This is a genomic window from Grimontia hollisae CIP 101886, from assembly GCF_000176515.1.
Classification (GTDB): Bacteria; Pseudomonadota; Gammaproteobacteria; order Enterobacterales; family Vibrionaceae; genus Enterovibrio; species Enterovibrio hollisae.
The window spans coordinates 1-57671 of record NZ_ADAQ01000006.1; the positions used below are offsets into that span (position 1 = coordinate 1).

The 57671-nt window shown below is 51.5% G+C and carries 55 protein-coding genes and 1 riboswitch (1 of these 56 running past the window's edge); of the genes, 19 read left to right on the top strand and 36 right to left on the bottom strand.

Annotated features, from left to right (window positions below):
- The first annotated feature begins 469 nt into the window (after positions 1 to 469).
- Positions 470 to 919, top strand: a complete 450-nt coding sequence (locus tag VHA_RS00690; protein ID WP_040527924.1) for an RNA recognition motif domain-containing protein — start codon at positions 470 to 472, stop codon at positions 917 to 919.
- Here VHA_RS00690 and murI read toward each other — a convergent pair.
- The 4 genes from murI to VHA_RS00710 all read right to left on the bottom strand — a co-directional run bounded on the left by murI (position 897) and on the right by VHA_RS00710 (position 5136).
- Entirely contained in the window at positions 897 to 1688 is a 792-nt protein-coding gene (gene murI / locus VHA_RS00695; protein ID WP_005500832.1) for a glutamate racemase, read from the bottom strand. The two genes, VHA_RS00690 and murI, sit on opposite strands and share 23 nt — an antisense overlap.
- Before the next feature lie 66 nt (positions 1689 to 1754).
- Positions 1755 to 2417 carry a Dph6-related ATP pyrophosphatase gene (locus VHA_RS00700; RefSeq protein WP_005500834.1) on the bottom strand — a complete coding sequence of 221 codons (663 nt, stop codon included), beginning with the start codon at positions 2415 to 2417 and terminating at the stop codon, positions 1755 to 1757.
- 52 nt (positions 2418 to 2469) lie between these two features.
- A complete protein-coding gene (locus VHA_RS00705; protein ID WP_005500836.1) occupies positions 2470 to 4299 on the bottom strand; it encodes a TonB-dependent receptor domain-containing protein in 1830 nt (609 codons plus the stop codon).
- Positions 4300 to 4345: 46 nt separating this feature from the next.
- Positions 4346 to 4532: riboswitch (cobalamin riboswitch) on the bottom strand.
- 76 nt (positions 4533 to 4608) lie between these two features.
- Positions 4609 to 5136 carry an ATP--cob(I)alamin adenosyltransferase gene (locus VHA_RS00710; RefSeq protein WP_005500839.1) on the bottom strand — a complete coding sequence of 176 codons (528 nt, stop codon included), beginning with the start codon at positions 5134 to 5136 and terminating at the stop codon, positions 4609 to 4611.
- Between the two features lie 149 nt (positions 5137 to 5285).
- On the opposite strand from VHA_RS00710, the gene trmA reads away from it, so the two are divergent.
- The gene (gene trmA / locus VHA_RS00715) at positions 5286 to 6392 is read left to right on the top strand and encodes a tRNA (uridine(54)-C5)-methyltransferase TrmA (RefSeq protein WP_005500841.1); all 1107 of its coding nucleotides are present in this window, start codon (positions 5286 to 5288) and stop codon (positions 6390 to 6392) included.
- A 60-nt stretch (positions 6393 to 6452) separates the two neighbouring features.
- On the opposite strand, the gene VHA_RS00720 is transcribed toward trmA, so the two are convergent.
- Together VHA_RS00720 and fabR are read right to left on the bottom strand one after the other, a co-directional pair.
- Positions 6453 to 6836, bottom strand: coding sequence for a YijD family membrane protein (locus VHA_RS00720; RefSeq protein WP_005500843.1), 384 nt, complete (start codon positions 6834 to 6836; stop codon positions 6453 to 6455).
- Between the two features lie 6 nt (positions 6837 to 6842).
- Positions 6843 to 7487 carry an HTH-type transcriptional repressor FabR gene (fabR, locus tag VHA_RS00725; RefSeq protein WP_005500845.1) on the bottom strand — a complete coding sequence of 215 codons (645 nt, stop codon included), beginning with the start codon at positions 7485 to 7487 and terminating at the stop codon, positions 6843 to 6845.
- Positions 7488 to 7745: 258 nt separating this feature from the next.
- On the opposite strand from fabR, the gene sthA reads away from it, so the two are divergent.
- Positions 7746 to 9161, top strand: coding sequence for a Si-specific NAD(P)(+) transhydrogenase (gene sthA, locus VHA_RS00730; protein WP_040527927.1), 1416 nt, complete (start codon positions 7746 to 7748; stop codon positions 9159 to 9161).
- Between the two features lie 75 nt (positions 9162 to 9236).
- On the opposite strand, the gene cysQ is transcribed toward sthA, so the two are convergent.
- The 14 genes from cysQ to gspC form a co-directional block, all read right to left on the bottom strand.
- Positions 9237 to 10052 (bottom strand): 3'(2'),5'-bisphosphate nucleotidase CysQ, encoded by an 816-nt coding sequence (cysQ, locus tag VHA_RS00735; RefSeq protein ID WP_005500848.1) that lies wholly within the window; start codon positions 10050 to 10052, stop codon positions 9237 to 9239.
- A 62-nt stretch (positions 10053 to 10114) separates the two neighbouring features.
- The gene (gene nudE, locus VHA_RS00740; RefSeq protein ID WP_005500849.1) at positions 10115 to 10666 is read right to left on the bottom strand and encodes an ADP compounds hydrolase NudE; all 552 of its coding nucleotides are present in this window, start codon (positions 10664 to 10666) and stop codon (positions 10115 to 10117) included.
- 22 nt (positions 10667 to 10688) lie between these two features.
- Complete coding sequence (locus VHA_RS00745; RefSeq protein WP_005500850.1) at positions 10689 to 11438, bottom strand: type II secretion system protein N; 750 nt, start codon at positions 11436 to 11438, stop codon at positions 10689 to 10691.
- A gap of 1 nt (position 11439) precedes the next feature.
- Entirely contained in the window at positions 11440 to 11925 is a 486-nt protein-coding gene (locus tag VHA_RS00750; protein ID WP_005500851.1) for a type II secretion system protein M, read from the bottom strand.
- Positions 11922 to 13127, bottom strand: coding sequence for a type II secretion system protein GspL (gene gspL / locus VHA_RS00755; RefSeq protein ID WP_005500852.1), 1206 nt, complete (start codon positions 13125 to 13127; stop codon positions 11922 to 11924). Before gspL ends, VHA_RS00750 begins: the two co-directional genes overlap by 4 nt.
- Positions 13099 to 14112: a type II secretion system minor pseudopilin GspK gene (gspK, locus tag VHA_RS00760; RefSeq protein ID WP_005500853.1), complete on the bottom strand. Its 1014-nt coding sequence runs from the start codon at positions 14110 to 14112 to the stop codon at positions 13099 to 13101. The genes gspL and gspK overlap by 29 nt, the downstream gene beginning before the upstream one ends.
- Complete coding sequence (gene gspJ, locus VHA_RS00765) at positions 14109 to 14759, bottom strand: type II secretion system minor pseudopilin GspJ (RefSeq protein ID WP_005500860.1); 651 nt, start codon at positions 14757 to 14759, stop codon at positions 14109 to 14111. The genes gspK and gspJ overlap by 4 nt, the downstream gene beginning before the upstream one ends.
- Positions 14743 to 15105, bottom strand: a complete 363-nt coding sequence (gspI, locus tag VHA_RS00770; protein ID WP_005500869.1) for a type II secretion system minor pseudopilin GspI — start codon at positions 15103 to 15105, stop codon at positions 14743 to 14745. The genes gspJ and gspI overlap by 17 nt, the downstream gene beginning before the upstream one ends.
- The gene (gene gspH, locus VHA_RS00775) at positions 15102 to 15659 is read right to left on the bottom strand and encodes a type II secretion system minor pseudopilin GspH (protein WP_040527931.1); all 558 of its coding nucleotides are present in this window, start codon (positions 15657 to 15659) and stop codon (positions 15102 to 15104) included. The genes gspI and gspH overlap by 4 nt, the downstream gene beginning before the upstream one ends.
- A 3-nt stretch (positions 15660 to 15662) precedes the next feature.
- Positions 15663 to 16100, bottom strand: coding sequence for a type II secretion system major pseudopilin GspG (gene gspG / locus VHA_RS00780; RefSeq protein WP_005500878.1), 438 nt, complete (start codon positions 16098 to 16100; stop codon positions 15663 to 15665).
- 44 nt (positions 16101 to 16144) lie between these two features.
- On the bottom strand, positions 16145 to 17365 hold the full coding sequence (gene gspF, locus VHA_RS00785; protein ID WP_005500880.1) for a type II secretion system inner membrane protein GspF: 1221 nt from the start codon (positions 17363 to 17365) through the stop codon (positions 16145 to 16147).
- Complete coding sequence (gene gspE, locus VHA_RS00790) at positions 17365 to 18864, bottom strand: type II secretion system ATPase GspE (RefSeq protein WP_104439941.1); 1500 nt, start codon at positions 18862 to 18864, stop codon at positions 17365 to 17367. Before gspE ends, gspF begins: the two co-directional genes overlap by 1 nt.
- A 49-nt stretch (positions 18865 to 18913) precedes the next feature.
- Entirely contained in the window at positions 18914 to 20929 is a 2016-nt protein-coding gene (gene gspD / locus VHA_RS00795) for a type II secretion system secretin GspD (RefSeq protein WP_005500884.1), read from the bottom strand.
- Positions 20930 to 20952: 23 nt separating this feature from the next.
- A complete protein-coding gene (gspC, locus tag VHA_RS00800) occupies positions 20953 to 21861 on the bottom strand; it encodes a type II secretion system protein GspC (RefSeq protein ID WP_005500886.1) in 909 nt (302 codons plus the stop codon).
- 265 nt (positions 21862 to 22126) lie between these two features.
- Between gspC and hslR the strand changes: the two genes are divergently transcribed.
- From hslR to VHA_RS00820, 4 genes are all read left to right on the top strand, one after another.
- Complete coding sequence (gene hslR / locus VHA_RS00805; RefSeq protein ID WP_005500888.1) at positions 22127 to 22537, top strand: ribosome-associated heat shock protein Hsp15; 411 nt, start codon at positions 22127 to 22129, stop codon at positions 22535 to 22537.
- A gap of 18 nt (positions 22538 to 22555) precedes the next feature.
- Entirely contained in the window at positions 22556 to 23434 is an 879-nt protein-coding gene (gene hslO / locus VHA_RS00810; RefSeq protein WP_005500890.1) for an Hsp33 family molecular chaperone HslO, read from the top strand.
- A 313-nt stretch (positions 23435 to 23747) separates the two neighbouring features.
- Positions 23748 to 25379 (top strand): phosphoenolpyruvate carboxykinase (ATP), encoded by a 1632-nt coding sequence (pckA, locus tag VHA_RS00815; protein WP_005500892.1) that lies wholly within the window; start codon positions 23748 to 23750, stop codon positions 25377 to 25379.
- 209 nt (positions 25380 to 25588) lie between these two features.
- Complete coding sequence (locus tag VHA_RS00820) at positions 25589 to 27481, top strand: AsmA family protein (RefSeq protein WP_005500894.1); 1893 nt, start codon at positions 25589 to 25591, stop codon at positions 27479 to 27481.
- Positions 27482 to 27507: 26 nt separating this feature from the next.
- On the opposite strand, the gene VHA_RS00825 is transcribed toward VHA_RS00820, so the two are convergent.
- Genes VHA_RS00825 through VHA_RS00835 form a run of 3 tightly spaced genes read right to left on the bottom strand, consistent with a single transcriptional unit; the run spans position 27508 to position 29835 of the window.
- Positions 27508 to 28452, bottom strand: coding sequence for a bifunctional GNAT family N-acetyltransferase/hotdog fold thioesterase (locus VHA_RS00825; RefSeq protein WP_005500896.1), 945 nt, complete (start codon positions 28450 to 28452; stop codon positions 27508 to 27510).
- A gap of 33 nt (positions 28453 to 28485) precedes the next feature.
- Positions 28486 to 28920: a D-aminoacyl-tRNA deacylase gene (gene dtd / locus VHA_RS00830; RefSeq protein WP_005500898.1), complete on the bottom strand. Its 435-nt coding sequence runs from the start codon at positions 28918 to 28920 to the stop codon at positions 28486 to 28488.
- A gap of 21 nt (positions 28921 to 28941) precedes the next feature.
- Positions 28942 to 29835: a virulence factor BrkB family protein gene (locus VHA_RS00835; protein WP_040527934.1), complete on the bottom strand. Its 894-nt coding sequence runs from the start codon at positions 29833 to 29835 to the stop codon at positions 28942 to 28944.
- A gap of 50 nt (positions 29836 to 29885) precedes the next feature.
- On the opposite strand from VHA_RS00835, the gene VHA_RS00840 reads away from it, so the two are divergent.
- Together VHA_RS00840 and VHA_RS00845 are read left to right on the top strand one after the other, a co-directional pair.
- Positions 29886 to 30521 carry a DUF2959 domain-containing protein gene (locus VHA_RS00840; protein WP_005500902.1) on the top strand — a complete coding sequence of 212 codons (636 nt, stop codon included), beginning with the start codon at positions 29886 to 29888 and terminating at the stop codon, positions 30519 to 30521.
- A 153-nt stretch (positions 30522 to 30674) separates the two neighbouring features.
- Positions 30675 to 30923, top strand: a complete 249-nt coding sequence (locus VHA_RS00845; protein ID WP_005500904.1) for a GlsB/YeaQ/YmgE family stress response membrane protein — start codon at positions 30675 to 30677, stop codon at positions 30921 to 30923.
- Positions 30924 to 31000: 77 nt separating this feature from the next.
- Here VHA_RS00845 and typA read toward each other — a convergent pair whose 3' ends face one another.
- Positions 31001 to 32830, bottom strand: coding sequence for a translational GTPase TypA (gene typA / locus VHA_RS00850; protein WP_005500907.1), 1830 nt, complete (start codon positions 32828 to 32830; stop codon positions 31001 to 31003).
- Between the two features lie 614 nt (positions 32831 to 33444).
- On the opposite strand from typA, the gene glnA reads away from it, so the two are divergent.
- From glnA to add, 5 genes are all read left to right on the top strand, one after another.
- Positions 33445 to 34854, top strand: a complete 1410-nt coding sequence (glnA, locus tag VHA_RS00855; RefSeq protein ID WP_005500910.1) for a glutamate--ammonia ligase — start codon at positions 33445 to 33447, stop codon at positions 34852 to 34854.
- Between the two features lie 126 nt (positions 34855 to 34980).
- Positions 34981 to 35541, top strand: coding sequence for a DUF4124 domain-containing protein (locus VHA_RS00860; protein WP_040527937.1), 561 nt, complete (start codon positions 34981 to 34983; stop codon positions 35539 to 35541).
- 121 nt (positions 35542 to 35662) lie between these two features.
- Positions 35663 to 36709, top strand: a complete 1047-nt coding sequence (gene glnL / locus VHA_RS00865) for a nitrogen regulation protein NR(II) (RefSeq protein WP_005500914.1) — start codon at positions 35663 to 35665, stop codon at positions 36707 to 36709.
- 9 nt (positions 36710 to 36718) lie between these two features.
- Positions 36719 to 38125 carry a nitrogen regulation protein NR(I) gene (glnG, locus tag VHA_RS00870; protein ID WP_005500917.1) on the top strand — a complete coding sequence of 469 codons (1407 nt, stop codon included), beginning with the start codon at positions 36719 to 36721 and terminating at the stop codon, positions 38123 to 38125.
- Positions 38126 to 38270: 145 nt separating this feature from the next.
- Positions 38271 to 39275 carry an adenosine deaminase gene (add, locus tag VHA_RS00875; RefSeq protein ID WP_005500918.1) on the top strand — a complete coding sequence of 335 codons (1005 nt, stop codon included), beginning with the start codon at positions 38271 to 38273 and terminating at the stop codon, positions 39273 to 39275.
- 199 nt (positions 39276 to 39474) lie between these two features.
- On the opposite strand, the gene hemN is transcribed toward add, so the two are convergent.
- The 5 genes from hemN to VHA_RS00905 form a co-directional block, all read right to left on the bottom strand.
- Positions 39475 to 40848, bottom strand: coding sequence for an oxygen-independent coproporphyrinogen III oxidase (hemN, locus tag VHA_RS00880; protein ID WP_005500920.1), 1374 nt, complete (start codon positions 40846 to 40848; stop codon positions 39475 to 39477).
- A gap of 133 nt (positions 40849 to 40981) precedes the next feature.
- Positions 40982 to 41479, bottom strand: coding sequence for a DUF2489 domain-containing protein (locus VHA_RS00885; RefSeq protein WP_040527939.1), 498 nt, complete (start codon positions 41477 to 41479; stop codon positions 40982 to 40984).
- Positions 41480 to 42022 carry a Der GTPase-activating protein YihI gene (yihI, locus tag VHA_RS00890; RefSeq protein ID WP_005500922.1) on the bottom strand — a complete coding sequence of 181 codons (543 nt, stop codon included), beginning with the start codon at positions 42020 to 42022 and terminating at the stop codon, positions 41480 to 41482.
- Positions 42019 to 42666: a class I SAM-dependent methyltransferase gene (locus VHA_RS00895; RefSeq protein WP_005500923.1), complete on the bottom strand. Its 648-nt coding sequence runs from the start codon at positions 42664 to 42666 to the stop codon at positions 42019 to 42021. Before VHA_RS00895 ends, yihI begins: the two co-directional genes overlap by 4 nt.
- A 676-nt stretch (positions 42667 to 43342) precedes the next feature.
- Positions 43343 to 43960 (bottom strand): c-type cytochrome, encoded by a 618-nt coding sequence (locus VHA_RS00905; RefSeq protein WP_005500924.1) that lies wholly within the window; start codon positions 43958 to 43960, stop codon positions 43343 to 43345.
- A 149-nt stretch (positions 43961 to 44109) separates the two neighbouring features.
- On the opposite strand from VHA_RS00905, the gene yihA reads away from it, so the two are divergent.
- The gene (gene yihA / locus VHA_RS00910) at positions 44110 to 44763 is read left to right on the top strand and encodes a ribosome biogenesis GTP-binding protein YihA/YsxC (protein WP_005500925.1); all 654 of its coding nucleotides are present in this window, start codon (positions 44110 to 44112) and stop codon (positions 44761 to 44763) included.
- 598 nt (positions 44764 to 45361) lie between these two features.
- Here yihA and spfP read toward each other — a convergent pair.
- Positions 45362 to 45409, bottom strand: coding sequence for a small protein SpfP (spfP, locus tag VHA_RS19315; protein WP_438356882.1), 48 nt, complete (start codon positions 45407 to 45409; stop codon positions 45362 to 45364).
- Positions 45410 to 45617: 208 nt separating this feature from the next.
- Positions 45618 to 48413, bottom strand: a complete 2796-nt coding sequence (gene polA / locus VHA_RS00915) for a DNA polymerase I (RefSeq protein WP_005500927.1) — start codon at positions 48411 to 48413, stop codon at positions 45618 to 45620.
- Positions 48414 to 48930: 517 nt separating this feature from the next.
- On the opposite strand from polA, the gene elbB reads away from it, so the two are divergent.
- Positions 48931 to 49581 carry an isoprenoid biosynthesis glyoxalase ElbB gene (gene elbB, locus VHA_RS00920; RefSeq protein WP_040527951.1) on the top strand — a complete coding sequence of 217 codons (651 nt, stop codon included), beginning with the start codon at positions 48931 to 48933 and terminating at the stop codon, positions 49579 to 49581.
- A gap of 224 nt (positions 49582 to 49805) precedes the next feature.
- On the opposite strand, the gene VHA_RS00930 is transcribed toward elbB, so the two are convergent.
- The 4 genes from VHA_RS00930 to recQ form a co-directional block, all read right to left on the bottom strand.
- Positions 49806 to 50246, bottom strand: a complete 441-nt coding sequence (locus VHA_RS00930; protein WP_005500932.1) for a GNAT family N-acetyltransferase — start codon at positions 50244 to 50246, stop codon at positions 49806 to 49808.
- 117 nt (positions 50247 to 50363) lie between these two features.
- A complete protein-coding gene (locus VHA_RS00935; RefSeq protein WP_005500933.1) occupies positions 50364 to 51029 on the bottom strand; it encodes a 7-cyano-7-deazaguanine/7-aminomethyl-7-deazaguanine transporter in 666 nt (221 codons plus the stop codon).
- A 127-nt stretch (positions 51030 to 51156) separates the two neighbouring features.
- Entirely contained in the window at positions 51157 to 51468 is a 312-nt protein-coding gene (locus tag VHA_RS00940; protein ID WP_005500934.1) for a DUF3630 family protein, read from the bottom strand.
- Positions 51461 to 53311 (bottom strand): ATP-dependent DNA helicase RecQ, encoded by a 1851-nt coding sequence (gene recQ / locus VHA_RS00945; RefSeq protein ID WP_005500935.1) that lies wholly within the window; start codon positions 53309 to 53311, stop codon positions 51461 to 51463. Before recQ ends, VHA_RS00940 begins: the two co-directional genes overlap by 8 nt.
- A gap of 279 nt (positions 53312 to 53590) precedes the next feature.
- Here recQ and rarD point away from each other — a divergent pair, with 279 nt between their 5' ends.
- The 3 genes from rarD (at position 53591) to VHA_RS00960 (ending at position 56948) form a co-directional block, all read left to right on the top strand.
- Positions 53591 to 54490 carry an EamA family transporter RarD gene (gene rarD / locus VHA_RS00950; RefSeq protein WP_005500936.1) on the top strand — a complete coding sequence of 300 codons (900 nt, stop codon included), beginning with the start codon at positions 53591 to 53593 and terminating at the stop codon, positions 54488 to 54490.
- Positions 54491 to 54661: 171 nt separating this feature from the next.
- On the top strand, positions 54662 to 56434 hold the full coding sequence (ggt, locus tag VHA_RS00955; protein WP_005500938.1) for a gamma-glutamyltransferase: 1773 nt from the start codon (positions 54662 to 54664) through the stop codon (positions 56432 to 56434).
- A gap of 16 nt (positions 56435 to 56450) precedes the next feature.
- Complete coding sequence (locus VHA_RS00960; RefSeq protein ID WP_005500939.1) at positions 56451 to 56948, top strand: DUF2780 domain-containing protein; 498 nt, start codon at positions 56451 to 56453, stop codon at positions 56946 to 56948.
- A 65-nt stretch (positions 56949 to 57013) separates the two neighbouring features.
- On the opposite strand, the gene uvrD is transcribed toward VHA_RS00960, so the two are convergent.
- Positions 57014 to 57671: the end of a DNA helicase II gene (gene uvrD, locus VHA_RS00965; protein ID WP_005500940.1), read on the bottom strand. Its footprint extends 1520 nt past the window's final position; 658 of the gene's 2178 nt are visible here — the last part of the coding sequence; its start codon lies beyond the right edge, outside the window; it ends in the stop codon at positions 57014 to 57016.

Here is a 57671-nt window from a genome sequence, read left to right on the forward strand (position 1 = left end):
GATGAAGTCAAGAAGAAATTTTGAGATTTTTCAGTGTGGTTTGCACCCCCTCAAAACACCTTATTGACTTGCCTCTCGGAGCAATTTCCCCTCGAAGCGGGCGGCCATTTTACTGATCCACTTTAATGCGTCAAGCATTTATTTTTGACCCAGTTTTAAGGCTTTCGCCGTACCGGTTTGGATGGGCATTTCCGCAGTGGAAGCCGCTCTCCGTGTCGGCGAGGCGGCATTATAGAGACTAGGATCACATTGGCAAGGGTTTTTATTCTTTTTTTTCTCAACTGAACATAATTCAATCTAAACTTTAAAAATCACAATAAATTGCAACATTAGACAGTCATCACATTCACTTACTAGCAATAAGAAGTCAATATCCGTAATATCAGTCTGACAATTGTATTTATTTTAGTCAGCATTGTTTTCGATTCTTTATGCTACTTCTTCTAACCGACGTTTACTTTTGACGATTATGAAAACATCTATCAGTTTGCTTATTACTGCAATTATCGCACTCTTGGGTGTGTTGCTTTTTAACAACACAGCCCTGATAACAAGTGCAGGTTATGCTTTTGCACTGGGCGCTATTACGACAGGTATTACCCTTTTTCTTTTTTCTACTAAATCTTCTGGCGATATTTCAGCGTCCTCTTCTTCAACCAGTAAAACTATCTATGTAGGCAACCTGCCATATCGGGCTAATGAGAGTGATGTGAAGGAATTGTTCTCTAAATACGGTGAGGTTTTCGCCGTTCGCTTAATGAAGGACAAGCGGACAGGTAAGAGACGTGGTTTTGGTTTCGTCGTAATGGCCGCCGATGATACAGAAAATGCTATCGAGGAATTGAATAACAGCGAATACGGAGAAAGGACGCTTAAAGTAAGAGAAGCGAATGACCCTAGAAAGTCGGAGCGCGTTTAATCGCTGAAAAACCTAATTTGCCCAATTCATTATTCAGTGCTTCCTCATCTTTAACTGGCGCACTGCTAAACGCTAAATGCTTTTTATCACGGAAGGAGGTGCTCAATGCGCCTCTTTCTTTTAATAAAGTATCCACACGATTCGCTATTGCCTTCCCTGAATCAATAACCAAACACTGGTCGCCTAAAATTTCCTCAATTTCGTCACGAAGCAATGGGAAGTGTGTGCAGCCTAATACAATGCAGTCCGTTTTATTAATAAACGGCATTAGGACTTGTTTTAATATTTTTTTATCAACAGGTATACCACGTAATTTTCCCTCTCCCATTTGTACCAGTTCCGTTGAGCCCACCATTTCCACATGGCAATCAGGCGCAAACTCTTCCACCAGCTGCTTAGTATAAGTGCGGTTTACCGTAGCAGGCGTCGCCAGTAAACCAATATGTTTGGTTTTACTCATGGCTGCAGCCGGTTTAATGGCGGGTACGACACCGACAACAGGTATTGACAACAACGAGCGTAGATGAGGGAGCACCAGTGTGCTGGCGGTATTACAGGCGATGACAACCAAGGCAATATCGAGCTCATGGCACAGGGATGCCACCATGCCGCAGACACGCTGGATAAGGATGTCATCGGCAAGCTCCCCGTAGGGGAAAGCAGCATTATCGAAGGCATAAACAATGTGCTGCTCCGGAAGCAATTGGGCGATCTCTTTATAAACAGACAGACCACCCACACCAGAATCAAAAATCAGCACACTTTTCACGCTTGTTTACCTTACTTTATCGACAGCGTCGCAATCATACTGCTCATGACAGCAATTTTAAATCGCTCACCGGTCGAGATGATAGCTCAGATGGTGAAAACGTCCTTCCCTCTCCTCTCCAATGATCGTTACCGACAGCGGCGTTTTAAAACAGGGCGCATTGGTAACCAGAGTATGAAACTCTCCGTCTTCACCACAAGGGTCGCAAGACACAGGCAAGTCATCAAGAAACGGCTTGTCAAAGCGTCTTCCAAGAAAACCGCCATCCAGTTGGTGGGTATCGACGGTCGATAATGTGGTTTCTATTCCGGTACGGATAATCTCTTCTGCCAGGCTTTTGCTGTCTTCGCCTAAAAGCGGAAACACACACTCCCAACCCTGGGGCTCAATATAGCCTCTCCGGTATGCTTCGATGCCATTGCAGAACATATCGCCAAATGCAACCGCCTCTACATTCAGGCCGCTGTTACGAATACCCTCTATAACCGCACTTTGATAAACATCATTGGGCGGAAAAACTTCACTCAGTTCTATCAGCACCAGCGGCAAGCCAATACTTTCTGCCTGCGCCTTAACAATCTCTATCGGTGTCGCCTGGAATGGAACAGCATCAGCGACATAAGTGGTGTAAAGCCCCACTACTTGGTAACTGTCACTTTTTAGAAGTCGGCATAGTGTCAGGGTTGAATCCTTGCCAGATGACCAACTGATAATGACACGTTTTTTCATATAATTGACTGAAAGTAAAAGCCGCCCGTGGACGGCTTTTCACAACGTACGATTAATACGCGAAGTTCAGGTTAACGTAGAATGCACGTTCTGCTGCTGGGTAATCACCCGCAGTTTCATATTCTTTATCGAACAGGTTAGATACCTTCGCGCCCAGAGTAATGTTATTCGATATGTCATACTGTGCGGTCAGATCCCAAACAGAGTAACTACTTAGTGTACCACCGCTCCCGTCCGAGAAATTTGGACGCTCGCCTTGGTACATAAACTGGGTCCCCAAAAGAACATCACCTAACCATACTGAAGTACGCCATTTAACCACTTCTTTTGCTCGACGCGCTAGCTGCATGTTCTTCGTCAGATCTTTGGGATCACGAAGCTCAAGTGACACCTGGTTATAAACAGGACCGAGGTCAAAATCAGCAATCAACTCGATGCCTTTGATGCGCGCTTCCTCCACATTCTTGTTTGTACCCGTTGGATAACTACCAGAGTAAGTGATCAAATTGTCGATATTATTGATGTAGCCATTCAGGCTCCAGCCAATATTATAAGTATTGCCTTCCAAGCCTATTTCAATATTCTCTGACTCTTCAGGCTTCAGATTAACATTCCCTCCAAATCCATAGAGTTTATCAAAACCAGGGGCTTTAAATGCCGTACCATAGCTACTGAAGATGCGGTAATCATCATGCATCTTCCAACTCGCCGCAATCAAACCCGTCGTATTACCACCAAACTGATCGTTCTCGTCATGGCGAACACTTCCTTCGATCAAAACATTGTCTGTCACATTGAAATTGGCTAAACCAAATACACCAATGTTTTCACGAGGATTGTCTTTAATAACATCGATAGCAATCATGTTGCCATCCAGATATCTTTCCGACGTTAGGTCAACCCCACCTGTCACCGCCAATTGTTCATTGACTTGGTAACGCGTCGCCACACTTGCATAGATCTGGCGGATATCGCTGGTCAGGGTTTCATCTGACGGGCTGGCTCCTTCTGAAAAATCGTAGTTTTTCTGTTCACCTAACTCTATGCGCGCCTGAGTATTCCACTTACCCGATGTAAAGCCGGTATCCGCACCAATAGCTTTGCTTTCAACCCAGAGATATTTTTTTGCACCCACATAGTCCGCAAAACCGACTTCATTCTCATACCAACGACCAATGATATTGGAACGCCAGTTTTCACGCGGAGCGTAGCTCAGCCGCAAAGACGCATTTTTACTTTCAAAGCCGTGCTTATCATTTGCTGGCGCAATGTCAGGACGAACGTTGTAACCATCAACTGACTCCAAGCCGCCCATTAATTGCACGGACAAGCTATCATTCACTTTGCGGGTAACACCGACATCAGCAGATGCGGAACCAAAACTACCGCCACCAATACTAAAACGTGTCGCTTCCGCGTCATTACGGGTAATGATGTTGATGACACCACCTATCGCGTCAGAACCATACACCGTGGCACCTGAACCGCGGATCACTTCAATACGCTCCACCGTGTTGAGCGGCAACATATTGAAATCGATCGTTCCCAGCATGGTGCGGGGAAGACGCACACCATCAACCAACACCAACACATGGTTAGAGTTGGTGCCGCGAAGAAAAATAGAGGCCGTTTGACCGCGACCACCATTTTGGCCAATTTCTATGCCTGGTAGGGTTTTGAGGGCGTCAACCAAACTATTGGCCTGAAGCTCTTCTATATCGGAGCGGGTCAACACAGAGACTGGTGCAAGAACAGAAGAAACAGGTTGTTCAAATCGGGAAGCAGTAACAACCAACGTATCATCAACAGAAGGGGGAGTAGATTCGGCGTGCGCAAACACAGCCCACGGCAGCATGCTTGCTGCAAGTAGCTTTTTAGACATATCAGATCCAAATATCGCGTGTATCCAATGATGTCAGGAGATCCTGAAACCATATTGTGACCCAGCTGATATTCGGACTTAGAGACGGCCTACAGTGACGACTTCCCACATTAACATGCAGTGTCTGGCTTTCGCCGTGTCACTTTCGTTTCTCCTTACCGCTGCGCGCCAGTTCCGGATTCTCACCGGATTCCCAGCTGGAGTGAAAGCGCGCCGATTATAGAGAAATCAACGCACATTTGATACAGAGATATTAAGCGCTTGATCTCATTCAACCAGCAAATGAATGAAAAATGCCTGACAACACGTTCAATAGCTGAGACTGACGAACTCGATTTCTTCGACATCCAGCTTCATCTTGATGTAGACCGTCAAGACAAAAAAGAAATTGGCAAGCAAGTTGGCAAAGCGTGGCAGCACGGGCTCAAACGTCACGCCGGATTCGTCCAGACGGTGCAACAGCCGCACGGTTTTCTTCGCGCCGGTTCGGCACTGGTGCAGTGCCATCACACCCACCGGGCCTCGCGGCAGAACAAAGCGGTTAATGCGGCCACGGCTCAGTTCGTTGTAGTGGTCGTATCGGGCATGTAACCATTCCAAGTCTTCTTCAAAGATAGCGTTCTTACCGCGTACTGAGCCATTCAGGTGGTAGATTTTAGGATGCAGGTTTTCCAAATCTTCCCTCACATCATCAAAGCCGTCCGGCAAAGTCGCCAGTGCCATGCCCACCAGACTGCACAGCTCATCGGTGTGGATTTCATAGTCACAAGTCAGCGCCGTTTCGTAGATAAACGGATAACAAATCTCTTTGCGGTTTTTCGGTTTTCGAAAGCTCATGACAAGGCCTGCTTCGGTAAATGTGTGCCAATAGTATCCCAAGGCGCAGGTTTACGCCCCTGCTGGCGAAAAAGTCAGCGAAAAGGCTGGACAATATGGTGCGGCTTCTTACAATTTGCGCTCATTTTTAGTTATGCAGGTTAGGTAATATGAGCAATACCCTGATTGACACCACCCAATATCAGGCACAACTGGACGAGAAAATCGCGCGCATGCAGTCTGCGTTCGAGGCGTTCAATGCACCTGAGCTGGAAGTGTTTCCGTCCCCAGACAAGCACTACCGTATGCGTGCGGAGTTTCGCGTCTGGCATGAAGGGGATGATCTCTATTACATCATGTTCAATCAGGAAACCAAGCAGAAGTACCGTGTGGACCAGTTCCCACAGGCAAGCCGCATCATCAATGATTTGATGCCCCTGCTGCTGGATGCCATCAAACCGGTTGAGAGCCTGCGCCGTAAACTGTTCCAGGTCGATTTTCTCTCTACCTTAAGCGGTGAAGTGCTGGTTTCTATGCTCTACCACCGCCAGCTTGATGAAGAATGGGAAGCCAATGCACGCATGCTGAAGCAGCGTCTGAATGACGAAGGGTTTAACCTGAACCTGATTGGGCGCGCGCGTAAGCAAAAAATCGTGATTGACCGCGACTACGTGGTGGAAAAACTGTCCGTCAACGATCGCACACTGACCTATCAGCAAGTTGAAAACAGCTTCACCCAGCCAAACGGCAAAGTGGCAGAGAAGATGCTGGAATGGGCGATTGACTGTACCCAGGACAGCACCGGCGATCTGCTCGAGCTTTACTGCGGGAATGGTAACTTCTCATTGGCGCTGGCGGAAAACTTTGACCGCGTGCTGGCAACCGAGCTGGCAAAACCCTCGGTGGAATCTGCACAGTGGAACATTGCGGCAAATAACATCGACAATGTACAGATCATCCGGATGTCGGCGGAAGAGTTCACTGAGGCGATGGAAGGCAAACGCGAATTCCGCCGTTTGCAACAGGCGGGCATCGACCTGAAAAGCTACCACTGCAACACCATCTTTGTTGATCCACCACGCTCTGGCATGGATGAAGGCACTTGTCGCATGGTGCAGGGTTATGACCGTATCCTCTACATTTCCTGTAACCCGGAGACATTGAAAGAGAACCTGGAAATTCTGTCTGAAACGCATCGCATCACGCGTTTCGCCCTGTTTGACCAGTTCCCGTATACCCACCACATGGAAGCGGGTGTGCTGCTTGAACGCAAGTAAGCATCCATAAACAGCAAAAGGCGCCGGAAATGGCGCCTTTTTTGTCTCAGCATGCCGCGATTACTCTTCGGCGGCAGCTTCCTCTTTCTTACCGCTGTTGCCCAGCCAGCCCATTTTAAACGCCACCCAGAATGCCAGTACCATAGTGACGATAATAGAGAAGAAATTTCCTCCCAGTTCTGGCACCTGCATACGCACAAACGCCGAATAACCAAACGCACCCACCAGGAAGCAGGCAAACGCGATAATCGGGGTTCCTTCAGTCAGTGGTTGGTTAACATGCTGCTGGTAGAAGCAGTACACCGCGAGTACAAACGCGATAATCGGGAAAGCGGAGAATGCCACACTGTCGACGAAAAGCGTCGCCAGTGATGCACTGCCGCAAAGACCTGCGACCACGGCGAGAAGAAGAAATTTACGCTCTGATTGATGATTCTGTTCCATATTCACTTACCTGCCTGAAGACAACTTATCCTTGAGAGCATTGCGTTCGCGTTCCTTGCGGTACCAGTAAGCGCCTTTCGCAATCATGCGCAGCTGGGTCACCAGACGTTCCGCAAGTTCAGCACGGGCACGCTTGTCCAAATCGAGCGCTTCGGCGCCTGAACTGAACACTAACGTCACACATGCCTCTGCCTGATTATAGGCTTCATCTCGGGTCGATCCGCCTGTCGCCTGGAAATATTCTGTCAGCTCAGCGATAAAGTGTTGAATTTCACGTGCTACGGCAGCACGGAAAGCCGCTGAGGTACCAGAGCGTTCACGCAACAGCAGCCTGAACACATTGGGGCTGCTTTCAATAAATTCCATGAAGGTTTCCACTGACGTGCGGACAACACTGCCTTCTGTGGCAATGCGCTGGCGTGCCTGTCGCATCAACTGACGCAATAACAAGCCACCTTCATCCACCATGGTCAGGCCAAGTTCGTCCATATCTTTGAAGTGGCGGTAAAATGAGGTGGGCGCAATGCCTGCCTCCCGGGCCACTTCACGCAAGCTGAGACTGGAAAAGCTACGGTCCGCGCTGAGCTGGCTGAAAGCCGCATCAATCAGCGTTCGCCGGGTTTTTTCTTTCTGTTGAGCTCTAATTCCCATCGCCAGTGTTTACCTCATGAAATCTAACCGCAAACTATACTCGGTTTTTACACCGAGTTCAGTGGTTATGCATCACTTTCCCAAAAGCGGCATCAGATCAACGACGCTTCATTCAACTCACGCCATAAACAGTTTGTTTTACACCAAGTTGCGTGATCACCTACGCTGAATAAGCGTGTGTTGATTCTAGAAGCATCCACACAGGGTTACACTACCCACGTATTTCTTTACATAACGAAAACAAAAGGCCGTACGGACATGAGCAAAACGACCCCTACATCGTCTAACCATTTTGATGTCATTGTAATAGGCAGTGGACCCGGCGGCGAAGGTGCAGCCATGGGTTTAACCAAAGCCGGCCTTCGCGTGGCGGTAATTGAAAAGGAAGACACCGTTGGCGGCGGCTGTACCCATTGGGGCACCATCCCTTCCAAGGCGCTGAGACACACCGTCAGCCGTATTATTGAGTTTAACCAAAGCCCGATTTACACCCAGGACAACCGCCAGGTACACAGTACCTTTTCCGATATCCTGAGCCACGCACAGTCGGTGATTGGCAAGCAAACACGCATGCGCCAGGGCTTTTACGATCGCAACCTCTGCTCCATCATCCACGGCCAAGCCAGGTTCAGCGGCACCCATGAGATCGAAGTGACCGCCGCGGATGGCAGCATCGATAAATATACCGGGGATAAATTCGTTATCGCGACAGGCTCGCGCCCTTACCGCCCAAAAGATGTCGACTTCAGGCATCCACGGATTTATGACAGCGACTCCATCCTTTCGCTGAAACACGACCCACGCCACGTCATCATTTACGGAGCAGGGGTTATTGGCAGTGAGTATGCGTCTATTTTCCGCGGCCTTGGTATCAAGGTGGATTTGATAAACACCCGCGATCGCCTGCTCTCTTTCCTCGATAATGAAATGTCAGATGCAATCTCTTACCACTTCTGGAACAGCGGCGTGTTGATCAGAAATGATGAGACCTACGAGAAGATTGAAGGCACCAAAGACGGCGTGATCCTGCACCTGCAATCCGGGAAGAAAATGAAAGCAGATTGCCTGCTGTTTGCCAACGGGCGCACCGGTAACACCGATTCACTCAACCTCAAAGCGGTTGGCCTGAAAGCGGATTCACGTGGGCAACTCAAAGTAAACGACAACTATGGCACTGACGTTGAGCATATCTTCGCGGTCGGTGACGTGATTGGTTACCCAAGTCTCGCCAGTGCAGCTTACGATCAGGGCCGTATCGTGGCGCAGGCGATTGCAGAAGGTCAGGCAACAGGCCGCCTGATTGACCATATCCCCACCGGCATTTATACCATTCCGGAAATCAGCTCTGTGGGGAAAACCGAACAGGAACTGACGGCGGCAAAAGTGCCGTACGAAGTCGGCCGTGCCCAGTTCAAACACCTGGCCCGGGCGCAAATTGCGGGGATGGATGTCGGCAGTTTGAAGATTCTTTTCCACCGTGAAACCAAAGAGCTCCTCGGGATCCACTGCTTTGGCGAACGTGCCGCAGAGATCATCCATATCGGCCAGGCGATCTTCGAACAAAAAGGGGAAGGCAACACGCTGGATTACTTTATCAACACCACGTTCAACTATCCCACCATGGCAGAAGCCTATCGGGTGGCGGCATTGAACGGGCTTAACCGCCTGTTTTAATTAAATTCTGGGCATAAAAAACGGAGCATCTGCTCCGTTTTCTACGTCTGGATTCAGTCAAACGTGACGCTAAAACTAGCCTTCCAGCTTCACAATCTGCCGCCACGGCAAATCAGTATCCCCCAGCACGATAAAGTTAGGGTTTTCCAGTGAATCACGCTCGTTGTAGGAAAGCGGCGAAAGCGTCATATCCAGAATGCGTCCTCCCGCTTCTTCAACAATACATTGGGTTGCCGCAGTATCCCACTCCCCGGTCGGGCCAAGGCGCAGGTAGCAGTCCACCGCACCTTCCGCGACCAGACAGGATTTTAACGCTGCTGAACCCAACGGCACTAAATCGTAGTGACGGCTTGGTTCCAGACGATCGGTAATTGCCTTGATATCCTGGCGGCGGCTGATCGCAATAGAAAGCGACGCCAGTTCGTCTTCATGTTTGAGAATCGACAAGCGCTGCTTTTCACCATCAGGCGTCACCTTCCATGCACCATGCCCTTTTGCAGCATAGTAAGAAATGCCGGACACCGGTCCATATACCACACCCAAAACTGGCTGGTTGTTCTCTACCAACGCAATAATGGTCGCGAAATCCCCACTGCCTGCAATAAATTCCTGGGTGCCATCGAGCGGGTCCACCAACCAATAGCGCGCCCAGTTTGCGCGTTCAGCCAATGGAATGCTGATATCTTCTTCAGACAACACAGGAATATCAGGGGTGAGGGCTTGCAGACGCGCCTTTACCAGTTCGTGGGCAGCCATGTCAGCACTGGTCACTGGCGTGTCATCACTTTTTATGTTTTTTTCAAAATCACCGCGCTGATAGATGTCCAGAATCACTTCACCGGATGCCCGGGCAATCTCTATCACCGGTTGAAGCAGTTGTGACAGCTCCATGTAACACTCCTCTTGGGCTCTCACACTACGACTTTGTTGGCGTTTTTTTGGTCACCGAATAATCAATGGCCAGAAAGCGCTCTCATGGCCAACAGCAATGCAGTAATACTACGCGCTTCCCCAAAATCGACGTGAGATAATAATTCTTCTGCCTGTGCGACGGGCCAATGAACCAGTTCCAGCGGCTCGGGTTCATCGCCCTCGAGCTTCTCTGGATAAAGATCCTGCGCCAACATCAGGGTCATCTTGCTGGAAAAATACGACGGTGCCAGCACCACTTCTTTCAGAGGGCGCCATTGATTGGCACCAAAACCGATTTCTTCTTTTAATTCCCGGTTTGCGGCTTCCAGTGGTGTTTCCCCCGGATCAATCAACCCCTTAGGAAAGCCTAGTTCATAACGCTCCGTTCCGGCAGCGTATTCACGCACCAACAGTAAATCGCCGTTTTCTGTCACCGGCACCACCATCACCGCATTGCGGCCACTCGGCTTCATCCGTTCGTAGGTGCGTTTTTCACCGTTACTGAACGCTAAATCCAGGGCTTCAATCTGAAACAGGCGCGACTTGGCCACAACTCTGGCGTCTAAAATTTCAGGTGGAATGTGCTTTTTCATGATTACTTCTCCCGGGAAGGCATTAACCGCTGAAACTCAGGCGATAACGCCCTTCACTGTCCGGATTCCCCAAAAAGCCCAGCTGACGTCTCATGTCTTCTGGAAATGTTTTACCCGGTACAAACCAGCCATCAAGACTGTATTGCTGGTCCGGCGATAACGAGACATTGAATTCTGTTTCAATTGCGTCAGATTTGCTGTCGCCATTGATGACCAACTGGCCGTCATTACATGATAGCTGTGCGACGACCACACCGGGGGCGATGGACCCGATTGGGGAAACCACATTTCCCTGCGACCAGGCCAAATTACCAGCCAATACCTCACAGAAAGGTTTTTGGTTAAACAGGTAATCACGCACCGTTAAATCAAACTGCCCGGACAGCGTAACAGGTATAGGGTAAGCAATAAATGACTGAACGACCTGAGCTGATGTCGTGACCAGCAGGTTGTTGGCATAAACACCTGCGAGACCGTAGCCCACATTCCCGCGAGCCGACAACCCCGCGTTTCCGGAAAGGCGTACATCTACATCGACTTTCCCGGTAAAAAGTTTCAGTGGGTTAAACTGCCATTTGAGCGAACCCATCGGCCTACCCTGCCAGTTTACGCCAGCAGCAGCGCCATTCCACAGCGTACCGGTGATCCCATTTAAGGAAATACCCGGTACTTGCAGCAGGTTTTTCACCACCAGATTGGCAGGAAGATGGACAATGGCGCTGGTAATAAACACAACAAGGAAAAGAACCAACCCAAGGATCACACGTTTCATCTTACCCTCTTCCCAGCTGTAGCCGTTTTACGTCAACCACGCCAAGCGTCTCCGTTTTACCGACATCAATGAACTTCACCTGCACACCATGGTTAACTGACAGATCATCCAACCAACTGATCAACGCATTGAACGGCATGGGTTTAAGCCAGACCTGGATCTCTTCCTGCTGCGGTTGCAAACGCACAATCTCGAGGTTGTAGCGCTTCACCGTGGTGGTGACGGACTGGTTCAGCGGCAAGGCGCTGCCCTGGCTGCGGCTTCCTGTCGCACGGCGCAGCGCTTCGATTTCAGCCGCTTTGCTATTCACCCAACTCAGCAGGTTACGCTCACTGGCAAGACGCTGCTCGGCCTGTTCCGCTTTAGCCTGAAGCGGGCTTACCACGCCCCAATACAGGGTGCCCAGCAAGATGACTGCACTTGCCACGCCCAACAGACGCTGCTCTCGGCGGGACAATCCCTGCCAATAGGCAATCAATGCTTTCATGATGATTTCCTCCGCAGAACAAATGCACCGGTTACTGCCTGTCCGTCGCGGCTCAACTGGCCAAGCTCTGTATTGTATGTAGTGGACAACGCTTCACGCAGTTTTTCAAAATCACCAAAATCTTTACCACGGGCATTAAGACGCAACTCGTCACGGTTTTGGTCGAAACGCAACGCATCAAGCTCAATCGACGGCGCGGCATCCAGCAGCGGTCCAATCTCTGCCATCCAGACCATAATACCGCTTTGGCTACCAGCACCGGAGAGACGGTTGACTTCAGCCTCTACAATCCGCCGCATATAGCTGGTGGTGGGAATGCGTTGGTTTTGTGGCAATAAGGCCCGAACCCTGGCTTCGCTTTGCGTACGGTATTGCGCCGCCTGTGCGTCCATCTGATAAATATTAACCACTTGCTCGATGCCGAGAACCGCCACCAGCAAGCCGGCAGCAATCGCCGCACCACGCCATGGTTTAAGGTATTTGTATATCTGGCTTTGCGGTTTGTATCGCCCGGTCAGCAGGTTATAACGGCTTTTTACCGCCTCCTGGGTCAGCAATAACATCACCAGCTCACAGGGCTCAGCCTGCCAGTTACCGCCCATGCCTTCAGGAAGGGGGGAATAGCTGAACACTGTCGGCAATGTTTCTTCACCACGGCTTTGTCCCAAACTTTGCAGCCACACGGGCAGCCAGGCATCTTCCACCGATCCGCCTTCTGTTTCACCAAAGCGCAACAGCCAGCGGTGGTTGAGGCTAACGGCACTGCAACTGTCTTCATGCAAAGGCAGGCAGAGACAATCCGGCACCAGACGACGAACGGTCAGGTTGGCGTCAGACAGGGCATCCATCCAGCGCTGCATGATCTTGTGCTCTATCACGGCAACCTGTGCCGATTCTCCGTGTTTATCCAGCAAGGTGATATGGGCCTGATCGACATCCTGCGCCAAATCATCTTCAAGCAGGAAAGGTAAGACGGTGCCAAGCTGGCGTTCACTGCCTGCGGGGATCACCGCGGATGTCAATGTCATCGCCGCACTGTCCGCCAATGCAATCACTTCCCTGTCGGTGGCGTAGTCTGTCAGCTGCGACAGATGCTCAGCTTCCCCCGAGGCAATCACTTCCTGCTGAGAGGGTGACCATACCAGCCAAGGGATCGGCTCGTGGGGATCTCTGTTAAGCCTGACTGTCAGGATCTCGATCACTCATTCCTCCAAAGCGGCGGCGGATCACCGTGACCGCGCCGTTGCCACCCCTCTCCAGCAGGGAACGCAATCTCAGCGTCATGCTGTCGAGGGTAATCTCTGTATCCAGTTCAAAATACCGGCTGCGTACGTCGATAAACTGTTGCAACCTTTCGCGTTCTTCTTGATCAATGCCCGCCAATACTGGCTCAGCCATAAAGCTGGCGACATCTTGCCAACCATCAATGGCGTTACGGCCATTGATCAATGTTTTTGCCTGCTCCTCAGAGAGGTTGGGATGGAAAATGGCACTCAAAATCGGTGCCTGTTCCTCCGTCAGCGTGTTGACGTTTACCACCAGCTTATCGCTGGGAATCGCACAAAGCAGTGGGCTGACCTTATCAAACATTTCCTGGGTGACGCCATTCACCGCACGCCACTCTGAAATGTCCGCCATAAAACCATTGGGTATCAAATGTGGCACTGTACGCGCTTCATATTCGCTGTCTTCAACCCCCAACGGCGACTGCACGTTGGTGTTGCCGTCAATGTATTCCCAGGTCGCTGCCGCTGCGGTTTCCGCCTCAAGGCTGTCAATACCCTGTGATTCAATCAACTGCTGAAGTGACGCCACCAGTTTGGGGTTAGTGCCATTTGCTGTCGGTTTGATGTTACGAAGCCCATTGACGTTAAAACAGGCCTGTTTGTCATACACATTGCCGGTCGCCTGCCCACCCTCAAGAGGATAGACCTGATCGCGCACTGCCCATGGCTGGCTTAGGGTCACAGTATCATCACTGTCAATGCTCTGCTCTATACCATAGCGTGCCAGCGCTTCGACTGACTGGGCATACCAATAGGCCTGCTGATAACGCACCTGGCTTTCAGCCCGGTTAAAATTGACAAACATCCGGTTGGACATGCTCACTGCTACCGTGGTCATCAGTGCCATAATAAACAACACCACCAGCAGCGCGACACCGCGTTGGGATTGACGCCTCATCATGATGTCTCTCCCACTGAAGGTGGCAGTGTCTGCCCGGGCAGCAAATAAATACGGGTCAGTTCACCATAACGCTCGGTGTTCAGTGTCACCCGAATGGCCCTTGGCATGGACAGCGGCGCCTCCCACTCGGTCTTCCAGCCATCATCACCCAAGACCTCAAAGCGCAATCCGGTGACCCCTTCCATCAAAGGCATGGCAGCCGGTTCCAGTGCCGAGCTGTTATCCGGATACATCCAGCGGATACGCTCTAAGGTTTCATCCTGAATACGGTAACCGACTTTCACCACTTCCCCCCGGGGAAACAGCTGTTGCGGGTTAATCCAGCCACCACGCACAAAGCGGATGCCCTGCGATTCTGAATCCAGTAAGTCGTCGCCAAACTCAAGCAGTGCTTCCTTGGCCTCGTCACTGCCATTGCGATACTGGCGCGCCAGCATCTGGCGAAAATCGCTGTCCATGATGAGCAGGGTACGCTGCAAACTTTTGAGCGCATTCCCCACTTCTTCGGTCTGGACATTACTGTTGATGACATTACGAAAAATCTGGTTCGCCGCCACGCTCAGGGTGGCGAAAATCATCAGCGCCAGCAGTACCTCAATCAGGGTAAAGCCTTGATTGGTGCCTTTACCTTTACTCTGCCGGTACATACGTCCTCACGGTGACCAATGAGTGTTGTCTGGTTTCATTTTTCCAGACAATCATATCCACGGCGCGAAGCAGGTTATCCGCAGTTGCCACAGGTTTGAGGGTCCAAAACCATGTGCGTCCCGCAAGCTCAGAGCTGCCATTTTTGGCCGAAGACAGCTTTTTTCCGTCCAACACAAACAGCGCCAGCTCGTTGTCTGCCACCATGGACGCAAACGTTTTCTCTTCCAGCGCGCCCAGCGAGTTCACATGTTGACCGGTCGCATTCAGCACGGCCATCGCTGCCACAGCGAACACCGCCATCGCCACCAGCACTTCAATCAGGGTAAAGCCGCGATGCGTTCTCACTCTTTATCCTCATTCAAGTTTTTCACTTCAAACGTTGCCACATCGTTGCCTGTCACCTGCCAGAGGCGTTTATTATCCGCGATAAACGTCAGGGTGAACGGAATGATTTCCCCGTTCCCCATCAACACCACCTGCGGTTGGGGAGGCTGGTTCTCCTCTTCAGCAAACAGCTCGTCGTCGAACAGGCTTTCGCGATCGAACAGGCGATCCTCTTCGGCCACAAAACCGGACACTTCCAGATCCAGTTCCAACGCCGGCGGCAAGGTTACTGATGTCACACTGCGGCCTTTTTCCACCGGCACCCAGTCATCGTGGGTCAGGCGGAGCAGCTGGTAGCCGTCTTTGTCGACGTTCAGACCAAAGGTTTGCCCGGTAAGCAGTGATTGCTCCGTCCAAAGCTGGATCAACTGATAGAAACGTTGTGCTTCTTCTTTGGCATCATCACTGCTGTTTTGAGGAAGGTTGGGCACCACAATCACGGCGCTGATAGACAGCAACAGCAGCACCAGCAGAATTTCCAGCAATGTAAACCCGGACGGGCGCCCCCTTTTCATCGATTATTTAATGTCCAGCATGTTCCAGTTACCGATGTCCTGGTTCACACCTTCTCCCCCTTCCTGGCCATCCGCGCCCAGGGTGAAGATATCTACCGTGCCATGTTCTCCGGGATTCAGGTACTGGTACTCGTTGCCCCATGGATCTTGTGGCAAACGCTTGATGTAACCACCCTCACGGTAATTACGGGGCTCTGGCGAAGAGCTAGGCTTGGAAACCAGTGCATCCAGACCCTGATCGGTGGTTGGGTACACGCTGTTGTCCAGACGGTACATATCCAGCGCCCCTTCCAGTGCACTGATGTCTGTCACCGCTTTTTGCTGATCGGCTTTGTCTTTGTTACCCAGCAGGTTTGGTACCACCAAACTCGCCAGTACACCCAAAATGACGATCACAACCATGATTTCCAGCAGGGTAAAGCCCTGTTGACGACGTTGCATTTTCTATCTCTCCTGAAAAAACGCTGCCTGGCAGCGAGTTTGGGTTACACGCCCACAATATTGTTGAGCTGGATAATGGGCATGAGGGTTGCCACAACAATAAACAGCACGATACCGGCCATGGCAATAATCAGTGCCGGGCCAAAGATACCGAGTGCAATATTCACCTGTGATTCAAAGTCTCTGTCCTGATTATCTGCCGCACGGGTCAGCATCTGCTCCAGTTCACCGCTTCGCTCACCACTGGCAATCATGTGCAGCATCATGGGAGGAAACAGCTTGGACTTTTCGAGCGAAATGCGAAGACTTGAGCCTTCACGTACCCGGTCTGACGCTTCGAGCACGCGGGCTTTTACCCAGGTGTTGGTCATCACATTTGCAGCCACTTTCATCCCATCCAGCAATGGAATAGCACTGGACGTACAAATCGACAACGTACGGGCAAAGCGCGAGGTGTTCAGGCCACGTGCTACCCGTCCAATGACCGGCATATTAAGCACATTTCTGTCCCATGCAAGCCGGCGCTTTTCATTCCTGAGCATGATTTTTGCCAGCATAAACAGGGCGATAACCACCACTAACACCAGTAAGCCCCAGTGGGTGACAAAATCACTGGCAGCCAGCAGCACCTGGGTAATGTTTGGCAACTCGGCACCGGTTTGCAGAAACTGGCCGACAATATCCGGCACCACGGTCGCCAGCAGGAAGGCCACGATACCAATCGCTGCCACGGTCAGCACCATGGGATACACCATGGCCTGAATCAGTTTGTTTTTGACCTGTTGCCGGTTTTCCACGTAATCGGCAAGGCGCTCAAGCACCGGGCCAAGGTGGCCGGATTTTTCCCCTGCCGCTACCATGGCGCGGAAAAGCTGATCAAACACATGGGGATAGTCGCCAAGGCTGTCTGAGAGGGTATAGCCTTCAACAACACGGGCACGCACCCCGGTCAGCATGTTTTTCAGGCGCTGCTTTTCCGTCTGATCAGCCACCGCCTTGATGCACTCTTCAAGCGGCATCGCTGCCTGTACCAGCGTCGCCAGCTGACGGGTGATCAATGCCAGTTCATTGGTGCTGATCCCTCGCTTAAAGCCGACAGGGGAGGATTGCTTTTGCTGTTCTTTCTCATGTGTTTGCGCCACATCCATCGGCACCAGCTGTTTTTCTCGCAACAGTTGGCGTGCCTGACGGGCCGTGTCGGCTTCAATCACGCCTTTCACGGTCCGGCCTTTGGCATTCAACGCTTTGTATTCAAACGCTGCCATCAGCCCTCCCGTGTCACACGCAGTATTTCTTCAAGCGTGGTGATACCCTGACGCACTTTCATCAGGCCATCATCCCGGATACTCGGCGTCGTTTGACGAATATAACGTTCTATTGCCTGCTCTCCCGCTTCATTGTGGATAAGCTCTTGCACCTGGGTATCAACCACCAACAATTCATGAATACCGGTACGGCCCCGGTACCCTTTGTGATTACACTTCTCACAACCTGTTGCTTTATAAAGGGTCAACGGTTCATGTTCGTCGAGATCAAACCAACGTTTGCTCTGGGTATCTGCGTCATAAGGCGCTTTACAATCAGGACAAAGGGTGCGAACCAGCCGCTGTGCCAACACCCCTAACAGGGATGACGACACCAGAAACGGTTCAATGCCCATGTCACGCAGACGGGTCACAGCACCGACAGCAGTGTTGGTGTGAAGGGTTGACATCACCAGGTGACCGGTCAATGAGGCCTGCACCGCGATTTGTGCGGTTTCAAGGTCTCGGATCTCCCCCACCATCACCACATCCGGGTCCTGGCGCAAAATGGCGCGCAGTCCACGGGCAAAAGTCATGTCGACCTTGGTGTTGACCTGAGTCTGGCCGATGCCATCGATATCAAATTCAATCGGGTCTTCAACGGTGAGAATATTGCGCTCGGCGCTGTTAAGCTCCGTCAACCCCGCATACAGGGTGGTCGATTTACCCGAGCCGGTAGGCCCGGTCACCAATAAGATACCGTGTGGGCGTTTGATCAGGTGCTGAAAATTATCATGCACATGGCGGGTCATGCCAAGGCTTTCCAGATCCAGCTGGGTGGCGTTCTTATCCAGAAGGCGCAGTACTACCCGTTCGCCGTGGGATGACGGCATAGTGGACACCCGCACATCTACCGCCCGGCCACCGATACGCAGCGAAATACGGCCATCCTGTGGCACACGCTTCTCTGCAATATCAAGACGCGCCATCACCTTGATGCGTGAGACCAACAAGGGGGCCAGCTTACGGTTCGGGCTCAGCACCTCACGAAGTACGCCATCCACACGGAAACGAATGGACAGGGTTTTCTCAAAGGTTTCGATATGGATATCAGATGCCGTTTCTTTGATGGCCTCACCCAACATGGCATTGATCAGTTTGATGATTGGGGCATCGTCTTCTGACTCCAGCAAGTCTTCGCTTTGTGGCAGCTCTTCTGCCAACGCAAAGAAGTCATCACTGTCTGCGCCAATGTCCTGCATCAGTTGTTGCGCTTCCGATGAGTCGCGCTGGTAGAGTTCGGTCAGCTTGGGTTCAAAATCGTCAGTGCGCAGCTGGATTGGGGTAAAACTCTGCCCCAGCACCCGACGAACTTCATTGAGTACGGCGGGTTTGGGCTGGTCACGATAGTAGAGCAAATAACCCTTATCGGTACACTCAATCGCCACACCATGGCGCTTGGCAAAACCAAATGGCAAACGGATCACCGACATGTTTGCCACCTCAGACAGTGTATCCATGGCCTGAATCTGTTCAGTTTCCGTTTCTGGGGACTGCTTTTCCATGGCGTTACCTCAGCTCCGCCATGATCGCTCGCACTTCTGCCGGCAAGGTCGCGTCTGAACCAAACTCTGGCAATACCGGTGTTTTCACGCCCGGCATCAGTTTGACTTCTTCCTGTGCACGGAAAATCTGCTCTGCACGGATATAGTTGTACTTGCGCTGTGTGATGCCATCTGCGGTCAGGCCGGTACGGATAATGGTCGGCTTGATAAACAACATCAGGTTACGTTTGGTTTTACCCGATGAGGTTGACTTGAACAGGTGACCCAATAGTGGGATATCGCCAAGCAGTGGCACCTTTTGCTCACTCTCATTGGTCTGCTCATCAATCAGGCCGCTCAGTACAATCATTTGCTGATCAGCGGCTAACACCGAGGTGGTCAGCTGGCGCTTACCAAAACGGATATCGACTGCACCGCTGGCCCCCAGCACATTGGAGATTTCCTGTTCAATATTGAGCTGTACGGAATCCCCTTCGTTGATTTGCGGGGTGATCTTGAGTTTGACACCCACGTCTTTACGTTCCACAGTCTGGAACGGGTTGTCGTTGTTTGAGCCGGTAGTAGAGCCGGTGACAACGGGCACTTCCTCACCGACGATGAAAGACGCTTCTTCATTATCCAGCACCATCAGGCTGGGGGATGACAGGATGTTGGAATCGCTGTTGCTTGACACAGCCGTCACCAGTGCCGTCCAGTCACCGAGTACCACCCCTGCAGCCAGCCCGCTGACACCGCCCAGTACTTCCGCAATCGCGGTTGGGTCGCCAGATTCAGTGATAGGCACCTCAACGGGAATATTGTCGCGATCAAATCGGGTTTCAGTGGTGGTTTTATCCTTGGCTTTCTCCTGCGCCGCCAGATAATTGGTGATCGGCACGCCGGTATTGCCAAACTGAATACCGCCGCCGTCCAGTGATCCCCACTGGATACCAAGGTTGGCACCATCACTTTCTGACATTTCCACGATCATCGCTTCAATCAGCACCTGGGCACGACGGATATCCAGCTGGGCAATCACGCCTTCCAGCGCACGCAGAATATCGGGTGGCGCGGTGATAACCAGGGCGTTTGTCCCTTTGTGTGCTGAGATTTTGACATTATTTGCGTTCGCACCTAGCGCCTTCTGGCCACCCTGTTTTTCGGCGAGCAGATTCTCGGAGACGCCCTGCAGCACATCCACCACGTCTTCCGCTTTGGCATAGCGAAGGTAAATTACCCGGTTATTGCCCACCGTTGCCATTTCACGGTCAAGCTGGGAGATCAAGCGGCGGATACGGTCACGCACCTGCGGCTCGCCGGAGATAAGCACGGAATTGGTGCGCTCATCAGCGACAAAACTCGGCTGGAGCAACTCGGGGGTATTTTTGCCATCGCCCTGTTTATTGAGGCTTTCGACAATGCGTACCATTTCAGAGGCCGAAGCATGCTTGAGGTGAACCACATCCACTTCTTTGTTCCCGGCCTGGTCAACACGCTCAATGATGTCTGCCAGACGGTTCACCACCGCGGCACGACCAGTGATCATGATGACGTTGGCAGGGTCATAGTGCACCACGTTACCAGCTCCGGCATTGTCAATCAGTTGGCGCAGCAGGGGCGACAGCTCGCGTACAGAGACATTTTTTACTGACACAACGCGGGTCACCACCGCATCACCCTGGATATTATCGTCACCCACCACCGGAATGGCCGATTGCTTGGCATCTTTATCACGCACCACTTTCAGCACGCCGTTTTCCATCTCAACGACGGCAAAACCATACACAGACAACACGTTGAGAAAGAACTGGTAGTACTGATCTTCATTCAGCACGTCATAGCTGCGAACATTGACTTTACCGCGCACAGACGGATCAACGATGATGGTTTTCTCAAGGTTGCGTCCAACAATCTCGATGAACTCCTGAATATCTGTTCCCTTGAAACTGGCACTGAATTCTGTCGCCCACGCGCCGACGCTCTGCATAGCAAGCACACCGGCCAGTAACCAGGTTGATTTACGTTTCTTCCACGTATTCACTTTGTTCTCCGTTTTCAGTCCGCTTACAGACTGATATATATTTCGTGCAACTGACCGTCACGCAAGACGGTGAGATTGATTTCTGACGCATCAGACAAGCTTTGCCAGATACGGTTCATCTCTGCCGGGTTGCTTAAATCCGCGCCATTGATACCCACCGCGACGTCCCCACTCTGCAAACCAGCTTGTTCAAACAGGCGGCTATCACTGCCAGGACCCAGGCGGTAGCCCACCAGTCCTTCATCGTTTCTTTCCTGAGAGAGTGTGATGTATTTAAGCAAGGATTGCGGATTGTTCATGATTTCCGCTTTCACATTGCTGAGATCAGCCTGTCCGGTGTTTTGCGGAACATTCCGTGGCGATGATGGCCTCCTGACAGGTGCAGACCCTGATGTGTTGTAATCCACCCCAGCCAGCATCAGGGCTTCATCCCGTCCATTGTTGCGAAGAATAACGCGATCATTGAGTACCTGACGCAGGGTAACCCGCGTTCCCTCAATGGCTTCGCCAATACCGTAGGTTTTCTGCGAGCCACGGTTATCAATCACCGCCAAGCCACGCTGGGGATCAGAGCTTGCAACCAGACCGACCAGCGTCAGGTTGAGGCGGGTCCGGGGCGCATCAACAACAGGTTCCGGCTTTTTCTCGACAGGCGCGCTGGCACTATAGCGGCCGAAAAAGTGACGGTTAACCAATTGATCGAGGCGATAGGCAGGTTTCTGGACATTCATGCCCGCACTGATCACCGGCAAACTGGCAGGCATATCAGGTACCGTATCCGGTACCCAAAACCACACCAAACGTCCCAGCGTCCAGGCCAGCATCAATACCAGTACCCGTGTCACCCATTTTGCAAGGTTGGCGGGAAAGGCTTTGCCAAGTCGTAATTGCACCCACGTGGGTAAGCGTTTTATCCCAAAATTCGCAGACATGCTTTTCCTGTTACCAATACCGGCATTTCACTGCCATTCAGTCAATTGCCGCTTTTAGCACCCGAATGTAAGAGTGATGAATAAGGTCACCAATTTACCCGTTTTCCTTAGCTTTGCCGATAAGAGAGAAGCCATTTTTGTCTGAATGATTCCATTGCGGCTTGAAAGTTAAACGATTGGGCACCATAAAAGAGCGCTAATTGTGATGCTGATCGGATTAACGAAACATGGTAAGTTTAGCCACTCGAATGTAAAGGAGTGTGTAGTGGGCTCAAGACACGACAATGTTAACCAAGATTTGCAGGTACGGCTGGACAAATGGCTGTGGGCAGCGCGTTTCTACAAAACCCGCACACTGGCCAGAAACATGATTGATGGCGGTAAAGTCCATTACAATGGTCAGCGCTCCAAACCAAGCAAACTGGTGGAAGTCGGCGCCGAAATCAAACTCAGACAAGGGTTTGACGAAAAAACCGTGATCGTCGTGAAACTCAGTGAGCAGCGACGTGGCGCGCCAGAAGCACAGGCACTCTACCGGGAAACCGATGAAAGCGCGTTTCGCAGGGAACAACGTAGCCTTGAGCGACAGTTTCACGCACATAACCCAAGTCCAGATCGTCGTCCTGACAAGAAGCAGCGACGCGATATCCTCAAATTTAGACACAGTAACGATTAACGCCGGAGAAGTTATCCCATGGCACAAGACAGTCTGCACCGTTACTTGTTCGATGGCGTCTCTGTACGCGGCGAACTGGTTCAACTTTCAGATTCATTCCAACAGCTGACCGGCAGCAAAGACTATCCGGCACCGATCAAAGCCCTGCTGGGTGAACTGATGGTCGCAACCAGCCTGCTGACCGCAACCCTGAAATTTGAAGGCAGCATCACGGTACAAATCCAGGGTGATGGCCCTGTATCACTGGTTGTGATCAACGGAAACCACAATCAGGTTATGCGCGGTACGGCGCGCTGGAATAGCGACACCCTGCCGGAAAATGGCACCTTGCCAGCGCTGATGGGTAAAGGTCACATCGTGATCACCATCGAGCCTGAGCAGGGAGAGCGTTATCAGGGTATTGTGGGCTTGGAAGGTGACACACTGGAAGCCTGCCTGGAAGACTATTTTACCCGCTCCGAACAATTGAAAACCCGACTGTGGCTACGTACCGGTGAGGTAGACGGCCAGGCGAAAGCCGCAGGTATGTTGCTGCAAATCCTGCCGGATGGCCAGGGTAAAGAAGATGATTTCGATCACCTGGCGCAACTGACCGAAACCGTGAAGAACGAAGAACTGTTTACCTTGGAAGCGGAAGAAGTGTTATACCGTCTTTACCATCAGGAAACAGTAAAAGTCTACGAGCCCAAAAGTGTGACATTCAAGTGTTCATGCTCGCGTGAGCGCAGTGCGTCAGCGATTGCTGCGATTGAACGTCAGGAAGTGGAAAAAATGGTCGAAGAGACCGGAAACATCAAACTTCACTGCGACTATTGCGGCGCTGATTACGAGTTCGACTCTGTTGATATTTCTGCAATTTTTGATCAAAACGGTCCATCTTCAGAAACCATTCACTAATAATTTTCTTTGATAATTAACGGTCAAAGACCCCGCAAAAAAACCGGCTATCATGCCGGTTTTCTATTCAAAACATCCTAATTTTGCAAAAGAAGTTCACAACTAGCCCATCTCTTATTTTTGCACAAATATTAACCATAATCCTGTAGCACACATACGCAACATAACGGTAATATTATAAGCACAGGCTAATTAAGGCCGTTACAAGCCATTAATTTGTTTATGGTTGTTTTTTGAGTTAACTCTCTGAATTGGCCAATTCAGGTTGCTAGCATGGACGACAGTTACATTACATCTTACCCAAGGAGCACCTATGACTGTCATGAACGTCGCAAAAAAGGTTGCAAATAGTATCGATTTATCAAAACACGGCTTACACGATGTTAAGGAAATTGTTCGAAATCCTACTTACGAGCAACTCTTCATCGAAGAAACCAAACCAGAGCTGGAAGGCTATGAAAGGGGCACGGTTACCGAGTTAGGCGCTGTGGCTGTTGACACCGGAATTTTTACCGGTCGTTCGCCCAAAGACAAATACATTGTGCGCGACGACACCACCAAGGATACCCTTTGGTGGTCAGATCAAGGCGCCAACGACAACAAACCAATAGATCAGCATGTCTGGAATGACCTAAAAGCCCTCGTCACCCGCCAACTGTCAGGCAAACGCGTGTTTGTCGTTGATGGCTACTGCGGTGCCAACCCAGATACCCGCCTTAGCATCCGCGTGATCACTGAAGTGGCCTGGCAGGCACATTTCGTGAAAAACATGTTTATCCGCCCAACAGAAGAAGAGCTGGAAAACTTTGAGCCTGATTTCGTGGTGATGAATGGCGCAAAATGCGTCAATGATAAGTGGCAGGAGCATGGTCTGAACTCCGAAAACTTCACGGTCTTTAACCTGACCGAGCGTATGCAGCTTATCGGCGGCACCTGGTACGGCGGCGAGATGAAGAAAGGCATGTTCGCCATGATGAACTACTTCCTGCCGCTCAAAGATATCGCCTCCATGCACTGCTCTGCCAACATGGGACAGGATGGTGATGTGGCGATCTTCTTTGGTCTGTCAGGCACCGGGAAAACCACCCTGTCTACCGACCCAAAACGCGCCCTTATCGGCGATGATGAGCACGGTTGGGACGACAATGGTGTGTTCAACTTTGAAGGCGGCTGCTACGCGAAAACCATCAAACTGTCGAAAGAAGCGGAACCTGACATCTATAACGCTATCCGCCGCGATGCGCTGCTGGAAAACGTGACGGTGCGTAAAAACGGTTCTATCGACTTCAATGACGGCTCAAAAACCGAAAATACCCGCGTCTCTTACCCGATCTATCACATTGAAAACATTGTGAAGCCAGTATCCAAAGGTGGTCATGCCAACAAGGTGATTTTCCTGTCTGCTGATGCCTTCGGTGTATTGCCACCGGTCTCCAAGCTGACACCAGAACAGACCAAGTACCACTTCCTGTCAGGCTTTACCGCCAAACTGGCCGGTACTGAACGTGGTATCACTGAGCCAACACCAACCTTCTCAGCCTGTTTTGGTAACGCATTCCTGACGCTGCATCCAACCAAATATGCGGAAGTGTTGGTGAAACGCATGGAAGCGGCAGGTGCAGAAGCCTATCTGGTCAATACCGGCTGGAACGGCTCCGGCAAGCGTATTTCGATCAAAGACACCCGCGCGATCATTGATGCAATTCTGGATGGCTCGATTGAAGAAGCCGAAACCAAAGTGATCCCTATCTTCAATCTGGAGGTACCAGTGAAACTGCACGATGTTGACCCGGATATCCTTGACCCGCGTGACACCTACGTTGACCCGCTGCAATGGCAAAGCAAAGCGGAAGATCTGGCCAAGCGCTTTATCGACAACTTCGCGAAATACACGGATACCCCAGAAGGTGAAGCGCTGGTGAAAGCCGGTCCACAGCTCGATTAAACCACAAACATGACAATACCAAGCCCCCAGCTCCGGGGGCTTTTTTACTCCCTGGTTTGCCGTACAATCTCTAAATTCCTTTACGGCCCTGGCGTTGAAGCATATTACTGCTTGAATAACGTTGATTTTTACGCCAACCTCAATAGCATCGCGGCGTAACATGCTGCCTATTACTACGCATCAGATAACCCAAAAGAGAACATCGCCAAATGCGTTTGCTCACCAAGCTGTTTGCCTCACTTGTCATTATCACCTTGGTTGCATTGGGTACGCTTCTTACTGTACTCAGCACACATTACGGCCTGCCTTTGATGCAGAAAGCCGTCAGTACATTCACACCCTACACCCTGCGTGCTGAATCACTGGACTACGATCTTCTGACCCCGCTTTCTCTGGCGCTGAATACACCAACGCTCATTGAGCAGGAAACCAATAACACCATTTACCAGGCTAGATATGCCTCGGCGACGCTTTCGCTTTGGGATGCAATCGGGGGCGCCTTCACCCTGAAAAACGCGGTGATCCGTGGTGCAAAGATAGACTTCAACACCAAAGCAGCCCTCCCCAAAAACCTCACTATCAAGCATCTGGCGCTGGATGATGTCAGCTATTATGGCGACAGCCTGCGCGTTGACCACGCAAGTATCCAGATATCAAACTGGCGCAACAGCAAGAAAAAATGGGGCAGTTGGCAAGGACCATTCCAGTTTTCCGCCCCCGCCGTTGCGTTTAAAGGCCAGACATTGTCAAACCTCTTGCTTGACAGCGAATTGACTGACGATAAATGGGAAATCTGGGGGCTGTCATTTAACAGCGAATTTGGCACTGTGACTGGCAGTGCGACGCTGAAGAACCGTCAATGGACGCTACATCAACTAACCATAAGCGATGCCCGTATCGAGCCCTCAGAGAACCTGTCAAACCTGATTGCAATGTGGCAACCATTGAGTGACAACTATGACATTGTGATCAACCGGCTCGATTTACTCGATGTCAGCGCGTCACTGGATAGCCTGACACTGGAACACCTCAACCTCTCGGCACAGGCCATCAACCTGCGTGATGGTGATCTGGTCTGGGCCGCCAATGATGCCTCTTCGCTGCTGTCTTTCAACGCTAACCTGATTCACTACGATACCTGGCTGTTGACAGACGTGCTGGCAGACTTGTCGCTCTCTCCTTCCCGCATCGAAGTGGGCGCCTTTTCGTCCAACGTGGATGATCAAGGGTACATTTCTTTTGCCGGGGACATCACACCGGCCTCTCTGTCCCTACGTTCACTTATCCTAAACGGCCTGACACTGGACTTCGAAGGTGGGATGTCAGAATCACTTTCTGCACAGTGGGAGCGCTTCGACAATATCCGCGTTGGCAGCCTGTCTGTCGGGCACACCAACGTGACGGTGCCGGATCCGGCGTTCCCGCTGCAAATCATCGGGATGAACCTCAAGGGAAAAGACCTGCTGCTAAGGCAAGCCAGCCATGACGGTATGTGGCTTGGAGAGTTGACTGGCAGTGCCAAGACAGCCAGCATCAACCGTATCCCGGTTTCGTCCCCTTATGTGGCCATGAGAGTGCAAAACGGTGTGTGGCAACTTAACCCACTCAGCCTGACTTTCCCGCAAGGACAACTGACAGCCAACGCCAGCGTTAGTCTCACGAATCCAAGCCGACCCTGGAAATTAGAGGGAACTGGGCTCAGCCTGCCTTCCTCCCTCTACCAGCGCTGGCTGGGGCTGAGCCTGCCGCTGGAAGGCGAGCATGATGTGAACGTTTCCCTGTCAGGGCTCGGCGGCGATCGCGACAGCCTGGCCTATAGCCTGTCTGGCAAGCTAACGGCCGTGCCGCACCGCACAGTGCTTACCGTCTCACCGGGGCAGTCATTCAGCCAGCGGATCATGACGCTGTTTAGCGGGAAGCAAGAAGGGGAAGAAGGAATCGAAACAATGGCTGTCAGTGTCGGGGAGATTAAGGCGAACGCCGACCGTGGACGGATTTCACTGTCACCGGTCAGTCTGGTACAAGACGGCAACACCTCCACACTGTCCGGCAGCTGGGATTTAGTCACCGGCGAAGGGGCACTTAGCCATAACACCCAGTGAATCCATCAAGCGGGCATTGATAGGAGTTAACCGAACAGTAAGGTCTGGCTTTCGATAGTATCGGCAGCCGGATCTTTTTCCGGCAACAGCACGTAGGTGCCGGTAAATGTGCCGGCCACATCCTCACCGCTGTAAAACGTCACTTCCAGTTTCACCCGCGCCTTGCGGCCATTTTCCAGCCGGTCCAGATCGCCGCTCAACCCATCGAGGGAGACCACGGCACGCGGGCGCTCTACGATCGGGCGACGATAGCGGATATGGCTGTCAGCCAGCACAATACTTGCAGAAAGCTGGCGCTCTTTCATCAACAGCCACACCATGCCCCAGCCTGCCAGGGTTGCCATACTGAACACACTGCCGGCAAACATCGAATCATGAGGGTTAAGGTTGGCATTCAGCCGTGCACAGAGTTCAAAGCGATAGCCGGTAAACTGGCTGATATTGATCCCCATTTTGTCACTGATTGGGATCTGTTGCTGCCAGCGTTGCTGAAGCTCGTGGCACCATTCCGGGCGGCGCACCACATCCGACATCGGGTCTAGGGGCTTTAGCATCTGCTGGTGGCGCACAGGGCCACGCTCTTCACTGAGCTCTCCCTGGTTGACAAAGCCGTTGGCGCTGTAAAAACCGATCGCCTCTTCGCGGGCATTACACACCAACCGCTTTGCCCCCTCCTGACGCGCCAGAGATTCCAGCGTCATCAGGATAAGGGCACCAAGGCCCCGCTGACGATATCCGGGCGCGACAGCCATGTAGCGGATTTGACCATCGTTATCCGGGGTCAGGTACAAACGGCCAACCGCAATCGGCTCACCTTTGCTGTCCACAATCATCCGGTGGTGTGCAACGACATCATAGGCATCGCGCTCTGAGCCCTCCGGTTGACGCCAGGGCTCACGCAGCATCTTCCACCGAAAGTGAAAGTATGTGTTGAGCTCATCATCCTTGGTGGGGGTGATTAACCGAAACATCCTGTTTCTCTCCTCGTCAACCCTGCCGGGTCATTACACGTGCAGCCAGAATGTCACCGGGCCGTCGTTGACCAGGCTTACTTTCATGTCTGCAGCAAACACACCATTTTCTGTTTTGACACCGCTTTCGCGGCAATATTGCGTGAACTGTTGATACAAACGATCGGCGTCTGCTGCTGGCGCACCGTTAAAACTGGGCCGCATGCCCTTATTGGTATCAGCGGCCAGTGTAAACTGGGACACGACCAACACCTCGCCACCGACTTGCTGTACATTGAGGTTCATTTTCCCGTTTTCGTCTTCGAAAACACGGTAACCGAGGACTTTCTCATGCAGGCGGTGCGCTTTTTTGTCATCGTCACCTTTTTCAACACCCAGCAGTACCAACAGCCCGTTACCAATCGCGCCCACAGTCTTGCCGTCGACCACGACACTGGCTTCGCTGACTCGCTGGATAAGCGCAATCATAGCAGCTCCTTTCTTATTATCTTAATTATCAGTAAGTTGTTTTTGTTCGGTATCCGGGCCGGTATCCCAGATGTTTCGCTCGCCCAGTGCCGCCGTAATTTCTGCTCCCACCAGCACTATGCACCAGCTGAGATAGACCCAGACAAACAACAGGGGAACCACTGCCAATGCACCGTATATCAGCTCGTAGGACGGGAAATTGGAGGCATAGAAGGCAAAGCCCTTTTTGCTGAATTCAAACAGCAAAGCGGCGGTAATAGCACCGGAAAAGGCATGGCCAATCTTCACCCGGCAGTTGGGTACCAGAGTATAAAGACCAAGAAATGCCAACGCGGTAAGCAGAAACGGTAACCGTTTTAGCAGGGTTGGCGACAACATATCCGCCCCTTCCACTGCCATCAGGTTCAGTGATCCCAGGTAAGAGCTGACCCCCAGGCTGCTGCCCACCAGCACTGGCCCTAATGTTAACACCATCCAGTAAATAGAGAATGACACCACCGTCGCACGCTTTTTTTTCACCCGCCAGATATAGTTAAGGCTCTTGTCGATGGCAGAAATCAGCATCAGGGCGACCACAAACAGGAAGGCGACACCCACTGCTGTCATTTTACCGGCATTGGCAACAAACTCATTGAGGTATTGCTCCAGCGCATCCCCGGAGGCAGGGACAAAGTTGTGCAGCACAAAAATGCGGATTTGGTCCCCAGCCTCAGCAAAGCCCGGAATCAATGACAGCGCTGACAACAGCACAGTGATCAGGGGGACCAGCGACAGCAAGGTGACATAGGCCATGTAACCGGCGGTCACCGTGAGGCGATCGTGAACAATGCGGCGGATTAGGTGCCTTGAGAAATCGAATATAATTTGCCCTGCCCTGGGCAATGAATGCTTGAGTCGTTCCACTGCTTCAACCATAGTCTCTATTTGAAACGTTAATCATACACGATAGCGACGAGGAGTTTACCGTGCGCCTGATCTCGACCCTGTTTCTGATCTTTACACTGGCAGGCTGCCAGTCCGCCTATTACGCCACCATGGAAAAAGTTGGCGTGCATAAACGCGATATCATGGCAAACCGCGTGGAAGCAGCATCTGATGCGCAACAGGAAGCCAGCGAGCAATTTACCAGCGCATTGGATGCGCTCACGGCACTGACCCACTTCGACGGTGGTGAGCTGCAAGCCATGTACGACACCATCAATGAACAGTATGAAGATAGCGAGGCTGCCGTAGAAAACGTCCGTGAACGCATTGAAGCGGTCGAAGACGTTTCCGACGCCCTGTTCAGCGAATGGCGCGAAGAGCTTTCCCTGTATTCCAGTGCCAGCCTGAGACGCGAAAGTGAACGCAAACTCAAACAAACGGAGCGTGGATACCAGCAAATGCTGTCAGCGATGAAAAAGGCAGAAAGCAAAATGGAACCCGTACTGAATACACTACGCGATAACACCTTGTACCTGAAACATAACCTCAATGCCGCAGCCATCGGGGCATTAAAGGGGGAGTTTGCCAGTCTGGAACTTGAAATTAACCGTGCCATCAAAGATATGAAAGTCGCCATTAGCGAATCTGAACGCTTCCTGGCGACCCTGAAAAACTAGGATCTATTGACCCCAGGGAAAGCCAAGCATATCTCAATGTTTTTCTTGAGGTTGAAACAGATGTTATGAGACAAACTGCCGTAATGTGTATTCAGGCAGTTAGTGACTGGCATTCATCAATGTGAAGCCGTCTCTCAACGTGGAGGAGAACACATGAGCATTATTTCCTGGATCATTCTCGGTCTACTGGCCGGTATTCTGGCAAAGTGGATCATGCCCGGAAACGATGGAGGTGGCCTCATCATGACCATACTGCTGGGTATTGCCGGTGCTGTTGTCGGTGGCTGGGTCAGTACCTTGCTGGGGATCGGCACCACAGGGGGCCTCAGCATTGGCAGTATTGTCATGGCGACCGTCGGCGCGTTAATCCTGTTATTCGCCTACGATAAGTTTGTCAGGTAACCTATTGGTTATAAAAAAGCCTCCAAAAAAATGGAGGCTTTTTTCTTTCTGCTGATCCGTCTTACTGAAACCGGACGTTATTTGCTGCCACGGCTAGCGCGTTTACGGTCAGTTTCCGTCAACAGCTTCTTACGGATACGGATGCTTTGTGGCGTCACTTCCACCAGCTCGTCATCATCGATAAACTCCAGCGCCTGCTCAAGGGTGAACTTGATAGCAGGCGTCAGCACCTGCGCATCATCGGTACCGGATGCACGTACGTTGGTCAGTTGCTTACCTTTCAGACAGTTCACTGTCAGGTCGTTAGAGCGACTGTGAATACCAATCACCTGGCCTTCATACACTTCATCGGCGTGCTCAGCGAACAGACGGCCACGTTCTTGCAGGTTGAACAGCGCATAAGTCAACGCTTTACCGGTCGCATTCGAGATCAATACACCGTTTTGGCGCTGGCCAATCATCCCTGGCTTCATTGGGCCATAGTGATCGAACGTGTGGTAAATCAGGCCAGAACCAGACGTCAGGGTCATAAATTCGGTCTGGAAGCCGATCAGGCCACGAGATGGCATAATGAAGTCCATGCGCACACGACCTTTACCATCTGGCGACATGTCAGTCAGCTCACCCTTACGCAGGCCGATTTTCTCCATCACGCCGCCCTGGTGCTCTTCCAGTACGTCAATGGTCACGGTTTCAAACGGCTCTTGTTTCTCACCGTCTACATCCTTGATAATCACTTCGGGACGCGATACCGCCAGTTCGAAGCCTTCACGACGCATGTTTTCGATCAGGATAGACAGGTGAAGCTCACCACGGCCTGATACACGGAATTTGTCCGGGTCTTCGGTTTCTTCTACGCGCAGGGCTACGTTGTGCACCAGCTCTTTCTGCAGACGCTCAAGGATGTTACGTGAAGTCACGAACTTACCTTCTTTACCTGCAAATGGTGAAGTGTTGACCTGGAAAGTCATGGTCACAGTCGGCTCGTCAACGCTCAGTGCCGGCAGCGCTTCAACGGCGTTGACGTCACAGATGGTGTCAGAGATTTTCAGCTCACCCAGACCAGTGATTGCAATGATGTCACCGGCAGTGGCCACTTCAACATCATGACGCTCAAGGCCGAGGTAACCCAGCACTGTGCCCACTTTGCCGTTACGGGTTTTGCCGTCAGCACCCACAATGGTCACTTGCTGGTTAGGTCTTACCGAACCACGGGTCACACGGCCAACACCGATAACGCCTACGTAAGAGCTGTAGTCCAGCTGAGAGATCTGCATTTGCAGTGGGCCATCAGTATCCACATCCGGTGCAGATACGTTATCAACGATCGCCTGGAACAGCGGCTCCATGTTCTCGCCAGTTTCGCCTTCTTCCAAGGTCGCCCAGCCGTTAAGCGCTGAGGCATAAACCACCTGGAAGTCCAGTTGCTCGTCGGTTGCGCCCAGGTTGTCAAACAAGTCAAAGACCTGATCCATCACCCAGTCAGGACGTGCACCTGGGCGGTCGATTTTGTTGATAACAACGATAGGCTTCAGACCGTGCGCAAACGCTTTTTGCGTCACGAAACGTGTCTGTGGCATTGGGCCATCCACGGCGTCAACGATCAGAAGCACAGAGTCTACCATCGACATAATACGCTCCACTTCACCACCGAAGTCGGCGTGTCCTGGGGTATCTACGATGTTGATGCGGTAATCATTCCAGTTAATCGCGGTGTTTTTCGCCAGAATGGTAATGCCACGCTCTTTCTCGATGTCGTTCGAGTCCATGACGCGTTCTTCGTGCTCGCCACGGGTTTCCAGGGTGCCAGACTGCTGAAGCAGTTTGTCAACCAGGGTGGTTTTACCGTGGTCAACGTGCGCGATGATCGCGATGTTTCTCAGTTTATCTATCTGCAAAGTAGACATGGGTTCTCTTTCACTCAAAAAAGATGTGCCGCCAAAAGCTCCGGTTTTGCCGAAAGCGCTCACCGCCACTGATTAAAATCCGGCCGTAATTTACCAGATTTTTATTGAAAACCCACGAAATATGTGACTTGGGATCGATTTATATTAACCCCACCACCTCGCTAACACACAAAAGCAAGGCAGGGAAGTTTACCTCAATCCCTTAACCTGCCCCGCCTGCGGACAGATCTTGCGCCACAACAGTGCGCAAAATAAAACAGCTATCCGTACCGCTTTGTTGGCGATACATCGTCCTTTCTTTCTTCAGCTTTCGATCGACCTCACAGCGCCAACATTGTCTTTTTCTTAGGCACTATCATTCGTTGACAACACTGCATAACCGCTGCTGAATGGATTGGCATACAATCCCTTGCATGCACCATAATGGTGCGCGTGCGCACCATGAGTGATCGTGAGATGGCATTTTTTTATGTCATTCTCGTTTAAAAGCACATCATGACAGGGATTTTAAAATTGGCACACTTTTCGCTTCAGTGGAGTCAAACCCATTTTTGGTGAAGCGCAAGGTGCTTCTTCGCCAAGTTAGAGAACCATGACACCGGAGGTTTATTCACATGTCAGTAGAAAACGTACTCGCTTTAATCCAAGAGCACGAAGTTAAGTTTGTTGACCTGCGCTTCACCGATACCAAAGGTAAAGAGCAGCATATCTCAATCCCAGCGCACCAGATCGATGCGGACTTCTTCGAAGAAGGCAAAATGTTCGACGGTTCTTCTGTTGCAGGTTGGAAAGGCATTAACGAGTCAGACATGGTGATGATGCCTGATGCAGCGTCTGCTGTACTGGATCCCTTCACAGAAGAGTCAACCTTGAACATCCGCTGTGACATCCTTGAGCCAGCAACCATGCAAGGCTACGACCGTGACCCTCGTTCTATCGCCAAACGCGCAGAAGACTACATGCGTTCTACTGGCATCGCAGACACTGTCCTCATCGGTCCTGAGCCAGAATTCTTCCTGTTCGATGACGTGAAATTCTCTACTGACATGTCAGGGTCTTTCTTCAAAATTGATGATGTTGAGGCCGCATGGAACACAGGTGCTGATTTCGAAGGCGGTAACAAAGGTCACCGTCCCGGTGTGAAAGGCGGCTACTTCCCGGTTGCACCCGTTGACTCATCTCAGGACATCCGCTCCGCAATGTGCCTGGTGATGGAAGAGATGGGGCTGGTTGTTGAAGCCCACCACCACGAAGTGGCGACAGCGGGTCAGAACGAAATCGCAACCCGTTTCAACACCCTGACAACCAAAGCCGATGAGATCCAAATCTACAAGTACGTTGTCCATAACGTTGCCCACGCATTCGGTAAAACAGCGACCTTCATGCCGAAACCGCTGGTTGGTGATAACGGCTCCGGTATGCACGTTCACCAGTCGCTGGCAAAAGACGGCCAGAACCTGTTTGCAGGCGACAAGTACGGCGGTCTGTCTGACACTGCGTTGTACTACATCGGTGGTATCATCAAGCATGCCCGTGCGATCAACGCCTTTGCGAACCCATCAACCAACTCGTACAAGCGTCTGGTTCCTCACTTCGAAGCCCCTGTTATGCTGGCATACTCTGCGCGTAACCGCTCTGCGTCTATCCGTATCCCTGTGGTACCAAGCCCGAAAGCACGTCGTATCGAAGTTCGCTTCAGTGACCCAGCCGCAAACCCATACCTGTGCTTCGCCGCCATGCTGATGGCAGGCCTTGATGGCATCAAGAACAAAATCCATCCGGGTGATGCGATGGATAAAGACCTGTATGACCTGCCAGCAGAAGAAGCGGCTGAGATTCCAAAAGTAGCAGAGTCTTTGCAGCAAGCACTGCAATGCCTGGATGAAGACCGTGAGTTCCTGACAGCTGGCGGCGTATTCTCTGATGACTTCATCGATTCTTACATCGCACTGAAATCCCAAGATGTTGAACGCGTAAACACGGCCGTTCACCCATTGGAATTCGAATTGTATTACTCCGTGTAACTCAACGAATTTCAGAGAAAATCAAAGGGCTCGCTCACAGGCGGGCCTTTTTTCTGTTGTCTGGAAGTCTGCCTCACGGAAAATAGGTGTCTGGTATCTTCGCCATCCACTGTTTCGGGAGTCACCATGCGCATTACCGGAATGCTCCTTATGGGAACACTGTCTGCCACAGCCAGTGCTGGCGATTATTATCGCTGGGTCGATGAAAACGGCACCCTACATTTCAGCGATGCACCGCCATCTGTCAGCCTGGAGCTTGACGTAGAAATCGGCACTGTGCCATTGCCAAGCCAGAATGCACCCGAGGTTTTTGCACCGGACGCGCCTGATGCACCAGATACGCCAGCCACACCTGAGACGCCGCCACAGGCCAGTCGCATCTCCTTGCTTTCCCCGGCAGACGAAGCCACTGTCCGTCATAACGAAGGCACTATCACACTTCACCTTTCAACTGATCTGCCGTTGGGCAAAAACCAATCCGTCCGTGCAGTAATGGATGGGAAAAAGCAGCCATCATCCAAAGACGTGTCCCTGACACTGAAAAATGTCGATCGCGGAGCCCACACCATAAAGGTGCAACTGCTAGAAAATGGCAAGGTAATTGCAGCATCCCACTCAGTGACCGTGTATCTGCACCGGGCGAAGGTAAAGAAGGCCCTTCCTCCGGCTAAACCAAGCCCCAGATAACATGGGTTGAAACGCTATCTGGCAACGCGGTTGTAGACAGCTCCTTTTCAACACTGCACAACAACGCACTATCAGGTAAACTAGCCTGCACCAAACTAGTGCAACCACAAAGGAAGATAATGTGGCCACACTGACTGAAACTGTCATGGACAACTTGATCACCGCAGTATTGGTACTCGACAATGATCTTGTTGTGACCTATGCCAATCCTGCAGCAGAGCAACTGCTTTGTTTGAGCACACGACGTTTGCTCGAGCATCCCCTTCCGGATTTACTCCAGCATTGCTCTATCGATCTGGCTCTGGTTAGGGAAACCCTGGCAAACGGTCAGGGGTTGACCGACAGCGACGTGACCTTGGTTGTAGATGGCAGACAGCGAAAAGTGGAATTAAGTGCCAGCCCCTTGATGTGGGCGCGCAGTCCTTCAATGCTGATTGAAATCAAGGCTATCGGCCACCAGCAGCAAATCAGTAAAGAGCTCCAGCAACAAGCGCAGCAACAAGCTGCCAAGGAGCTGGTTCGGGGTCTCGCCCATGAAATAAAAAACCCGCTGGGCGGTCTTCGTGGTGCAGCGCAACTGTTGGAAAAGAGGCTGCCAGACCCAAGCCTTGGTGAATATACCCGCATCATTATTGAGCAGGCCGATCGGCTGAGAAACCTGGTTGACCGCCTTCTGGGCCCGCAACGGCCTGGCCACCGCCAGAAAGAAAACATTCACGTTATCCTGGAGAAAGTGCGCCAGTTGGTGGCACTCAGTGCCGATACCGTGACCGTCGAGCGTGACTATGACCCTAGCCTGCCAGACATTGACATGGATCCTGAGCAGATGGAGCAGGCCATCCTGAATGTCGTCAGCAATGCAGCCCAGATTCTTGCCGATACCCCCAACGGGGAGATTGTGCTGCGCACCCGTACCGAGCACCAGGTGGTGATCAACGGGAAACGGCACCGTCTTGCAGCGCGCATTGATATTGCCGATAACGGCCCCGGCATTGCCCCAGAACTGCAGGACACCCTGTTTTACCCTATGGTGTCGGGCCGCCCGGGCGGAACGGGACTTGGGCTTTCCATCACCCGCAACCTGATAGACCAGCACCAGGGGAAGATTTACGTCAATAGCTGGCCCGGCAGCACTACCTTCACCATTTTGTTACCAATTCGTCGCTAAGGGGAGAACATGAGCAAAGGATTAATCTGGGTCGTCGACGATGACAGCTCAATCCGCTGGGTACTCGAGCGTACCCTGGGCGCGGCAGGACTCGCCTGTGAAACTTTCGCTGATGCCGACAGCGTGCTGGATGCCTTAAACCGGGAGGTGCCGGATGTGTTGGTTTCCGACATCCGTATGCCAGGCACTGACGGTTTTACCCTGTTAAACCGCCTACAAACCGAATACCCCACGTTGCCGGTGATCATTATGACCGCCCACTCTGATTTGGATGCTGCGGTCAGCGCCTACCAGAAAGGGGCGTTTGAATACCTGCCCAAACCGTTTGATATTGATGAAGCCGTGGCGCTGGTTGAGCGCGCAGTCGCTCACAGCCAGGAGCAAAAACGCCAGCGTACCCCCAAAGAAACGATGGAGGCAGCACCGGAAATTATCGGCGAGGCCCCTTCGATGCAGGAGGTGTTCCGCGCCATTGGCCGCCTCTCCCGTTCATCAATCTCAGTGTTGATTAACGGTGAGTCCGGCACCGGTAAAGAACTGGTTGCCCATGCCCTGCACCGCCACAGCCCACGGGCCAGCAATGCCTTTATTGCTCTGAATATGGCAGCGATTCCCAAAGACTTGATTGAGTCAGAGCTTTTCGGCCATGAAAAAGGGGCCTTTACCGGTGCTAACAGTATCCGCCAGGGGCGTTTCGAACAAGCCAACGGCGGCACCCTGTTTCTCGATGAAATCGGTGACATGCCGCTGGATATCCAGACCCGCCTGTTGCGCGTCCTGGCAGACGGTCAGTTTTACCGCGTCGGTGGTCATCAGGCGATCAACGTGGATGTCCGCATTATCGCCGCCACCCACCAGAATCTGGAAAAACTGGTGGCAGAAGGCAGCTTCAGGGAAGATCTGTTCCATCGCCTGAACGTGATCCGGGTTCACCTGCCACCGCTGCGTGAACGCCGTCAGGATATCGGCCAACTGGCCAAACACTTCCTGAAGCGCGCCTCTGATGAGCTTAATATCGAAGTGAAGTCCCTGCATCCGACCACGCTGGACTTAATGTCTGGTCTCGCCTGGCCCGGGAACGTGCGTCAATTGGAAAACACTTGTCGCTGGCTGACCGTGATGGCAAGTGGTAAAGAAATTTTGCCTGAAGATTTACCGCCAGAGCTGATGCAACCGGAAACCCTCGAAAACCATGGTGAAGGCGACAGTTGGCAACAGGCATTGTCCCGCTGGGCAAAATGCTCACTCAATAATGGTGATGACAATCTGCTGCGGGAAGCATTGCCGGAGTTTGAACGTATTTTACTGCGTGAGGCCCTGAATCACACCCGGGGCCATAAACAGGAAGCAGCGAAATTGCTGGGCTGGGGACGCAATACCTTGACCCGCAAACTCAAAGAGCTGCAAATGCACTAGAAAGCCCAACACTGTTCGCATTTTAAACAGCACAGGTTAACACACACCCCAAAACCGCCTTTTTAGGCGGTTTCCCCGTTTTCCCCTACTGACGCGTCTGTTAATAGCCCTTATACTTGCCAAAAGTTGATTTAAGGATATTCACATGATCGCAACCCACCTTCCTTTGACGGATCTTCACCGTCACCTTGATGGCAATATTCGCATTAACACCATTTTGGAGCTGGGTCAGACATTCGGTATGTCACTTCCTGCGGACACCATTGATGCTCTGCGCCCACATGTTCAGGTCATGTCTAACGAACCGGATTTGGTTGGCTTTCTGTCCAAACTGGATTGGGGTGTCGCGGTACTGGGCGATCTGGATGCGGTACGCCGTGTCGCTTACGAGAACGTAGAAGATGCCCTCAACGCACGCATTGATTATGCGGAATTGCGCTTCTCCCCCTATTACATGGCAATGAAACACCAATTGGCAATACAAGGCGTAGTGGAAGCCGTGATTGATGGCGTTCAGGCGGGCAGCCGTGACTTTGGCGTAAAAACCAACCTTATTGGTATCATGAGCCGCACGTTTGGTGTCGATGCCTGCATGCAGGAGCTGAAGGCATTACTGGCACTGAAAACACATCTGGTCGCGATTGATTTAGCTGGTGATGAACTGGGTCAACCGGGGCATCAATTCAAGGAACACTTTGCCAAAGTGCGCAAAGCGGACCTGAATGTGACTGTCCATGCTGGTGAAGCTGCCGGTGCAGAAAGCATGTGGCAGGCAATTAACGAGCTGGGCGCAACCCGTATTGGCCACGGCGTAAAAGCCATTGAAGACCCATCTCTGATGGAATATCTGGCAAAAAACCGCATCGGTATTGAGTCATGCCTGACCTCGAACATGCAGACCAGCACCGTAGCCTCACTGGAATCACATCCGGTGAAGGCGTTTCTGGCGGAAGGTATTCTGGCCACCCTGAACACTGACGACCCTGCCGTGTCCGGTATTGAACTGCCTTACGAATACGAAGTTGCGGCACCGCAGGCGGGTCTGAGCCAAGCGCAAATCACCCAGCTTCAGGCGAATGGAATAGAAATCGCATTCCTGTCTGACAGCGACAAAGCCGAGCTGAAAGCCAAAGCAGCGGCTCGTAGTTAATCAGTCATACGAATACAAGTATCATGTTCGACGTATTTTTTACCGCAAATGAATTGGTCGCCGCAGGCCCAGGACAGCTGGCTGCAGCAGCACTGGCTGTGGTGCTGGCCATTTTCAGCATCGGCAGCGGCACCTGACCGCCAGCCATGAAAAAAGCCGCAGATGCGGCTTTTTTCATTTTGGTAATCTGGGCAGAAAGTTAAATCACCCGGGAAAACTGCTGCTGGCGTGCCCTGTCACGCAGGTAGGTGTCAAAGCACATGCAAATGTTGCGGATCAGCAGGCGCCCTTTCAACGTCACCTGAAGGGTATCGTTATCTACCATCACAAGGCCATCATCAATAAAGCACTGCAGCAATTGCAGATCTTCTGCAAAATAGGTGTCAAAGTTGATATCGAACGCTTGCTCAATGGCGCGCTTGTTGAGCGTGAAATTACAGATAAGTGACTTAATCACTTCACGGCGAAGCAGATCATCACCGTCCAGCATCACCCCTTTCCAAAGCGCATGACGTTGCTCGTCGACCTGGTGATAGTACTTTTTCAGCGCTTTCTGGTTCTGGGCGTAGCAGTCACCAATCATAGAAATTGCCGACACACCGAGGCCCAACAAATCGCAATCGCCCTGAGTGGTGTACCCCTGGAAGTTGCGGTGCAGAACACCTTCACGTTGCGCGACAGCCAGTTCATCATCTGGCAGGGCGAAGTGATCCATACCAATAAACTGGTAGCCTGCATCTGTCAGGGTATTGATGGTCTGCTCCAGCATCGCCAGCTTTTCCTGTGGCGATGGCAGATTTGCCTCTTTGATCTTGCGCTGCGCAGCAAAAAGCTGAGGCAGGTGAGCATAGTTAAATACGGACAAACGGCCCGGCTGCATAGTCAGCACCTGCTCCAGCGTTTTGGCAAAGGTCTCACTGTTTTGGTGCGGGAGGCCATAAATCAAATCCAGGTTGGTAGAGCGGAAACCAAGCGCTTTGGCACGCATCACCATCGCCTTAATGAATGCCTCGTCCTGTTCGCGGTTTACTGCTTTTTGTACTGTCTTGTCAAAATCCTGTACACCGATACTCAGGCGGTTGAAACCCTCACTGCGCAGGTGGTCCAGCATATCGAGTTCCATTTCACGCGGGTCGACTTCGATACTGATTTCGGCATCAGCATTCAGGCGGAATTCTTCACGTAGCAGGGACATCAGGCGGGAGATTTGCGCTTTGCTCAGGAAAGTGGGTGTCCCGCCGCCCCAATGCAGCTGGGTGACATTTCTGTCACGCAGCAGGTAGGCACGCTGGCGGATCTCCAACTCCAACGCATCAAGGTATTGATCGGCCTTGTGTGCATGCCGGGTGATCACCTTATTGCAACCACAATAGTAGCAAAGGGTGTGGCAAAACGGGATGTGTACATACAGTGACAGGTTGCGGTCTGGATACTGGGCACATGCCATGTCAAACTCAGCCGCGGTAAAGACCTCATGGAATTCCAGTGCGGTGGGGTAAGAGGTATAGCGTGGCCCTGAATAGTTATACTTCTCAATCAGAGCCTGATCCCAGATAATTTGCTGCTTAGACATGTGTGTTCCCGCCAAAATAAACAACCGGACGATGATAGCAATGTAATACTGCCACACTCTCCGGCTGCTAAGAATGATTCCCGCACAATAAGCGGGAAAAGTGTTGGTCTGATCTTACCCTAAACCTGAATGCTCAGCTCGACAGGGTATGTACCGGTGTCATTTTGGCACCGGTAAACGCGAGGATTTCCTCAAGCTCAGTATGAATAGCCTGCTGTAAACGGGCTTCTGCCTTCAGGCGCTCCATGTCATGGCGCATGCGCTCGCGCTTCTCGATTTTCTTACGATCGTCGCCGCGCGGCATGTCTTTTACCACATTATAGAGCTCATACAGCGCCGGGAAGCGCTCTGGAAATTCCACTCGCTTTTCTCCCTGCAGGTGATCCATAATCATATAGAGGCGAATAGCGGCCTCTGACAGGTCACACTGCGCTTGCAGGGTTGCCATGGCAATGACATCAACACTTTCAATGATCTTCTCGTTGCGTTGTTTAATCGCCGTCTCCATCGCCTTTTCCTGCATATTGGTTTGCTGACGAAGCTTCGACAACAACCAGCCAGCGTACACTGCAAGTCCAAGAATAATCGCAACACCGAGTGCTACAACACCGGTAGGAAGAGTCTCCAACACTTACTCCTGTTCAAATTTGAGGTTTTCAAACTCCGCCAGCAGATCGTCATCGCCACGGCGCTTGTTTTTCTTCGGGGCTTCTTCTTCCGGCTCGTCCTCGTCAAGCAGGCCAAGCTGTTTCATCAGCACCTCAATGCGGTCCAGCTTCTCATCAACATACTGTTGTAGACCGGCACCAAGGCTTTCCCCATTCTCAATACGGTCCAGAAGCACATTCAGTTGTGCATCATTTTCCAACATCTCCAACTCTTGCTCTGCACTCAGGCGACGGGCCTTTTTGCCTTCCGCTGATTTCGGGTGTGGCTTGGCCTCTACCACCAGCGGAACCGGCTTTTTACTGCCAAGACGAGGATCGCGCTGGGCCTGCGCCTGGCGCTGTTGTGCGGTTTTACCCTCAGAATGGCGTGAACCGGCTTTCAGCCCTTTGTGTTTGTTCTTGCGCTTGCGGGCCAGCGCGGCAATGTCTTCTTTGCTCAGCGCTTTTTCTTTGTATTGTGCTGGACCTTCAGAGCCAACTTTGCGGGCTTTTTTCTTGCGGGTCATTCGTTTTTCTTCCTCAGTAAAATTACGTCGTTACCAACAAAGTCCACGTCAAGACCATCACGTTCGGCCAAAAAGCAGAACGTTTCGCGACTGAAAAAACTCACGTGGGTTGGGTCATTTTTGTAATGCCAACGCGTAAATGCATCGGCATCGATAACAAGCTTGGTCATGATGGCTAACCAGCCTCTCGGCCTGACCAGGCCCAGTAGTTGTCTCCATTCCCTGTGAGGCAAGTAAAAGTGTTCAATCGCTTCGGTGCAGGTAACAAAGTCATAGGTCCTTTCCAGCACTCCGTCGTCCGGAAAGAAATACGGATCGTAGATCGCCATTTCATGACCGGCATCCCGCAGCATGGCTGCCAGTGCGGGGCCGGGGCCACATCCAAAGTCTAACCCCTGCAAAGAGGCGTCACCGAGTTTTTCACCAAGCGGCGTCGCGATACGGCTCAGGAAGTGTCGGTAACCTGGGTCGTCCACCACATTGTCATGCTGATTATAAATCGCCTTCTCTTCTTCGGCAGATAACAGGCTTGCAGGGTCAGCAAAGACCAGTGAGCAACGCTGGCAACGGAAGTAACGGCGGCGTTTATCCTGCTCGAAATCAGCGATATCTGCTGATCCACAAAGAGGGCACTCAAGGGACATGGGGAGTTCTACACCAAATTGAATGGCGGAAATGTAGCAGAAAGTTGAATAAGAAAAAAGCGACAGGCAAAACCTGTCGCTCTATAGCGTTCTAATGAACGGATTTACCGTTTTCATCCCTAACAGTAACACCACTTCCCGGTGAACAAAGGTCCGTTTGTGCCTGGGCGTCCTGCCGTTTTTATTTGAGCGTTTAACTCGTAACGTCCTGTCGTCATCACCATCCTGGTGTGTGTCCTGACTTCCTTCCTGAAGATGGTCCATACTCGTGTGAATCCTTCACACAATACGTCTTCCTGACGATATAACTTCCTGGTTACCAAGGCTTATTCCAGCCAAACTCCGTTTGAATCCTGCCGCAGCCCTGCGTCATCGTCCTGATGGTCCTTTTCCCTGTCATTCTCCTGCTGACAGAATTAAGTATACGCTTTCACCGGGTTCAAAACAGGCTGCTATTCACAATTTAAACAGATCATCGCCACACAAAACATTTATCTTATTGAAAAATAAGAGTAAAAACAAAAATCCAGCAAATTTTTCATCCACTGTCTGTGAGCGCAATGGTCGAACGCTTACAAAAGGGATAGGAGAAATAGCGAACCCGAAACGAAAAAAGGCAGCCAACGCTACCTTTTTATACACTTGCGGGATGCATTTTCTATTGCACAACCTGCTGTTAGTGTAGGCCACCCACATATTTAGAAATCGCATCGATTTCTTTATCAGACAGTTTGGCTGCCACAATACGCATCATGCCATTGAGATCATTGTTACGCTGACCATCACGAAATGCCGTCAACTGTGTCTTCACGTAATCAGCATGTTGACCAGAAATTTTAGGGAAACCTGACAGCGAAGTGCCGTTTCCACGCGGGCCATGACATGCTACACAGGCTGCAATGCCTCTCTCTTGGTTTCCAGCTAGGTAAAGCTCTTCGCCTATTTCGATAGCAGATTCTGGTGTAGAACCTGGTTTTGCTGTCTGAGATGCGTAAAACGCTGCCAAATCAGCCATGTCCTGCTCCGAAAGTGCAGCCACCATACCTGCCATTATCGCGTTGTTCCGTCCCTGTTCACCACCAGTGGTCATACCCAGCTTGAACTCTTTAAGCTGTTTTAGAAGGTATTTTTCATGTTGGCCTGCCAGGGTTGGGTTGGCGGGAATGACGCTGTTACCGTCTGCACCGTGACATGCGGCACAAGTAGCTGATTTGGCTTTACCTGCTTCTGCATTGCCTTGAGCAAAGGCAGTAAAGCTCGCGAATAAAGTGAGTAGTAGCGCTAATCTCTTCATGACATTCCATTTATAATTATCAAGCTTCCAATACCACGATGCCCACGCCATCATGATACAATCGTCGAGCAAAAACCGAGCACGGTCATTTTACACAATTTCACATAAAAGTAATCAGTCGACTACATAAAGTCGAGACGGAGTTAACAGTGAATCCTTCACTCAACTATCGAAAGACCCACTTTATTACCAGTGCCCCAGATATCCGGCATTTACCACCAGATACCGGAATCGAAGTCGCATTTGCAGGTCGCTCCAATGCAGGTAAATCTAGTTCAATTAACCGGCTTTGTGATCAAAAAAACCTGGTTAAAACCAGTAAAACGCCGGGGCGCACACAATTGATCAACTTGTTTAAAGTGGACGAAGGTTGTCACATCGTTGACCTGCCAGGTTACGGTTATGCGCAAGTGCCTCTGGAAATGAAGAAAAAATGGCAAAAATCACTCGGTGAGTATTTACAAAAACGTGATCAACTCAAAGGTCTGGTGGTACTGATGGATATCCGCCATCCACTCAAAGAGCTGGATCAGGATTTAATTTTCTGGGCGGTGGATTGCAACCTGCCAGTGCTGGCACTGCTGACCAAATGCGACAAGCTGAAAAGCGGGGCACGGAAAGCGGAGCTGTTGAAGGTGCGTGAAGCAGCAAAAGATTTCGGCGGCGATGTAGAGGTTGAGCTGTTCTCTTCACTCAAAGGCATCGGCGTCGACAAACTCCGTCAGAAGCTGGATTCCTGGTATCATCCAGCGCTGCCTGTTATCGAAGATACCCAAGACAACAGCGTACAAGACAATCAATAACCTTGTAAAAATAAAGACCCCACCATGTAGGTGGGGTAACGGGAGAGAAATAGGAGGTTTTTTAATCGTTATAGAGTTAGTGTCAGCGAATTTCTCCCACCCTGCAAGTTCCCACACTGAAAACCATCATTATATTTGCCTGAAGTAACCGTCAGCCAGAGTTATTACTCGTTCAAAATATTGATTTTCTTTATGTTTAAAAAACATTCATGAGACTTATTTTTCATAAAGAAAAATGAAATATGCGATATGTTTTTAAGCACCACTATTTTTGGAATTGAATTACAGAATGAGTGAGATAAAAAAGACCGGAATGAGATCTCAATCCGGTCAGAAAGAATGTGGGGGGAGCCTGTCGTAAGGTGCAATACAGCCCCCTAGCACATCAAGAACAAGAAGCAGTGGTCATTATAATATCAATCTCACCAAATTAAAGTAATTACTCTAAAATGATGTAATGAAAATAGTCCTCATAGACAATACAAACTCAATATACTGTATTGACTGGATTTAATTGAAATACTCAAGACGTAAGCGAGTGTAGAAAAATCCCAATAAAAAATGCCCCGGCCAACAATTGTCAACCGGGGCTGCTGAATCAGCTAAATCCAATAACGTGAAACAAAAGGTCTGAAAGATAGAACATCTTACCTCTGTACCCTACGACTGTAACTGTATATCAAATGATCGATGAAGAAAACCCCTTACGTAGTTTTTTTTCATGAATTTATAAAAATGAACATTCTATATACGCATACAGTTTCACTTTAGGGATAAAAAAGCCTGTGAATACAGGCTTTTTTTTCTCTGAAATATAAGTATCCCTGTGGGGAAATCCCTTTAACCAGCCAGATTTAATGGGCCTGGTCCCAGTTTGCCCCACTTCCGGAGTCTGCAACCAATGGCACGTCAAGTAATGCCGCTGACTCCATCAGCTTACACACCTGTTGCTCTACCTCTGCCAAATGTTCGGTATCCACTTCCAACACCAGTTCATCATGTACCTGCATGATCAACGCAACACGGCCTTCTGGCTGTTGCTGTATCCACGCATCCACCAAAATCATGGCGCGCTTGATGATATCTGCAGCCGTCCCTTGCATCGGCGCATTAATGGCCGCACGCTCGGCACCTTTACGGCGCATCGCGTTACTGGATTTGATTTCCGGCAGGTGCAGGCGACGGCCAAAGATAGTTTCAACGTATCCCTGTTCAGCAGCCTGGAGACGGGTGTTCTCCATATACTGGCGTACACCCGGGTAGCGCTCGAAGTAGCGATCCATATATTGTTGCGCTTCACCACGCGGAATGCCCAGTTGTTTTGCCAAGCCAAACGCACTCATGCCGTAAATCAGGCCAAAGTTGATGGCTTTGGCTCGGCGGCGCATTTCCGGGGTGACATCACTGATATCAATGCCCATTACTTCTGCCGCTGTCGCCGCGTGGATATCCTTGCCGTGGCGGAAAGCGTCAATCAGGGCTTCATCGCCGGACAGGTGCGCCATGATACGCAGTTCAATTTGCGAATAGTCGACAGCCAGAATGGTTTTCCCCGCAGGCGCAATAAAGGCCTGACGGATGCGGCGCCCTTCCTCATTACGGATGGGGATATTCTGCAAGTTGGGATCCGTTGATGATAGACGACCGGTTGCTGTCACCGCCTGATGATAGGAGGTGTGTACACGGCCGGTAGCCGGTTTGACCATCTTTGGTAGTTTATCGGTGTACGTGGATTTCAGCTTCGCCAGGCCACGGTATTCCAAAATGCGTTTTGGCAGTGGATAATCAAGTGCCAATTCCTGAAGCACTTCTTCATTGGTGGATGGTGTCCCGGATGGCGTCTTTTTGACAACAGGTAGGCCCATCTTTTCAAACAAAATCGCCTGAAGCTGTTTCGGTGAGCTTAGGTTGAACTCCTCCCCGGCCAACTCAAACACTTCTTTTTCAAGCGTATCCAAACGCACCGCGATTTCCTGGGATTGCTTAGCCAGCATTTCAGCGCTGATCAACACACCATGACGTTCCATGCGTGAAAGCACTGGCACCAGCGGCATTTCATATTGCTCGAAAATGACTTTCAGTTTCTCGTCATTGTTGAGTTGTGCCATCAAGGCATTGTGCAAACGCAGCGTCACATCCGCATCTTCTGCCGCGTAAGGGGCAGCCTGATCCAGCTCAATCTGGTTGAAAGTCAGCTGCTTTTTGCCCTTGCCGGCAATCTCTTCAAAGCTGATGCACTGGTGTTGCAGGTAGCGAAGCGCCAGGCTGTCCATATCATGCTTCCCGGCTACACTGTTGAACACATAGGATTCCAGCATGGTGTCATAAGCAATACCGCGCATCGCGATGTCATAACGGGCCAATACACTTGCATCATATTTCAGATTCTGACCGACTTTCAGCGCACCGGCATCTTCCAGCCACAGTTTCATTTCTGCCAGTACCCAATCACGGTCGAGTTGTTTTGGTGCATCCAGGTAGTCGTGGGCCAGAGGCAGGTAAGCCGCCTCACCTTCTGCAACCGCAAAAGAGATACCGACCAGGTTGGCTTCCATATAATCCAGGCTGTCAGTTTCAGTATCAAACGCTACCACATCCGCGTTTTTCAGCTTTTCCATCCAGCGCTGGAACGCCTCTTCAGTCAGAATAGTGTCGTACTGGCTGCGGTCGATTATCGCCGCCTTAAACACCACCTCCGCATTTTCGGCGGATTTTGTTGCTGTTGTACCAGAAGCCGCTTTTTCTGACAGGGCTGTCACACCGGCACCGCCATTTTGCGCTTCGGCCAGCCAGCGTTTGAAATTCAGCTCGGTGAACAGCGCCACCAATTTTTCATTGTCCGGTTCACGGTTGGTCAGCTCTTCCGGTTTGAATGGCAGCTCGCAATCCAGCTTGATGGTGGCCAGCTGGTAAGAGAGATAGGCGTTTTCTTTATTCTCTTCGAGCTTCTTGGCCATGGTTTTTGAACCACGGAAACCAAGATCAGCAATCTTGTCGAGATTGGCGTAGATGTCATCAAGGCCACCGATGCCAGCAATCAGGGCAGTGGCCGTTTTCTCTCCTACACCCGGTACGCCCGGGATGTTATCCACTTTGTCGCCCATCAGCGCCAGATAATCGATGATGTGCTCAGGCCCAAAACCGTATTTGTCGTGCACACCCTGTGGGGTCATGATGACATTGGTCATGGTGTTGATCAGGGTGATGTTGTCATCTACCAGCTGCGCCATGTCCTTGTCACCAGTGCTGATAAGGATAGGCATACCGGCTTTCGACCCCTGCACAGCAAGGGTACCAATCACATCGTCGGCCTCAACCCCTTCGATCACCAGCATGGGGAAACCCATGGCTTCAATGATCTCGTGCAGCGGTGCAATCTGGCTGCGCAAGTCATCCGGCATGGGTGGGCGGTGCGCTTTGTATTCCGCATACATGTCATCGCGGAATGTTTTACCTTTGGCATCAAAAATGACCGCCACGTGCGATTGCGGGTATTGCTTCACCAAGCTGCGCAGCATGTTGACCACGCCGTAAACCGCCCCGGTAGGTTCGCCCTTGGCATTGGTCAAGTTGGGAGAAGCGTGGTACGCGCGGTAAAGATACGAAGAGCCGTCGACCAGGATCAACGGGTTATCAGGAGTCGTCGCCATAACGTTATAAGCTAACCGGTAAATGATTGATGGGTTAGGATGCCATGACTTCCCGAAACTGTTAACCCGAGATTTCAAGGCAGAGGACAGAAAGACCAAGATAAACACTTGGGTTTTATTTCCCTTTCAACTGCTTTCTGCTCTCCCTTAAATACCTTGTGAATAAACCTCATACATAAGGTATTACGCCAACATCGTTGTGGATAAGTTTGTTGGTATTTATTTTTACTGCTGTAAGTCGGTTTCAATACGCTCTCGAAAAAATAAATTAATTCCTTTAAATTTATATATTTAAACCTAAGTCATTGATCATGATCAGGATCGATCGTTGATCATCGACTGTGGAAAAAGAAATTCATCTATTGATCGCGTTATCCAGAACAATTATTAGATGCTGATGTGTGAGGATGTGATCAGGTTAGATTCAAATCACTCCCTGTTTGTACATAAACTAACCGGGAACAAACCAACAAGCAGTAAAGCAACTGCCTGCAAAATGATTGATGAGGGCGCAGTTATGAAAAAAGTGGCAGTCATTCTGGCTGGATGTGGTGTTTACGATGGGGCAGAAATTCATGAATCCGTATTAGCCCTGCTGGCGATTGAACAGGCCGGGGCCAGCTGGCACTGCTTCGCGCCAGATATTCAACAACACCATGTGATTAATCATGCTGACGGAGAAACCTCTGGCGACACACGCAACGTGTTACAGGAAGCTGCGCGCATTGCCCGTGGGGATATAAAGCCGCTTTCTGCGCTTAACGTTAACGAGTTTGACGCCCTGCTGCTGCCGGGCGGATTTGGCGTTGCGAAGAGTCTCAGCTCGTTCGCTACCGCGGGCGGTGAGATGGAGATTGAAGAAGAGGTGCTGAGAGTGTGTAAAGCCTTCGCTAATGCGGAAAAACCAGCGGGTTATATCTGCATATCCCCTGTGCTTATCCCCAAAGTGTATGGCCCAGGCGCCAAAGGCACGATTGGCAACGATCCACAAGTCGCCCAGACATTTAACGCCATGGGAGGCGAGCATGTTGACTGTCCGGTCGATGATTTTGTACTCGACCAGAGCCGTCGCCTGTTATCTACGCCTGCCTATATGCTGGCGACGTCTGTCAGCGACGCCAACGCCGGGATCAGCAAACTGGTGACCAAACTGATTGAACTGGCCTAACTAATCCCGCAAAACAAAAAGAAAAAAGCGACGCTTCGGGAGAAGCGTCGCCTGCATCAGGTATGACTGCGCAATATAAACAGTCTCATGCAAAAACATATACTGGAAGCAATGTGAGCAATGTCGTGTGTCCAGCAGCAAGTTCCTTACTTGCCTTTGAACAAGACAAATAATAATCATTCTCATTATTATTTGGCAAGCGGTATTTTGTTTATTTTTTGTCTTCATTCAACAGATGTGATCTTTTTCACAAAATGAAGGCGATATTGCGCCAAGGTTTCTTTTTTCTCCAAATGCTCAATCTGGTAATGGTTACTCAACAGCAAGCACAGCATACCGGCGAAGCAGTTACGTGATTTTACACGCAGGCTGGTATAGCCATGTTTTGCTACCCATTGCTCTTGGGCATTTAACAGTGCCTGCGCGATGCCACGGCGACGGCCTGATTCCGTCACACCTCCCAGCCAACTGTAAAAACACGTTTCATCCAGTTGGTAGCCAATTTTGACACCACAGAGCTCACCCTCAATCTCTGCCACCAGTATTAGCGAAGGCTTGTCACCGAGACGTTTTTTGATTGAATCCAGTGTTTCCTGACGGGCAAATTCTTCTATCTGGCCAAGCACGCTCACGGCTTCAGCCAATGTCCCTTCCCGAATAATCATGGGGTCGTCCTTAACATGGTTCGCGCCGGAATGCGGTTTTTTCAGTATAGAAAACGTAAAAAAGCCAGTCTTCCGACCGGCTCTCTTTCCCTCTGTTTATTTTATCGTGCTTGTCGCTTAAACCGGGTTGGTTTCCGCCACGTTGTTCACCTTTGTAATGCGGCTGACAATATAGTTCAGCAATACACCGTACATCGGCACGAAAAGGCCAAGGCTAATCACCAGTTTGAAGGCGTAGTCGATCAGGGCGATTTCCACCCAGTTTTCCGCCATAAAGGCATCCGGGCTTTTGTAGAAGGCAATGGCAAAAAACGCCAGGGTATCTATCGCATTACCAAACAGGGTGGAACAACTCGGTGCGACCCACCATTGTCTGGTCTGGCGCAGACGGTTGAACACGTGAATATCGAGGATTTGCCCCAGCAGGTACGCCATAAAGCTTGCTGCCGCAATACGTGCAACGAAGAGGTTAAATTCATTCAGGTGACCCAGCCCTTGAAACTCCCCTTGGTAAAACAACACTGACAACACATAAGAGATCAGCAGGGAGGGCACCATCACCGCGAAGATAATTCGACGTGCAAGGGCGGCACCAAAGATGCGGACGGTCAGATCCGTGGCCAGGAAAATAAATGGAAACGTAAATGCCCCCCACGTGGTGTGGAAACCGAAAACGGTAAAAGGCAACTGAACCAGATAATTACTGGATGCAATGATCACCAGGTGGAAAACCACGAGGTAAGAGAGGGCGTTGCGCTGCTGCGCGGGTGTAAAAGTGCTCATTGTGAACCTTTTTGTCATTGGGGGTGAGGGAACCCAAATTACCAATCAGCCAGATACGGTGATCTGACGCCTGAGAAGGTGGCGAATTATACAGCAAATTTTGTGGTTGCCAACCGCCTGGGGCGGACTAGCCAGCCAGTTGTTTCTCCAGCCAACTATGCAGGAAAACCAACTCGTCCTGACCTTCATCGCCCAGTGTTTCGAGCCAGACACTGGCGCTGTAATGCCCGGCACGGAGCATAAGGGCCACGCCTTCAAAATCAATCAGCCAGCTGAGCAAATCGGCATCGGTCTGTTTTTCCTTCACGCTGGCATCCAGCATCTGGCAAAGCACCTGCAAATACTGCTCTGCATTGTCAGCATCGAGAGTATCGGCGACCAGCACCAGACGTCCGGCGACCGCATCCAGATGCGAAAGGCGGAATGTCGGGTTATCCATAGCGAGACTCGTCATGGTTGAGGGTGATGTGATCTTCAATCACATCCAGAAACACATTGCCGTATTTCTCAAGCTTACGCTGGCCAACACCGTTGACCGCCAGAAGCTCTGCCTGCGAGGTTGGGATCATCTCCGCCATTTCAATCAGGGTGGCATCATTGAAGACCACATACGGCGGAATGTCTTCTTCATCAGCAATCGCTTTACGCAGCTTGCGGAGCTTGGCGAACAGTTTCTTGTCGTAGTTACGCTTGCCAAGTTTGTCAGCTTTACTGCGCTCAGACAGCCCCAGCCTTGGCACGGCAAGCTCCAGTGCAATCTCACCACGCAGCACAGGACGGGCTTCTTCGGTCAGTTGCAGCACAGAGCTTCGGGCAATGTTCTGCACCAGATAACCACGGTGGATAAGCTGGCGGAAAATGCTGACCCAGTACTCGTGGCTGAATGCTTTTCCTAAGCCATAGGTACTGATTTTGTCGTGTCCGTGCTCCTTAATACGCTGGTTTTGCATTCCGCGCAGCACTTCAACGGTATAGCCGATACCAAAATTCTGGTTCACGCGATAAACACAGGACAGCGCTTTTTGCGCCTGCTCAGTGCCGTCAAACAGGGTTGGCGGGTCAAGGCAGATATCGCAGTTGCCACAGGGCTCGTTGCGATATTCGCCGAAATAGTTCAGCAGCACCAGACGGCGGCAGGTCAGGGCCTCCGCAAATGCGCCCATCGCATTGAGCTTGTGGCTTTCCACCCGTTTTTGTTCGCCATCCGGTTTTTCCTCAAGGCAACGGTGCAGCCAGCCAATATCGGAGGGGTCATAAAACAGTATCGCTTCTGCCGGCAAGCCATCCCGTCCGGCCCGCCCGGTCTCCTGATAATAGGATTCGATATTGCGCGGAATATCGTAATGGACCACAAAGCGCACGTTGGGCTTGTTAATACCCATGCCAAATGCCACGGTTGCCACCACAATCTGTACATCATCCCGCTGAAACGCTTCCTGTACCCAGGCGCGCTGATCGGCAGTCATCCCGGCATGATAGGCCGCAGCGCGGATGTTGCTGCCCATCAGCTTTTCCGCCACCTGTTCGACCCGTTTGCGGCTGTTGCAATACACAATACCGCTTTGCCCGGACTGGGTAGCGAGAAACTGGGTCAACTGCGCCAGCGGTTTGTGTTTTTCCACCAGGGTGTAACGGATATTCGGGCGATCAAAGCTGCCGAGGTAGATATGCGGATCTACAAGTGCCAAACGCTGGCAGATATCCTGTCGTGTAGTGTCATCTGCCGTGGCGGTCAGTGCCATGACAGGCACCCCGGGGAAGTGCTGCTTCAAACTGCCAAGCTGGGCATATTCCGGGCGAAAATCGTGTCCCCACTGACTGATACAGTGCGCTTCATCAACCGCGATCAGGCCCAGTGTCACGGCTTGCAGGCGTTCAATGAAATCCCGCATCAGAATACGTTCCGGTGACACGTACAACAGCTTAAGGTTGCCATTTCGCAGCGCCTGCCAGGTGTCAGACTGGGATTCCGGTGTCATGGAAGAATTCAGGCACGCTGCCTGCACGCCGTTGGCCAGCAGCTGATCGACCTGATCTTTCATCAGGGAGATCAGCGGTGAGATCACAATGGTCACACCATCACGCACCAGCGCCGGAATTTGGTAACAGAGGCTTTTCCCACCGCCGGTTGGCATGATCACCAGTGCATCACGCCCGCCAATGGTGGCGTCGATAATTTCTTTCTGACCGTCACGGTAACTGTGGTAGCCGAACACCTGCTGCAAAACGGTTTCGTCATGCGTCAGTGGTGGCGTCATTTCGGCTGATTCGGCAACGGTCATAGCACTTCTCATTATGGGATAGCCGCTCATTCTAAACGCAGCAGGACAGGGATAAAAGATCAACAATGCCGAAGAACCGCCCTTTCAATTTTTCTTCTCGGAAAAGATGTGCTTCAACAGAGGAAGCCCATATACTGGCAAAAGTAACAAAAACATTTATCGATGGCGCGGATGCTGACTGTTCACCAGAAAAATCCGCATCAAGCCCTAATCTTCGTTGCACATACCGCCAACCGGCGGCTTTTACCTTTTTGTATTTTCAGATGTAGAGATTTCGCAGTGAATGATGCGCAACAGACCCGCCGCGGTGTCTTACTGGCGTTGGGTGCTTACACCATGTGGGGGGTGGCTCCACTTTACTTCAAGGCCCTGACGAATGTGCCTCCTCTGGAGGTATTAATGCACCGCGTGTTGTGGTCATTTTTCTTCCTTGCCCTGATCATCCACGCGAGCGGAGGCCTTGCCCGGGTCAAATTGTTACTGAAAGACAAAAAGCGCCTGGGGCTGCTGACGCTGACTGCCCTGGTGATTGCCACCAACTGGCTGATCTTTATCTGGGCGGTGAACAACGACCGAATGCTGGATGCAAGCCTGGGCTATTACATCAATCCATTGATTAACGTCGTGCTCGGCATGGTGTTCCTTGGCGAGCGGTTCCGAAAACTGCAATGGGTCGCCGTAGCACTGGCCTTTTCCGGCGTAGCTATCCAGGTGATCACTTTTGGTTCTCTGCCGTGGGTGGCACTGGTGTTGGCCTGCAGCTTTGGTTCTTATGGCCTGCTGAGAAAAAAAATCAACATCGATGCGGCAACCGGGCTATTTATCGAAACCCTGGTCCTGTTGCCTGTGGCGCTGGTATACCTGTTGTTTATCGCCAACAGTGCCACGTCTGACATGATGCAGAACAGCCTTGGCCTCAACCTGTTGCTGGTGGCTGCAGGTATCGTGACAACTCTGCCATTGCTTTGTTTTAACGGCGCCGCAACCAAGCTTCGTCTCTCTACTCTCGGCTTTTTCCAGTATATCGGCCCCAGCATCATGTTTATGCTGGCGGTGGGTCTGTATAGCGAACCTTTTACGGCAGACAAGGCCACCACGTTCGCCTTTATCTGGATGGCACTTGCCATCTTTACATTTGATGCCGTCAGGCAGCGTAACAAACAGCGGCGGCAACCCTGAAAACTGTCAGCGGCACCATCAGGGTGCCGTTTCTATTTATGCAACACATCTTCGCTATCCTGCTGCCCTTAAAAAGAAAATTCCCTTCATCGCCTCGGAAATCTGACACGCTCCCCGCCCTTTGGCAGGCTATACTCAAAGTCTAACTGTTTGGGCGTAAAAGGAATTACCATGCAAAAACACCCGACCCTTTTTCTTTCCACACTGGCCCTTGGCCTCGCACTCACTTTTCCCGCCTCTGCTACCCCCCGGGGAGAAGCCGCAGACGCAGTAGCACCGGAGCTTGCAACCGGCAGTGTGATGCGCAAGGCGGTCAAAGGCAACACATGGATGGTCGCGTCTGCCAACCCACTCGCCAGCAAAGCCGGCGAAGCGATATTGCGCGCTGGCGGTAATGCAATCGATGCCATGGTGGCGGTACAAACCATACTAGGCCTTGTCGAACCACAAAGCTCTGGCATCGGTGGCGGGGCATTTTTGGTGTATTGGGACAATAAGGCACAGGCACTGACCACCTTTGATGGCCGTGAAACTGCGCCAAAGGCCGCCACTCCCACCCTGTTCCAGGATGAAAACGGTGAACCGCTGCAGTTTTATGATGCCGTAGTAGGCGGCCGCTCTGTGGGCACCCCCGGCACTCTGCGCCTGATGCATGACACCCATGCCAGATATGGCAACCTTTCATGGCGTGCTGTGCTGGCTCCGGCCATTGAGCTGGCTGAGAAAGGGTTTGAAGTCTCTCCACGCCTGGCGGGGTTGATTGAAGGCGACGCCGACAGGTTGCGCAGTTATCCTGCCACCCACCAGTATTTCTTTGACGACAATGGCAACCCGCTGAGCGTGGGTCATCGCCTGGTAAATCAGGCATACGCTGATACATTAAAGCTGGTCGCCATGGACATCGACCATTTCTATGAAGGCGATATTGCCGCCGACATCGTGGCAACGGTGCAAAACGCTGCCGGTAACCCGGGCGTACTGGACAGGGAAGATCTGGCCGGATACCGCATTGTTGAGCGCACGCCTGTGTGCGCCCCTTATCACCAATACCGGGTGTGTGGCATGGGACCACCGACGTCCGGCGGCATTACTGTGGGACAAATCCTTGGCATCCTGAGCCATTTCCCCCTTAAGTCCCTCGGCAAGGACAACCCGGAAAGCTGGCGTTTGATTGGTGATGCCTCGCGTCTGGCATTTGCAGACCGCGGACGCTACATTGCCGACGGCGACTTTGTGCCAGTACCGACAGAAGGCTTGCTGGCACCGGAATACCTCAAGGCACGCGCCGCAATGATCCCGGCAGAAGGTGCAATGACTGACGTGGCATCGGGTGAGCCTGCATTCAGCCATGCACGTGTTACCCCCAAGCTCGCGGATGATGAATCAATTGAACTGCCTTCCACCAGTCATTTCTCCATCGTGGACAGGAACGGCAATATTGTTTCCATCACCACCACGATTGAGAACGGCTTCGGTTCACGCCTGATGACCCGTGGATTCCTGCTCAACAATGAGCTGACTGATTTTTCTTTCCGCACCCATCAAGACGGTTACCCGATTGCCAACCGCATTGAACCGGGCAAACGTCCCCGCTCTTCGATGTCACCCACCATTGTGATGCGTGATGGCAAGCCTTACATGGCTGTCGGCTCACCGGGCGGCAGCCGGATTATCGGTTATGTGGCCAAAACCCTTGTCGCCCACCTCGACTGGGGGCTCGACATGCAATCGGCGATTGACCTGCCACACCTTGTCAACCGCTTCGGCATTTACGATCTTGAGGCCGGGACAGATGCAGAAAGCTTCAAACCCGCGCTCGAAACCATGGGCTATGAGGTTAATGTCCGTGACTTAACCTCAGGTATCCACGGTATTGTTATCGATGGAGGCACCTTGGAAGGCGGCGCCGACCCAAGGCGCGAAGGTTTAGTGGTGGCGGAATAACGCCAGGAGAAAATGCATGTTACATAAAGTGAATACCATCGCGCTGTGCGCCCTTTTGGGGGTAGTCAGCATTCCGGTACAGGCAACTGATCTGGACAGCCTGCTTGGCAGCGCAGAAAAGCAGGCCACCAGCCTGTTGGGAGGCATGGGCAGTGAAACCACCAGCAGCCCGCTGACGGCACTGCTGTCGTCGGATCTCGCGGTCAGTGACAAACAGGCGGCCGGCGGGGCGGGTGCAATGCTGGCTATGGCCTACCAGACACTTGGCGAAAACCAGAGCAGCGAATTGTTGAAACTCGTACCGGGCATGGATTCACTGGCCAGCATGATCCCGGGCAACCTTGGCAGTAACCTGTCAAATATGGAGTCGGTCGGCAATGTCTTTAACGTGCTTGGCATGGACGCAGGCATGGTGCAAAAGTTTGCCCCGGTGATATTGAAATACCTGACCGGTCAGGGTGCGAGTCAATCATTGATCAGCGATCTGGCCAGTGCCTGGGGTACGGCGTCTTAACTTGTACAGACACTTAAAAACAAGGGTGGCCATCGCCACCCTTTTGTTTTTCAGTTTTCCGCCGCTTACATCGCCTCAAGCTTGGCGTACTGAGTCACCAGCCACTTTATACCTTCACCGTTAAAGGCCACCTGCACACGGCTTTGCTGACCACTGCCTTCAAAGTTAATGATGGTGCCTTCGCCGAATTTGGGGTGCAGTACCCGCTGGCCAAGCGTGAAACCGGTCTGGTTGAAGTTTTCCTTGGTCTGGGTTTGCGAGAATCGCCCGGTGGCTTCCGCCGGACGCGACACTTTTGCGCGCATCCGCACCTCTTCAAGGCACTCTTCCGGCAGCTCACGGATAAAGCGTGACGCTTTGTGAAACATGTCTTTGCCGTATACCCGGCGCATTTCTGCATGGGTAATATAGAGTTTTTGCATCGCCCGGGTCATGCCGACATAACAAAGGCGGCGTTCTTCTTCCAGACGCCCGGCTTCTTCTGCCGACATCTGGCTCGGGAACATGCCCTCTTCCACGCCCACCATAAAGACCACCGGGAATTCGAGGCCCTTGGCACTGTGCAGTGTCATCAGCTGCGCCGCGTCCTCAAACTCGTCAGCCTGTCCTTCACCCGCCTCGAGCGCCGCGTGAGAAAGGAAAGCGGACAGCGGGCTCATCTCTTCCTGCACGTCTTCAGGTACTTCAAACTGGCGGGTCGCGGTCACCAGTTCTTCAAGGTTA

Excerpts from the sequence above, each read along its gene's own strand:
- VHA_RS00690 (WP_040527924.1), top strand. The coding sequence starts at position 470 with ATGAAAACATCTATCAGTTTGCTTATTACTGCAATTATCGCACTCTTG.
- VHA_RS00700 (WP_005500834.1), bottom strand. The coding sequence starts at position 2,417 with ATGAAAAAACGTGTCATTATCAGTTGGTCATCTGGCAAGGATTCAACC.
- VHA_RS00705 (WP_005500836.1), bottom strand. The coding sequence starts at position 4,299 with ATGTCTAAAAAGCTACTTGCAGCAAGCATGCTGCCGTGGGCTGTGTTT.
- VHA_RS00710 (WP_005500839.1), bottom strand. The coding sequence starts at position 5,136 with ATGAGCTTTCGAAAACCGAAAAACCGCAAAGAGATTTGTTATCCGTTT.
- trmA (WP_005500841.1), top strand. The coding sequence starts at position 5,286 with ATGAGCAATACCCTGATTGACACCACCCAATATCAGGCACAACTGGAC.
- VHA_RS00720 (WP_005500843.1), bottom strand. The coding sequence starts at position 6,836 with ATGGAACAGAATCATCAATCAGAGCGTAAATTTCTTCTTCTCGCCGTG.
- fabR (WP_005500845.1), bottom strand. The coding sequence starts at position 7,487 with ATGGGAATTAGAGCTCAACAGAAAGAAAAAACCCGGCGAACGCTGATT.
- sthA (WP_040527927.1), top strand. The coding sequence starts at position 7,746 with ATGAGCAAAACGACCCCTACATCGTCTAACCATTTTGATGTCATTGTA.
- cysQ (WP_005500848.1), bottom strand. The coding sequence starts at position 10,052 with ATGGAGCTGTCACAACTGCTTCAACCGGTGATAGAGATTGCCCGGGCA.
- nudE (WP_005500849.1), bottom strand. The coding sequence starts at position 10,666 with ATGAAAAAGCACATTCCACCTGAAATTTTAGACGCCAGAGTTGTGGCC.
- VHA_RS00745 (WP_005500850.1), bottom strand. The coding sequence starts at position 11,438 with ATGAAACGTGTGATCCTTGGGTTGGTTCTTTTCCTTGTTGTGTTTATT.
- VHA_RS00750 (WP_005500851.1), bottom strand. The coding sequence starts at position 11,925 with ATGAAAGCATTGATTGCCTATTGGCAGGGATTGTCCCGCCGAGAGCAG.
- gspK (WP_005500853.1), bottom strand. The coding sequence starts at position 14,112 with ATGATGAGGCGTCAATCCCAACGCGGTGTCGCGCTGCTGGTGGTGTTG.
- gspJ (WP_005500860.1), bottom strand. The coding sequence starts at position 14,759 with ATGTACCGGCAGAGTAAAGGTAAAGGCACCAATCAAGGCTTTACCCTG.
- gspH (WP_040527931.1), bottom strand. The coding sequence starts at position 15,659 with ATGAAAAGGGGGCGCCCGTCCGGGTTTACATTGCTGGAAATTCTGCTG.
- gspG (WP_005500878.1), bottom strand. The coding sequence starts at position 16,100 with ATGCAACGTCGTCAACAGGGCTTTACCCTGCTGGAAATCATGGTTGTG.
- gspF (WP_005500880.1), bottom strand. The coding sequence starts at position 17,365 with ATGGCAGCGTTTGAATACAAAGCGTTGAATGCCAAAGGCCGGACCGTG.
- gspE (WP_104439941.1), bottom strand. The coding sequence starts at position 18,864 with ATGGATACACTGTCTGAGGTGGCAAACATGTCGGTGATCCGTTTGCCA.
- gspC (WP_005500886.1), bottom strand. The coding sequence starts at position 21,861 with ATGTCTGCGAATTTTGGGATAAAACGCTTACCCACGTGGGTGCAATTA.
- hslO (WP_005500890.1), top strand. The coding sequence starts at position 22,556 with ATGGCACAAGACAGTCTGCACCGTTACTTGTTCGATGGCGTCTCTGTA.
- pckA (WP_005500892.1), top strand. The coding sequence starts at position 23,748 with ATGACTGTCATGAACGTCGCAAAAAAGGTTGCAAATAGTATCGATTTA.
- VHA_RS00820 (WP_005500894.1), top strand. The coding sequence starts at position 25,589 with ATGCGTTTGCTCACCAAGCTGTTTGCCTCACTTGTCATTATCACCTTG.
- VHA_RS00825 (WP_005500896.1), bottom strand. The coding sequence starts at position 28,452 with ATGTTTCGGTTAATCACCCCCACCAAGGATGATGAGCTCAACACATAC.
- dtd (WP_005500898.1), bottom strand. The coding sequence starts at position 28,920 with ATGATTGCGCTTATCCAGCGAGTCAGCGAAGCCAGTGTCGTGGTCGAC.
- VHA_RS00835 (WP_040527934.1), bottom strand. The coding sequence starts at position 29,835 with ATGGTTGAAGCAGTGGAACGACTCAAGCATTCATTGCCCAGGGCAGGG.
- VHA_RS00845 (WP_005500904.1), top strand. The coding sequence starts at position 30,675 with ATGAGCATTATTTCCTGGATCATTCTCGGTCTACTGGCCGGTATTCTG.
- typA (WP_005500907.1), bottom strand. The coding sequence starts at position 32,830 with ATGTCTACTTTGCAGATAGATAAACTGAGAAACATCGCGATCATCGCG.
- glnA (WP_005500910.1), top strand. The coding sequence starts at position 33,445 with ATGTCAGTAGAAAACGTACTCGCTTTAATCCAAGAGCACGAAGTTAAG.
- VHA_RS00860 (WP_040527937.1), top strand. The coding sequence starts at position 34,981 with ATGCGCATTACCGGAATGCTCCTTATGGGAACACTGTCTGCCACAGCC.
- glnG (WP_005500917.1), top strand. The coding sequence starts at position 36,719 with ATGAGCAAAGGATTAATCTGGGTCGTCGACGATGACAGCTCAATCCGC.
- add (WP_005500918.1), top strand. The coding sequence starts at position 38,271 with ATGATCGCAACCCACCTTCCTTTGACGGATCTTCACCGTCACCTTGAT.
- hemN (WP_005500920.1), bottom strand. The coding sequence starts at position 40,848 with ATGTCTAAGCAGCAAATTATCTGGGATCAGGCTCTGATTGAGAAGTAT.
- yihI (WP_005500922.1), bottom strand. The coding sequence starts at position 42,022 with ATGACCCGCAAGAAAAAAGCCCGCAAAGTTGGCTCTGAAGGTCCAGCA.
- VHA_RS00895 (WP_005500923.1), bottom strand. The coding sequence starts at position 42,666 with ATGTCCCTTGAGTGCCCTCTTTGTGGATCAGCAGATATCGCTGATTTC.
- VHA_RS00905 (WP_005500924.1), bottom strand. The coding sequence starts at position 43,960 with ATGAAGAGATTAGCGCTACTACTCACTTTATTCGCGAGCTTTACTGCC.
- polA (WP_005500927.1), bottom strand. The coding sequence starts at position 48,413 with ATGGCGACGACTCCTGATAACCCGTTGATCCTGGTCGACGGCTCTTCG.
- elbB (WP_040527951.1), top strand. The coding sequence starts at position 48,931 with ATGAAAAAAGTGGCAGTCATTCTGGCTGGATGTGGTGTTTACGATGGG.
- VHA_RS00930 (WP_005500932.1), bottom strand. The coding sequence starts at position 50,246 with ATGATTATTCGGGAAGGGACATTGGCTGAAGCCGTGAGCGTGCTTGGC.
- VHA_RS00935 (WP_005500933.1), bottom strand. The coding sequence starts at position 51,029 with ATGAGCACTTTTACACCCGCGCAGCAGCGCAACGCCCTCTCTTACCTC.
- VHA_RS00940 (WP_005500934.1), bottom strand. The coding sequence starts at position 51,468 with ATGGATAACCCGACATTCCGCCTTTCGCATCTGGATGCGGTCGCCGGA.
- recQ (WP_005500935.1), bottom strand. The coding sequence starts at position 53,311 with ATGACCGTTGCCGAATCAGCCGAAATGACGCCACCACTGACGCATGAC.
- ggt (WP_005500938.1), top strand. The coding sequence starts at position 54,662 with ATGCAAAAACACCCGACCCTTTTTCTTTCCACACTGGCCCTTGGCCTC.
- VHA_RS00960 (WP_005500939.1), top strand. The coding sequence starts at position 56,451 with ATGTTACATAAAGTGAATACCATCGCGCTGTGCGCCCTTTTGGGGGTA.